Consider the following 57671-nt stretch of genomic DNA (forward strand, 5'->3'; position numbering starts at 1 on the left):
CAAGATTTCGATAGGGCTGATAAAAACACCAACGATTTTCTTTTGGGTTGAACCTTTTTTAGCTAGTGGTCAGATGATTTATCTAAATCCTAATGATGCTGATAACCTTTTGAAGGTAATAGACGAATACCCTTTTGATGTCCTATCTAAAGAACAAGTTAATAATGATAAAACTTACTTGATTGAAGGAAGTTGCCAAACGGGATATTTTCCCTATTCCTCGACTTATCTTATACAATTTTTGTCAGCGGTTTATCCTTTTTTAAAGGATTATGTTAATACTGAGGTAAGCCCTTCAATGATTTATACTTGGGTTGGTGATAAGAAATTATTAGAAGAAAAAGGATTAATTCTTAGTGAGTTTGGTAAGAGCCATAATACATTTGAGATTGTGATAAATAAACTATGATGGAAATTTTAATAGGGTCTATTAAACTAAAAATAGCTGAGAGTGTTTTTGATAATATATACCCATTTATTCAAGATGATAATATTAAGCCTGAGGCAGGGGGTATTTTGTTAGGGTATTATATTACTAGCGAGGAGTTTTGTATAATTGAAATTTCTTTACCTTGTGTTGAAGATAAAGCGACGAGATATAGTTTTATACGCTCTAGGAAGAATGCTCAGAAAATAATTGATAAAAATTTTAAGAGGAGTGATGGTAAAATAATTTATTTGGGAGAATGGCATACACACCCAGAGGATTATCCTTCTCCCTCAGGTGTAGATAGAAACTCTATTAAGGAACGTTTAAAGAAAGATAAATTAAATTCTGATGTTATTTTTACTTTAATTTTGGGGAGAAAAGGATTATATATTGCGGCTGTAAATAAAAATGGAATATTTGGGGAAAGGAATATTAATTATGATAAAATAGAATAAGAGATGAATTTTAGGTATTATAAAACGCAAAACTTAGTTATTACTATTTTACTCTTATCAGTTCCTTTGGGAATAATATCTAAACTTATTGAACTAAAATTAAAACAATATCCTTTGCTTGATGAAGCATATCAATTTATAGGGATTTTTTCAACGCCTGCTTTAATAATGGGGTTTTTAGTTTTAATTAATGAATATTTATGGAAATGGGAAATTAACGGTAAGAAACCTTTTAGTTTTATAGTAGACATTCCAAATTTAAATGGAAGGTATGAAGGCGTCTTGGTCTCTAGTTATAATAATAAAAAGATGCTTTGTACTATGGAAATAAAGCAGAATGCGTCCGGAATTAAAATTTATAGTTATTTTTCGGAATATGAAACAGGTAAATATTCTTCTACTTCTACAAGTGTATCTGAAGATTTAAATATAGAAGGAAATAATACTGTAATTCTAAGTTATAATTTTGATAATGTTAGTGAGCCGTTATTAGAAGTTGGAAATCACTATGGAACTGCCCGTTTAATATATTACTTTTACGATAAAAAAATTACTGGTAGATATTTTAACCAGAAGAATAATAGTGGTTCAATTGAAGTAATATTTAAGGATAAAAATATTTTAGGAAGATAAAACTAATGTTAGATAAACTTGCAAGGTTACTCATAGAATTAGATAAACGTAAGGAAAAAGACTTTAATGGACTTGGGCTTATTGTTTATAGGGATTTAAATAAACTACCTATAAGTGATTTTCATGAGGATAGTAGTTTATACCTGCCTAGAAAAGGTTTTGAAGAAGTCGTTGAGAACTTAATACTTCTATCTAGTAGTAAAAGTCCTTATCACGATGGATTTCATCTTTTGTCAAAGGAACTGACGTTAACGGGGGTTTCTAAATACTTTGCAACTCCAATCGTTAATGGATTAAATATTAAGAATAATTATGGAAGTAGATATCGTACCGCTTTGTACGGTTCTTTTGTTGATGGTGTGGTTTGTACTGCCGTACTTAGTAAAAATTATGGACCATTTATTTTTGATAAAGGTGTAGAAGTAAATCCTTACGATTTACTTAAGAAAATTGATTAAATTCCCCTATTACAACCCCCGTCATTTTTTGGTCTTGATAAAATGGTGATTTTATTGAGCTTTTTAAATATTATTCGAGTCCCGTCCAGACCGCCAGTAAAGGAGAAGTAGCCTCGCAATAGCGAGGCTTTTTTCGCCTCAAAGCATTTAAGATTAGTTGTGTTGTTTGCCCTAGCGGGCTGGTTTAGTAGTTAAACCGAATGAAAGGCTTTCCATTAAATTGGAGGGCTTTTTTGATTTTAATACATTTGGTTTTAAAAATAGGTTATATGGAAATTAAAACACACCAAACAGATAATCTTACCATAGCAGAAATAATTTCTCAGAACATTATCATCACTACAGTTGAAGATGGAACAGACCTGGTAGGGAATCTGTGCTATCAGGGGGTTGATAAGGCTATACTTTACGAGAGGAATATCACACCGGTATTTTTTGATTTAAAGACCCGTATGGCAGGGGAGATACTTCAAAAATTTTCCAATTATAAAATCAGGCTGGCTATTGTGGGTGACTTTGATAAGTATGAAAGTAATAGCTTAAATGATTTTATTTTTGAAAGTAATAAGGGAAGCACGGTTAATTTTGTTGCTACTATAGAAGAAGTATTAGGTTTATGATATAAAAATACCCATTTATAGGTATTGTTTTGTTAAAACCTAATTGTTAATTTTATAATGTAAAAGCTTATTACAAAGCTTTTTAGTTTTTTAATAAATAGTATTTACATATAAACACATTTTATTAATAACTAAATCTATACATTATGAAAACAAAAAGACCGTTTTTTGCGGCTGCAACACTAATGGCAGCAGCTTTTTTATGCTTTGCATTTACAACAAATGAGAAAGTCAACATGGTTGATGAAGGTCCGTCGGGTACGGCTTACGCTGTGACGTGGCAAAACAGTTCAGGCTATTGGTTTGCGGTAGGCCCTGTACAGGCCCTTTGGGCAGGAGAGCAAACCGAAGAGAAAGCTCTTGATTATGTAGTTGGCTCAAAGGCTAAGAGGGCAAAAAAAATGAAGTATAAAGATACCTGTGGTAAGTTTAAGGTGTATAACCTTGGGGTTGACTACGAATCGTATGATACCGATGCTTTAAAATATGTAAGAAAAAAAGGATACGATTGTAACTGGCCTTAGTTCATGTAATCCTTTAATTAAAAAGCCTTTCAGAAACTGAAAGGCTTTTTTTAATGAATGAGAAAAGGTAGTTGTCTTTCCTGATCATTAACATTACAATAGCTAAAAAAATCAGCTATCCTAAAACAAGTGGCAATACTTAAGTTTTTAAAGTTCTAATAGAATTTTAGAAAATTCGTCTTTGCTTTTTCCTAGTTTTGTTTCTACTCTTCTAAACATAATATCTTTTTTCCCTTCCTCAAAATGCAAATCGGCATCAGTAAGGCTTGGAAACTTTAGTTTAAGTTTTGCCTTTTCTTCTTTCCATTTGGTTTTTACTGCTTGAGAATTTTCGTTTTTATTTTCCATTATGGTAAAAATTAATGAAGCTTAATTGCTTCATAACAAAGGTGGCTTTTTTTTAATCCTGAATGTTACAGTACTTTTAGTTTGTTTTATATCATTCTCATGTTTTTGCAATTCGTATATTTTTACCAGTTCTGTTAGTTGAGATTTTAAAAAGCTTAAATAGCTTTTATAGTCGGCAATACTATTGTCTTTCTTCTCATAAGAAAGGAAAAGAGGTGTTTCAGTCAGTTTATCATAAAGCTCAGGGAAAGTGTTTTTTATGATTGATGTATAGTTGTTAATCTCATTTGTTATTTCGTTTATTGTTTTCATAATGAGGTAGCTTTTAAGGTTATAAAAAAAGCATCATGAATTTCATGATGCTTAAGTAGTGTTAGGTTAGCTTTAGCTTTTACATTATTTAATTAATGATCTCAATTTATATTTGTTTATATTATAGTGATTGCTTTTATAATAAGTAAAGTTAGATTACAAATTGTTTATTTGCTTATATCATTATGTATTTAGCTTACATAATTCACAGGTATTGTAATTCCTTTCTTTTTTTCTCTTTTATGGTTTTGAAAAAAGTAGGCGTTAACCCTGTAATTTTTTTGAATTGTGCCGAGAGGTGAGCAACACTGCTGTAGTTTAACAGATATGAAATTTGTGTAAGGCTAAGCTCATCATATATTAGCAGTTCCTTTACTCTCTCTATCTTATGGTTTATAATGTAATGCTCAATAGTGGTACCGGTTGCTTCTGAAAATATATTAGCCAGATAAGTATAATCATAATTAAGCTTGCTGCTTATGTACTCTGACTTTTTTGTTTTAATAAAATCACTGTCTTTATAAACGAGTTCAATAATTATATTTTTAATTTTCTCTATTAAAATGGCTTTTTTGTCGTCCATAAGTTCCAAGCCAACTTATAAGAGATACTTTTAAAGCTTTGCTTTGTTCTTTGCTAATAGGTTCTTTTATTTCAATTTCCCCAAGCTCTATAGTACCATACTTAATTTCCAACCTGTCGAGTTCGGCTTTTACAATTATCTTACAGCGCAGGCTTACCATATATTTAATGAAAATTTTTAGTGACATAATGGTTTTGTTAAAAACAATTGGTAATCCCGGCGTGTGATTTGTGAGGCTCTTAGTTTAGTTGCCCAGCAAAGAGATATTTATTTTTTTAAGCATAGCTTTAAAGTCAGATGTGACAACGGTTTTAAAAGCATTGCTTTTAATGTTTTTTATATAAGCGTCGCAATTGTAGTTCCATAAGTACATCTCATTTTCAAGAGTGTTTTTGTCGCTTAATGACATCGGAAGCTTTAATATTTCCTTATATATTTTATTTCGCATTTCGGTTAAGGCGGCAGGCTCTGTCATCTTGAAAAAATCTGCAATCATTTTTTCTATTTGTTCTTTTTTTTCAGATTTTTTCATAGAGCTTATTATTAGATATAACAAGGTACAACAATAAAGGGCTGCTATTACAAAGAGGTAGTTTTATTTTTGTTTCTATATTCTTGTTTTCCAAGCTTTTTAAGTATTTCGTAATGAGATTTTAAAGCGTCGAAAAAAGTTGGGTTTTCTATGTAAGGCAAATTAAACTCATGTGCTGTTTCCTTTACAATAGCTCCTATCTTTTTATAATGGACATGGCAAACCCTTGGGAATAAATGATGCTCTATCTGTTGGTTCAATCCGCCCAAAAAGAATGCGGCAATACTGTTTCCCGAAGCAAAGTTAGCGGTTGTTCTTAGCTGATGCTCTGCCCAATTGTCTTCAATATTTCCTTCTTCATTAGGTTTTGGAAAGTCGGTTCCCTCCACAACATGCGCTAACTGAAAAACAAGCCCCATTGTTAATCCTTTTGTAATGTGCAGTGCCATAAACCCAATTAAAAACTGCCACCAGGTAAGATTTAGCAGTAAAAGAGGGAGTACAATAAACAGAAAATAGTATAGTCCTTTGAAAAAGAATAAGTTGAAATACTCTATTTTGGGATGTTTAATTCTTATTTCACCAATTTTTGACTGAAAGAATTTTTTATAGTCTTTTCTAAATACCCACGACAGGGATGCCAGGCTGTATAACGGAAAAGCATATAAATGTTGGTAGCGCTGTATTTTATTTACGGGTTCTTCCTGCGAGATACGTATTAGTCCCGGGGCGACAACAAGGTCTTCATCATGACCGGGTATATTTGTAAACGTATGATGAACCGTATTATGCATAATGCTCCATAGGTAAGGGTTAGCACCTACTAAGTTGAACAAAAAACTGAAGCCTTTATTTACTTTTTTATTAGAAGATAAGGAGTCATGTATGGCATCGTGGCAAATATTAAAGCCTATAAATGCACTAAACATGCCAAGTAATACAGTTAATAAAAGTAATATCCAGCTGTTAAAAGAACTGGTTATTATTAAATTATAGAGGAGTAAAAAGATTCCAAGAAAAAAAATGACTTTGAACCACATATTGCTATTCGCATTTGGAGAGATATCATGCTCTTTAAAATAGTTGTCTACTTTTAATCTAACGGTAGGGAAAAATGCAGATTTTGTTTGGGCTTTAAATTTTAATCGGGTCATACTATGAATAGCTGCAACTTTTATTCACTATTCAAATCGTAAAATTATGCAAGTGCGAAAGGGCGACTATATTATCAGGATACTGTAATTTTTTCGGAAGCCCGGCCTGTTGAAGTTATATGTTCCAATATAACGATAAAAAGCGGTTTTTATTATATTAGCACAATTAAAATTTACTGCAAAAACACCTTATCATGTTTAAAAAAATCGTTTACGGCTTTCTGCTAATTCTTCTTGCGCTTTCTGTTTATCTTTATATATCGGTTAAGCAGCCCTATGGTATTATTGCCTTAGGATTTGTTTTAGCAGGTTTACTTTCACTGGCTTTACTTAAAATAAAATGGTTAAAAGTTGGTTTAGTTGTAGTTTTTTCTTCAGTGGGTTTATATGCTGTTACAGAAGGCTGTTATTTTATGCTTGAAACTAATTTTAAAAGGAAAAAGTTTAATATTGAAACGGCTGTACACTTTGAAAAAAATAGTTTTAAAGACGCCCTTGCCAAATCTAAAAAAGAAAATAAATACATATTTGTTGATTTTTATACCGGGTGGTGTACGCCATGCCTGCATATGGTTCAGCATGTTTTTACAGATGACCAGGTTGGTGATGCAATGAATGAAACCTTTGTTAATCTAAAATATGATGCAGAGAAAGGAGAAGGTGTTGAGCTTGCCAAGCGTTACAATGTTCGTGGTTACCCAACATGTTTAGTGCTTGACAGTGAAGGGAATGTTGTTGAAAAAGTAGGCGGAAACTTGGTGCCTCGCAAGGATGATTTAATAGCTATTCCAAAAAATATAAACGTCATTGATTGTTATATTACTGCGTAGTACTGTTTCTTTCCTGAAAATTTCCTTATTTTTGGCTGATACGCCAAAACGTTTATCCCTACAATGAAGAAAGCAGTTGTTGCATTATCACTTTTACTATTGGGTTCCTGCCAGTATTTTGATAAAAAGGTGCCCAGTGAGGAAGAATTGCTGCAAAAACGCCGTGCCGAAATCAATATGGATGAGGTTAGTTCCTATCCGTCTATTGGTGAGTGTGACAGTGTGATGGACAAGGAGCAGAAAAAAGAATGTTTTTTCTCTTCCATGACCCGTTTGGTACAGGAAAGACTGGATGCCGATACCCTTTTGCTTCTTTATCCTGAAATTGATACCATACAGCTTAAAGTAACCATATTTCCCGATGCTACCCTGGCTTTTGAAACCGAGTTTCCTAAAGATAGTGTGGGCTATGACCGAACTAAAATTGACAGCCTTTTGCGTAGCAGGCTTAGCGATTTCCCTGCTGTAGAGCCGGCCTCAAAAGAAGGGATTCCTGTAAAGAGTCAGTTTATTTTACCGGTTATTATTAACGTGGAGTAGTATTGGTTTTGAACCTGAATACAAAATAACTTCCTATACTTACAGGAATCACTATGTTAAGCAGCCATTGTAATGTGGCGGCAAATACCACAACCCACTCATTAATTCCCATTTTACCGAAAAACAATACGGCAACACTACCGCGAACGGCAAAATCAAAAAGCTGGAATGTGGGTAGTGACGATCCTAAAAAATATACGGCTGTAATAGCAGCAATCATTTCCGGGTAGGGTCCGTGTATACCAAACAAAAGGAATAAAAAATAATGCTGATGTATAAGGCAAAAATATCTAGCGAAGGCAAGCAATAAGTTTTTGCGGTGTATTTGTTTTGGAAGGGCATTTACCTTGTTTACTATTTTTTGAACCGAATATCCTTTTATGGTAAAGTTACGAGCTGTAAACAGTAATACGATTACAATAAAAACTATTGCTAATAAAATTAGCAAATAGCCTGCGGGTAAAATGCTGTAATAGGCATTAAACACGGCGAGCCCTATTAGCCCGGCAAATACAGCTATTATCAGTTGGATGCCGTTGCAAACAAGGTTAAGGAAAACAATATTTTTTGCCTGTGTTTTTTCGAAGTACAATGCTTTGGCGGCATATTCACCTATTCCGTTTGGGGTAAACAGGGCTGCGGTCATAGCAGCCAGTACCTGTGCGACTGACTCCCTTAACTTTATCTCCCTGACAGTGGAAACCAAGTTTTGCCATTTTATAATTTCCAAAAAACGGTTTAGGAATGTTAGCGCTATAATAACAGCAGCTATAACGAAAGAAGTGCTTCCGTTAAAAAGGTTTTTCAACTTTATCCAGTCGGGGCTGTTGTCTCCTGCAAGCCTGCTGTATATAAAATAAAATGCGCCGCTAACTATTAAAAGTTTAACAACCACAGTTAGGAAATGCTTAGCTTTGCGGGACAGTGTAATCATAACTGCAAAATAAACAAATTAAATTGGCAAACGAGCGTATCATATTAGGTATTGACCCCGGTACTACCATAATGGGATTTGGTCTTATTAAGGTGGTGAATAAGAAAATGGAATTTATTCAGCTAAACGAACTTCAGTTGAGTAAATATGATGACCATTATGTAAAGCTTCGCCATATATTTGAAAGAACTATCGAGCTGATTGATACTCATCATCCAGATGAGATTGCTATCGAGGCTCCCTTTTTTGGTAAAAATGTACAGTCTATGCTCAAACTGGGCAGGGCACAGGGTGTAGCTATGGCTGCCGGACTTTCCAGACAGATACCCATAACCGAGTATGAGCCTAAAAAAATTAAAATGGCGATAACGGGTAACGGTAATGCCAGTAAGGAACAGGTGGCAAAAATGCTGCAACAGTTACTGGGACTTAAGGAAATACCTAAAAACCTTGACAGTACCGACGGACTTGCAGCTGCGGTATGTCATTTTTTTAACTCAGGTAAAACCGTTGTTGGTAAAAGTTATTCGGGATGGGATGCTTTTGTTAAGCAAAATACCAACAGGATAAAATAGCAGCGATGGCAGGTATTTATATTCATATTCCTTTTTGCAGGCAGGCATGTCACTACTGTGATTTCCACTTTTCCACTTCCATGAAGAAAAAGCAGGAAATGGTAACGGCACTTGCTAAGGAAATTAGCATAAGGAAAAATGAATTTACAGGTCAAAACGTCGAAACTATTTATTTTGGGGGCGGTACACCATCGGTATTAACCAATCAGGAAATAGAGTTTCTTATCAATACGGTTCTTAAAAACTATACGGTATCAAATAATCCTGAAATTACCCTTGAGGCCAATCCGGACGACCTCTCAATTAGCCGCATAACCGAATTAGCAAATTCCCGAATAAACAGATTAAGCATTGGGATACAGTCGTTTTTTGAAGACGACCTTAAAATGATGAACCGTGCGCATAATGCACAACAGGCTAATGAATGCCTTACTGAAGCGGTTAAGTATTTTGAGAACATTTCTATCGATCTTATTTATGGTGTTCCGGGAATGACAAATGAGCGTTGGCTGCAAAATGTAGATAAGGCACTGTCTTTCGGTGTGCCACACATATCAAGTTATGCTCTTACGGTTGAGCCCAAAACAGCACTGCATAATTTTGTACAAAAGGGTATCATAGCCCAGCCAAGTGATGAGGTTGCCCATGAGCATTTTATGTCGCTTACCGAAAAACTTCAGGAAAATGGCTTTGTACATTATGAACTTTCTAATTTTGGAAAGGAAGGCTATTTTTCCCGAAATAATACGGCCTACTGGCTTGGTAAAAAATATTTAGGCATAGGGCCTTCTGCCCACAGTTATGATGGGGTTTCCCGAAGCTGGAATATAGCAAACAATGCTTTGTACCTAAAAGCAATTGAAAATAATGAATTACCTGCCGAAAAAGAAAAGCTAACCGTGACCGACAGGTATAACGAATATGTAATGACAGGCTTGCGTACCATTTGGGGCGTATCTATAACAAGGGTAGAGCAAGAATTTGGCTTATTGTACAAAAAACATCTTCTAAATGAGGCTGCTAATTTTATTAGCAAAGATTTGCTTTCGCTTCAGGATAATATTTTAAAAACGACTCCAAAAGGAAAGTTTCTTGCCGATGGTTTAGCCAGTGACCTGTTTTTTATAAATTTGGAATAGCATAAACAAACAAAACATGAAAGCTACCATACAGCATAACAATACTATTTTTACTATTGATTTTTCAAACCCTATAGATATTTCCATCCCTTTAACTAATACCGATGCTAACCCTATTGCATGGTATATAGATAAACCGGTTATCGAACCCGTAAAAATGGGTGACTGGGTAGGTAAGGTGAGCGAGGGTTCGTCTACAAACTTTAATAATATATTCTTTAACCCGCACGGTCACGGTACGCATACCGAATGCCTGGGGCATATAACTAAAGAATTTTACAGTATAAACCAGGCGTTAAAACAATTCTTCTTTTTAGCCGAAGTAGTTTCGATTACTCCAGAGGTACAGGGAGAAGATCTTGTTATTACCCGCAGTCAAGTTGAAAAAGCACTGGCAGGAAAATCGCCGGAAGCAATTGTTATCCGTACCCTGCCTAATGAAGCGATTAAAAAATCAAAAAACTACAGCAATACCAATCCGCCTTATCTGGAAGAGGCAGCCGCGGCTTATATACGTGAGTGTGGTATAAAGCATCTTTTAATCGATTTGCCTAGTGTAGATAAAGAGAAGGACGAAGGGAAGCTGGTTGCCCATAAGGCTTTTTGGAATGTTAAGGACGTAAACAGCCTGAATACCGATGCCAGGCATGATGCTACCATTACCGAAATGATTTATGTAAACGATACGGTGGCCGATGGGAGTTATTTACTAAATTTACAAATAGCATCTTTTGAGAACGATGCCAGTCCAAGTAAACCTGTATTGTACAAACTGTAATGAAAACACTTATAAAACTGGAGGAAGCCGCCCTGTTTTTGTTGGGGATTTATTTTTTTAGCCAACTGGATTATGCATGGTGGTGGTTTTTGATGTTACTCCTGGTGCCTGATTTTTCAATGATAGGTTATGTGTTTGGCAACAAGGCCGGAGCATGGACTTATAATTTTTTCCATCACAGGGGAGTGGCAATACTACTGTATTTAGCCGGAGCTTATTACTCCAGTCAGTTATTAAAGCTAATTGGTGTAATATGGTTTGCACACTCCAGTATGGACAGGATGTTTGGATACGGACTCAAATATGAAAACGGATTTAAATTCACCCATTTGGGGGAGATAGGGAAAAACTAAGTAACTACAAATTATGAATATCCAGTCTTACTACGATTATTGCCTTTCCAAGAAAGGCGTTACCGAACACTTTCCGTTTGATGAGGAAACACTTGTGTTTAAAGTGGGCGGAAAAATGTTTGCGCTTTCTTCACTAAAAGGATGGGAAGCCAATACGCCTTCAATAAATTTAAAATGTGATCCCGATAGAGCGCAGGAATTTCGTGCCGAATATGACGGTATAAAACCCGGTTACCACATGAGCAAGGTACACTGGAATACGGTTACGGTACATAGTGATGTTCCGCAAAAACTTTTACTGGAGCTTATAGATCATTCATACGAATTGGTATTCAAAAGCCTTACTAAAAAACTACAGGCAGAAATAAGTGGTAGTTAAGGCAATAAGTAAGTGCTATAAGATGTTATACTTTGTTTGACCTTACTTAAATTATGGAAACCACTACTAATATTGAACAGCTTATCCCTCATCGTTACCCCTTTTTATTTGTAGACGAGATTGTTTCGGCAAAAGATAATCAGATTATAGGTACGGTAGTTTTTGATTCTGAAAATTTACTTTTAAAATGGACTTTCCCCGGTGCTGGTGTAGTGCCTAATACTATACTTTTGGAGTCTATGGCGCAATGTGGAGGTGCTGGTGTGCGGTTACTGGGGGTTAATAAAGGTATTTTTGCCCTGGCCCATATAGAGCAATCGGCATTTTTTGCAGAAGTGAAATACAACCATGAGGTAAGGCATGAAATCACCAATATAAGGATGAGTGAAAAGATTATAAAACAAACAGGTAAGGCTTATGTGGGAGATACCCTTGTAATGGAAGCTACCTGGATGTCTATCAGGATAGATTAATAAGTATAGAATATAAAGAGCTAAAAGTAGTATCTGTTACGTATGTCATTTTGACGACAGGAAAAATCTAAAATCAAAGTGATTGAGATTCTTCACTTCACTGCGTTACGTTCAGAATGATACTTTTAGCCCTTTTTTGTTACATAACGTTTTTTTGTTTTTCACTAAAACTGTCGGCCTGCATTTGGAGCAATTCTATAGCCTTTTTCTTCTTGTAGTCATACAGTTCCTTGTCTTGCCTTATTTCGGCATATACATCATCATAAATACCGGCATCGGTAGTACGCATCAGTTCGCGCTGATGATTGTTTTGAGCTAAATTGGTTTTTAAAGCCATTTCGTTGTCTTCCAGCTTAAAATCATATTCACCCTTAGGTGATAGTAATTTCGCGATTATAGGGGCTGTTTCTATGGCTAAAAACAGTAACATTATAAACAGTGACGGAAGTAAAGGCAGTTTATTAAGTGCGTTGATGCGTGCCATGAGTCCGTCAAACTTATCAATTATGGGTTGGGTTTCAGTAATCTTTTTATCCAAATTGCTTCTAAGGGTAACAGCCTCAGCTTCTTTTGCGGCTATTTTGGCCTCATTCCTTTTTCGCAGTGTGTCCAGTTGTGCCAGGGCAGTGTCGTGCTTATCCCTTTTTTCTTTATAAACAGGTCCTTTGCCCAGTTTCATGGTGCCGCTGGTACCTTCGGCCTCAGTAATGTAGGTGGAATAAAGTTCGTTTACTTCCTTCTCCTTTTGTATAATTTCCGACTTAAGACTATCAATAGATGCTTTGTTCCTGTCGATATCAGACTGGTAGTAATCGGCGACCTGTTTTTTATTGACCATAGCCAGTTCGTTCTTCTCTTTAAGAAGTATGGTATCTATTTCCTTTTGGAATATTTTTATTTCAAGAGGTTTTGAGATCACAACAGCTATGATAAGTGCTAAAATAATACGCGGTGTTGCCTGTAGTAATTCCTGACCGAAGCGTTCTCTTTTCCTGATTGTAGAAACTATAAACCTGTCTAGATTAAAAATAAGCAGTCCCCATACCAAGCCAAAGAATACCGAGGTGTAAATATTATCGAATACTGTATACAGGGCATAGCTTGCGGCAATAAATGCCATAACGGCAGTAAAGAAAACGGTGGCTCCTATGCCGGTATATTTATTCTGTTCGCCGTCAGAGCAGGAATAGATTAGTTTTTTATCTGCCCCAGAGCAGATAATGAAAAAACGTTTTAACATGATGATTTGATTTTTGATTGATGATGTAACAAAGGTAACGCGTTTTTACTGTAAATGTTATAATGTGTTGATATGTTTTAGGTTATAAATAAAAAATCCGCCTTTATAGGGCGGATTTTGGTAATATAGTAAGATGGTGTGGTTATTTGGTTTTACGGTATGTAAACACTTTATTGGTTGTAATAGGTTTTCCGTCTTTTTGTTGAGGAATCCATTTTGGAGAAGCTTCAAAAACCTTTTTTATCTGGTCATTAAGTTTTTCATCATTATCGCCATATAGTTTTACATGAGTAACCGAACCGTCGGTATTAATTGTATAGCCTATAAATGCTTCGTTATCTTTTATAATACTATCCAAATCAATATTTTTGGTGATATAGGCGTCAAATGCCTCGTTCCCTCCGGGGAATGCTGCATCCCTGTTGTGTGCTGTTTTTGCATTGTCTTCTTCAAAATTGTAGGTGGCAGCGCTTATCATTGTTTCCTGCCTAATATCTATAACCTCTTTGTCACTTTTGCCTATTTCACTCCCTGATTTTATAGTCTTAAAACTATCGGGAACAGGTTTTTTACTTATGGTTATTTGGCAGGTTTCTTCAGGATAATGATCATTTAAGTGTTTAATATGTTTGTTGTAATAGGGATATGTGTAGTAGTATAACATAAATGTCATTGACATTTCTTCACCTGCTTTTGTTTCACCAAACATTTTGAATCCGGTTGATGCAAATTCTTCCCGTTTATGTTTCAGGAATTCTTCCCTGCTTATTTTAACGTTATCAATGTAAAAATAACTGTCTTTCTGTTCTAATGAGAATTTGTAATCTTCTTCGCTAACGCCATCTGGGTTATCTTTTTTCTTTGGAACTGTAGCGAGGTATAGTTGTTTCTGTTTTAAAGTAAGTTTCTCATAAGGCGAATTTATAAATACATTTCTAACACTATCCTGAATTATTATTCTTACTCCTTTAAAATATTCATCCCTTCTGCTGTCAGGACTAACAGAATCGGTTGCTGTAAGTGTTTCGTTTTCTTGTGTACCGGCATAAGCTACATTTTCTGTGCTTAAAAAATATACTATTCCTGCAACGGTTAATACCGAAGCCAGTTTAAGTGCCAGTGTTTTAATTTTAGGTGTGGTTTTGGTCATCATAACAAATCGTTTTTTAGTTATGGGAAAGTTAAGGTTACTTGCCAGTGCTGCTATCGGAGTCCTGTTTTGACTCCTGTTTAGCAATAGCTGCTGGTAAGAGATAATATCGTCGTTATTATAAATTACATTCTCATCGGCCAGGAACTCGTGGTTAAGCTGTATGGCTTTTTTATAAAAGTAAAGTAACGGGTTAAACCATAATATTGTTTTTAGCAATTCGATAAACAGTATGTCTAGTGTGTGTCGCTGCTTTACATGAGTGAGTTCATGACTGTAAAGTTCGGGCTCTATAGCCTGTTTTTCATACTCCTCTTTGTTGATGTAAACGGTATTTAAAAAAGTATGAGGAAGTATGTTATTGTCAATAAGTACAAGAGTTGCGCCTTTGTATGGAACGTTTTGGTTCCTTTTTTTAAGCCTGTAAAACCGGGTAATGTTTATAGTAAACCTTATAATCAGTAATAATGTTATTAAGCTGTATAGTCCCCAGATAATATAGGGTGTATAGTTTACCTCTGGTTGTGCTATAACAGTGGGCGTAGCGCTATTTATTATGGGTTGTTGCTCAGTAACAGAATGGATAATTGTTACCGAATCCTGAATTGGAGCAACAGGTATGTTAACATACACCGGTATAGTTATAAATGGCAGACACAATGAGAACGAAAGACCAAACAATAAGTAAAACCTATTGAAATGATGTATCTTTTCTTTTTCAAGAAAAAGTTTGTACAACAGGAAAAGTACTGTCATACTTATTACCGATTTTATAAGAAATTCACTCATGGTTTAGCCTTTTTATTTTAGTCGCCTATGTTTAATGTAATAGGTAGGGTATAGCTGCTTCTTACCGTTTTACCATCCATTTCTCCCGGTATCCATTTTTCAGGTACTGATTTAAGTACTCTTACCGCTTCATTTCCGGCACCATAGCCAGGATCACGTAATACTTTAATACTACTCATTGATCCGTCTTTTTCAATTACAAAAGAGATGTAAATTTTCAGCACTTTATTTTCTTTTACATCTGGGATTGTAAAGTTCTTATTTATATAATTATAGAACTCAGGCATGCCTCCCGGATATTCAGGTTGTTTTGTAAGCCCGGCTAGATTAATTACTTCATCAGGTTCTGAATCTGGTGTGCTTACTGCTGGCTTTGCATTAACTTCTTCAGGTGCTTTTGGTGTTTCCTGTACAGAGTTTGTTTCAGGTTCTGGTTTTGTTTCATTATCTGCGCAGGATATTAAAAATAGTCCTGCCATTACCGGAACAACAAGCAGTTGTTTACTTATTGCTAAAAATCGGGGTGTGGTTTTAGTCATCATAACAAATCGTTTTTTAGTTATAGAAAAATTAATGTTGCTGGCCAGTGCAACGGTATGGCTTCCGGATGCCATTTTTAGTAACAGGCTTTGGTAGCCTGAAGTGTTTTTATTGGTGTTTATTACAGCATCATCGGCTAAAAACTCGTGATTAAGCTGTATACTTTTTTTGTAGAAATATAAAACAGGATTAAACCAAAACAAGGTTTTAAACAGCTCTACAAGTAGGATGTCCAGAGTATGCTTTTGATTCACATGTGCTAACTCGTGTGTATAGAGATCTTTTTCAATAGCATTTTTATTATGGTCATCCTTACTTATAAAGATGTACTCAAGGAAGGTGTGTGGTAAGGTGTTGTATGGTAATAATACTAATGTTGCTGTTTTATATTTTATTTTTTTATTACTCTTTATTTTGAAAACAAAGGATAATATGTTTTTTATGAATCTTATGACAAGTAATAAAGTAATGGATGTGTAAATTAAGATAAGCCAAAACTGTATGTCAAAACCTGCACTTTCTCGGGTTATGATAATCTCATCTAATGCTATTTGTGGTAATTCATTAATGTTTTTACTGTAATTAGCAATTGAAGGAATACTTATAAATGGCACGCAAATAGAAAATACAAGGCTTGTTAACAGATATATTCGGTTAAACAGATGCATTTTTTCTTTTTCTAAAAACAGCTTGTAAACCATAAGGAGTACAGCCATACTTATTGCCGATTTTATAAGAAATTCAGTCATAACTTAATTTTTAGGAGTGTCTGTTGTTAATTTTAGTAGGGTAAGAGCCATGTAAAATTGGTTGCTGATAGTGCATTTTTTAATGCCATTGTTTATTGCAATTATAATAGTGTTATTTCTTCTTTGCTATTTCTTTGTCTATAATAGCTTTTAGTTCTTCCAGTTCTTTAGTACTCATGTTTGTTTCCTTTGTGAAAAAAGATGCAAACTGAGAAGCCGAGTTGTTAAAGAAGTTTTTGATTATACCGTTAACCTGCTTTGAGAAATAGTCGGTTTTTTTAACCATAGGGTAGTATTCTCTCGATTTGCCATACTCTTTATATCCAACAAAGCCTTTATCGGTCATTCGTTTTAAAAGCGTGGCAAGGGTAGTGGGTGCAGGTTTTGGATCGGGGAACTCATCCATCAAATCTTTCATGAAAGCTTTTTCCTGTTTCCATAAAAGTTCCATTACCTGTTCTTCTGTTTTTGTAAGCTGCATGTTCTACAATTTTAGAATTGTTTCTACAAATGTAGAATAAAAAATGATACGTGCAACTTTTTTCAATAAAAAATCCACCCGGTTAGAGGTGGATTAGTGAGTTTAGTTAGTAATTAAGATAAAAAGGTATGGTTATTTATATAGAGAACTAAATAATTAAAAAGGTTGGGAAGGGAATAAAAAAAATCCGTTACTAGTAACGGATTTTTCTTCTAAATAAATTAAAAAAGGTATAAGAAATGGAAGGTGTGTAGGTTGTTTATTGGTTATTTAATGGAGATGCTAAATGGTAAAGAATAATTTGTTTTTACTGCTTTGCCGTCTATTTCTCCCGGTGTCCATTTTTCATCAATGGAATTAAATATTTTTAAGACTTCAGTGCTTATACCATACCCTGGGTCTTCTGTTGTTTTTACGTCAGATAATGTTCCGTCCTCATTAATAACAAAAGCAATCATTACCTTGTATTTTCCGGGAGGGATTTTTTCATGAATAATAAAATTACGGTTTATTAGGTTGTAAAATGCCTGGATACCTCCGGGGAACTCAGGACGTTTGCTAAGCTCACTTTCATTAAAGATGGTTTCTTCCTGAGGTTTCTCCTGTATTTGAACTGGTTTTGTTTCTTCTACAGGAGTTGTCTCAGTTTTTTCCGTCGCTGTTTTCACAGGTGCGGTTGTCAATATTGGTTGGTTGGTTGGTTGTTCTTTTTTACTTTTAGTTTTCTCTGCTTTAGGTTGCTGTGCTATATTAGTTTGTTTTTCCTGTTTAACAACAACCGGATCTGTTTTCTTCTCCTCTGTTTTAGGGGCTGATGCCTGCTTAGGTTTTGGTTCTTCAATAAACTTAGGTTCAATAACAGGTTCAGGTACTATATAGTCTTCTTTGGTGTTTTGAATGTTGTCTGTTTGCTTTACAACAGGAGCAGGAGTATTTGTTTCAGTAACTTTTATGTCTTCAGTTTTATTAAGACTGATGATGGTGTATGCTATTCCTGCCGATAAAACTCCGCCTATTAATAAAGACTTCAGTACAAAACCTTTTTTTAAAGCTGCTTTTGTTGCTGTATTGGCATGCGGGGTATTGCTAAGCTGTTCTTCAATTTTAGCCCACAACTGATCCCCCGGCTGCTCATCAAACATGTCAGTCCGGTCTTTAAAATACTTAAACAATTCGTTATCTTTCATTGTTTATTGTTTTAGGATTTGTGAACTAAAAAAGGTTTTCTTTAATTTCTCTTTGGCATAACTAAGCTGTGACTTAGAGGTGCCTTCGCTAATTCCCATTTTTTCGGCTATTTCAGCATGTTTGTAACCTTCAATTGCATATAGGTTAAACACTATTCGTGCTCCTTCCGGAAGGCAGTTAAGCATTTTTTCGATGTCGTTATCCAAAAGGTTACTGTCATTGTCGGTTACTGCAATAGCTATATCATCAGTGCTTATTTCATTTTTAAAATTCGTCTTCTTCCTCAATTCCATTAGGCAGCAGTTAACGGCTATACGTAAAATCCAGCCCTCAAAACTACCCTGGTTTTTATATTGTTCAATTTTCTGAAAGACAGTGAGAAAGGTGTTCATTACCATTTCCTCGGCGCGTTCGTGGTCTTTCATATAACGCTTGCATATACCCATTACTTTAGTGGCATAGGTATAGTAGACACGGTTTTGGGCAAGCCTGTCTTGTTTTTTGCAGCCTTGTATAAGTTGCTGTTCGGTCATTTATGGTTGTAGCTATTGCCGGTTATTTCGGATGGTTATTCTCTTTTTTGCGGATTTAGAAAGCTTTTTTTCTTGTGTATTCCTGTCCTAAATTTACAAAATTAATTAACTTGTTAGGTACTACCTAAACAATGGTGCTTCTGTACAGTGATTGTTTTTCCGATATAATAACGTGCAATGCCACAAAAAAAGTATACTTCATTCGGTGTGGCCTTGATTCTTTCTTTTAAAGATGCTAATAAAATAAAAAGGGTTGTAACAGAATAAAAAAAATCCACCATTAGGTGGATTTTTTTTATTTATAGTATGAGTTATTACTTGCTCATTTCTGTAAAATGCTTGTAAAACAATGGTATAGTTTCAATTCCTTTTAGGTAATTAAATATACCAAAATGTTCGTTAGGTGAGTGAATAGCATCACTGTCAAGACCAAAGCCCATCATTATGGTTTTACTTTTTAGCTCTTTTTCAAAAAGCGCAACAATAGGGATACTACCGCCTGAACGAACAGGGATTGGTTTAACTGCAAAACTTTCCTCATAAGCCGCTGCCGCTGCCTGATAACCTATACTGTCTATAGGTGTAACATAAGCCTGACCGCCGTGATGAGGTGTTACTTTTACTTTTACACCTTTTGGAGCAATGCTTTCAAAGTGTTTTGTGAAAAGGTCTGTGATTTCTTTCCAGTCTTGGTCCGGTACTAAACGCATAGAGATTTTTGCATACGCTTTGCTTGCAATAACCGTTTTAGCACCTTCACCTGTATAGCCGCCCCAAATACCGTTTACATCAAGTGTAGGGCGAATGGAGTTTCTTTCGTTTGTTGTGTAAGTAGCCTCACCATATACATCATCAATATCAAGAGCTCTTTTGTAAGCTTCAAGAGAGAAAGGTGCTTTAGCCATTTCATCTCTTTCTTCGCGGGAAAGTTCTTCAACTTTATCATAAAAGCCCGGGATAGTGATGTGATTGTTTTCGTCGTGAAGCTGGGCAATCATTTTTGCCAGTATATTGATAGGGTTTGCTACAGCACCACCGTATAAGCCTGAATGCAGGTCGCGGTTAGGTCCTGTAACTTCTACTTCTACATAACTAAGTCCTCTTAGTCCTGTTGTGATAGATGGTTGTGTGTTAGATATCATTCCGGTGTCCGAAATTAATATCACATCATTTTTAAGTTTTTCCTGGTTGCGTTCTACAAACCAGCTAAGGCTTGGTGATCCTACTTCTTCTTCACCTTCTATCATGAACTTAACGTTACATGGCAGGTTTCCGTTTTGGGTCATGTACTCTAATGCTTTTACGTGCATGTACATTTGTCCCTTATCATCACATGCTCCACGTGCAAATATTGCGCCTTCAGGGTGTAGCTCTGTTTCTTTGATAACCGGCTCAAAAGGAGGAGAAGTCCAAAGCTCTACAGGATCTGGTGGCTGAACATCATAATGTCCGTATACTAATACTGTAGGAAGGTTTGGGTCTATAATTTTTTCACCATATACAATAGGGTATCCCGGAGTCTCGCAAAGCTCTACTTTTTCGCAACCTGCTTTTTCCAGACTTTCCTTAACTGCTTCAGCAGTGTTTATCACGTCCTGAGAATAGGCGCTATCGGCACTAACCGAAGGTATTTTTAATAGCTCAACAAGTTCGTTGATAAATCGGTCTTTATGCTGTCCGACATAGCTTTTTATGTTATCCATCTTATAATTAATGATATAGAATTGACGCCCAAAAATACAAAAAAATAAAATGAAAAAAATTTTCGTTTTTTCTTTGTTTGTTTGAAAGTAGTTGTATATTTGCACCCTCTTAATGAAACAAACTATTGGTTTTATTATCGGCCTGCGGGTGTGGTGAAATTGGTAGACACGCCAGACTTAGGATCTGGTGCCTCACGGTGTGTAGGTTCGAGTCCTATCACCCGCACAAAAAGCTTCTGATTTTCAGGAGCTTTTTTTATTTCCATCCTTTTTATCCGATTATTTTATTTGTTTTAAGCATACTTATTTTGTGTGAGTTCCATTTTGGAGTTAAATAAAGTGAAAATTTATTTAAATAAGAGGTCAAAAATTACTTTGAAGTTTAAAAACTATGCTTATATTTGCAGCCGTAATAATGAAACACACTATTAGTTTTATTATCAGCCTGCGGGTGTGGTGAAATTGGTAGACACGCCAGACTTAGGATCTGGTGCCTCACGGTGTGTAGGTTCGAGTCCTATCACCCGCACAAAGCCTCTGAGAAATCAGAGGCTTTTTTTGTTGAATTATTTCTTCACGATTTTAATATAGTTTATAAATTTAACATGCTATTGTTAAGTTATTTACGATTAATAGGTTAGTATTTTTGTTATATAAAATCCTTGTAAAATGGTATGGAAATCCAATCATTGTAAGTTTCGGTTAGAATATGATTCCCCATGGGAAATTATTGATTATTTTTCGGATAATCGCGATAAAATCATGGTTGGGATAGTTGATAAGACTGATAACGCTTCTTTAATTGTGAAAATAGTACCTGATGTTTCTAAAAGCCAGGTTTCTGATGAACAATATTATGAAGCTCTGAAAAAGCAGATGGTAGAATCAAATCCCGGGAATCAGCTTTTATTTGAAGGAGAGTTAGGTTTTAAAGATCAAAAATTTAAAAGGTTTATCTTTTTAATGAATATTAAATACGGAAACTTTGTTTCTAATGATTATATACACAGGGACGGTGATAAGCTTACAAGTGTTCAGTTTTCATATCCCAATAACCTTATTGGGGATTATATACCTCCTGTTCCGGATAAAATTCAAAAAATACTCAACGATATCCAGATATGGTAATTTCCTGATATTGGGGGTTGGTATTGGTTAAAAGTGATTTTTTGGGTTTTAATTATTTTGCTATCAGTGGTTTGCTTTATTTTTTAATTAAAAAAAGTCCGTAACTTAGTTAGTGTATTTACCTTATTTTCAGTCACTAACTTAACCTTTTGCCTATGTCAATCATTAAAAAACCAACCAGGGCAGTAATATTAGGAGGGCTTTTTTTGGTAATCCCTTTAGTGCTTATCCTTATAATTATTAATCATGCCATACAGATTTTAATTCCGTTAGGTCAAAAAATTTCCGATGTATTAAATATCCATTCCGTTTTTGGTGCTGCCACTTTAACTGTTATATGTGTGTTGCTCATTATCTTTTTATGTTATGTAGCCGGAATGCTAATCCAAATAGGACTTGTGAGGCAATGGGGTAAAAAAATGGAACAGCAGCTTTTTTTGATAGTGCCTAGTTTGCAGGTGCTTAAATACAAACTTATAGATGAAAACCGCGCCGGGTTAGAAGGGGCGTGGAAAGCCATATTACTAAAGGATGGCGATTTTTATTTGCTTGCTTTTATTACCGATGAAGGTGATGATAAGTTTATGAGTGTATTTATACCCGATGCTCCAAACATGGGGGGAGGTGAGATACGCTTCGTAGAAAAATCAAGTTGTGAATACCAACCTATCTCCATGCATGTGGCTATGAGTACTCTTAATAGTTTTGGTGCTACAGGCAGACCGTGGGAACATATAAAAAAGCCATAAGATTATTTCTTATGGCTTTTATAAACCAACTCTATATACTAAAATTATGTTTATGTTACTGTGCAAAGAATAGCGAAGCGATATCGCTTGCCTGCTGTCCGGTAAGAATTTCGTCAAACGATTCCGGGCCTGCTGCTGCTGGGATATCAGGTCCGTTTGTAGCCATTACCGATGCGGTATTGAAACCGGCCTGCATTGCATTTTCCTCTCCGTCATAAACAGCCTGTGCTGCTTCCGGTAATCCGCCGCGGTCATTACCTACAATCCATCCTTTTTGACCTCTCAGTCTTCTTATCTGTGAAGCATGGCGTGCCTCAACCGAGTGAATTTGTAATCCTGCGGTAAGTAAATCACCATTAGACATCAGGTTGCCTGCCTGTCCTTTGTAGGCACGAACTCCTGTATCTTCAAAAGCCTGTGCTAATGCCATAAAAGTAGGGTAGTCTCCAAAAGTGTCAAAAGCACCACCTACGGTAAAGTCAAAGTCTGGCTTTTCCGGAGCCATATCTCCCAATGCACTCGAAAGGAACTGTACGTGTGCTGCTTCGTGTTGTGATATTTGTGCTATAATCGCCTGATCGGCAGCCGGAATAAGTCCGTTAGTGTCAAGTGCCATCTGGTAAAATTCGTCTTCAAGATATTCAAGTATCAGTGCCAGTTGTAGGGCAGTGGTAGGAGTATCCTGAGTAGTCATAAATGCAGTGGCTGCTGCATTAGCTTTTGTAGGAGCTAATACAAGCGAAGCAATACCCAAAGGCAGGGAAGCTAAAGCTGCATTTTTTCCTAATGTTTTAAACTGGTTAAAACTATCTCTTCTTGAGCTTTTACTGTTTAAAAGATTATCATCAGTAAACGACTCTATAAATTTTAAAATATTCATAATGCTGAAGTTTAAATGTTAGTTGATTAAGGTAAGAACTGTGCTGTGAAAGGTGTTTGTACAACACCCAGCGAACCTACCGCTGCTAAAATTTCTGAAGGCATCTGGGCTAGGTCTAATCCGTTTACATCAATCACGTCGTCTCCGGCAAAGTCTGCCGATCCCGGGTTTAGTAAGCTTCTGATAGCCGATGCGTGCCTTGCCTCTACCGATACGATTTTACCTGCTATTACAAGGTAATCAGGTGTTGTAATGTATCGTCCGGCACCATTGTAAGCTGCCACGCCTGTATCTTCAAGGGTTTTTGCAGTATTAAGTACCTGCAGCCTGTTGCTGAAGTTCAGGTCGCCATAATCAAAATTTAAATCAGGTAATACGCGGTCCGGGTCATTTAGTGCACCTGTTAGTGCTGCCTTGAAAAACTCGCGGTGTACCACTTCATGTCTGTACAGGTCAGTAAGAACCGATTGTTCTTCACTACTGAAAACCGAACCAAAATTGTTTCCGTTAACTACTCGTGTATAAAAATCAGCCTCAAGCTGTTCTAAAGCATAAGCATAGGTAAGAATACCGGCATCTCCTCCGCCAAGATCAAAAACGCCGTTTCGTACACCGGGAAGCTGGTTGTCTTCCGGAGGTGGAGTCATACCACCATCATCGTCGTTGCTGCATCCTGCTATAACAAGTCCGGTTCCCGCAATGGCAAGCCCGCTGATTTTAAGGAAGCTTCGCCTGTTGGTCAGGTTTGATTTTACTTCCTCAACTTTTACTTTTTTCATAATTAAAAATTTTGAGGTTAATAATTGTTTTTTTTACCGATGTGGGTTTAGTTCACGGTTGATATTTTTATTTACGCCTTATTGTTCATATTGGTTTTTGGTATATTCTCATTTTTGTATTTTTTTAACACTTTTCAGTTTTAATACGTTGTATTTATTGTGCTGTTTTTGAATACTCTTTAATGTTTAAAGCTTTTGTTTCAAAGGGTTAGCCGTATGTGTGTTATGTGTATTTAAAAGTTGGTTTTAATTTTTGTTTTTGAATAAAAAGCTGCAGAAATAATAGGTTTTTAGTGTTTTAAGTCCTTTTTATTGACGCAGTACTCATTATAAATTCATTTTTTTTCGTTTCTTTACAGTAAGAATTTATCCGCAGTATATGAAACCAAAAGCTACATTAAAACAGATCGCAAAAGAGCTAAATGTCTCTGTTTCCACAGTGTCTAAAGCTTTAAGTAATAGTCCTGAAATTAGTGAGCCTACAAAAATTAAAGTACAGGAGTTTGCCAAGCTTAAAAATTATAAGCCTAACCACATGGCGGTGAACCTTAAAAACAAAAGGTCTAAAACCATTGGGGTTATTATCCCAAACATCCTGAACCCTTTTTTTGCCAAGGTTTTTAGCGGTATAGAGAAAACCGCTAACGAGAAGGGGTATAATGTAATTACCTGTATCTCTAACGAATCGCTGGAAAAGGAAATCCATGCTATGGACATGCTTAGTAATGGTACTATAGATGGGTTTATCCTTTCGATATCAGAAGAGACGCAGAAGGAAGGTGAGTTTAAACACTTTAAGGAAGCTATGTCAGATGATTTGCCTATAGTTATGTTTGACAGAATATCTGACGAAGTAAACTGTGATAAGGTAATAGTAGATGACTTTGATTCGGCTGTATACTCTATGGATCATTTCATAAAATCGAACTGCAGGAATATAGCATTACTTTCTACTATTGATAATCTTAGTGTTGGTAAACTAAGAGCAGAAGGGTATTTAAAAGCCCTTGCCGTAAACGGAATTGAGGTGAACGAGAAAATAATACTGAGAACAGAAAGTACCGAAGAGTTTGATACTAAATTTCAGTATCTTTTTGATAATAACAAACTGGATGGAGTTTTTGCGCTTGATGAGCACGCATCTGTAATGGCAATGAAAGCGGCTATCAAGAAAGGTATTAAAATTCCGGAAGAGCTTTCCATTATCGGTTTTGCCGATGGGGTTTGGTCCAAACGACTAACGCCAAGTCTTAGTACAGTAAGCCAGCACGGACCAGAAATTGGGTCGGCAGCAGCAGAAATGCTTATTAACAGGCTTGAAGCCAAAGAAGGGGAGGAGCCGGATTATGAAACCCGTATAATTAAAACCGAATTAAGACAAAGGGAATCTACCCGTAAGTTATAAAAACAAAAAAGCCTCCGTTTCGGAGGCTTTTTTTATTGTTCTTTTCTGGTATAATTAAACTGCATTTGTCCCTGTTTGAGTACAAAGGTGTTGTTATCCTTAAATGTTATTTCAATATTCGCCTGGTTAAATATAAACTGGGTTTCGCTGGTAGGGGTTAGCGGGAAAGCACTTTGCCCTGTAGCCTGAGCTGTTAATCCATTTTCGGTGTATTCAATAGTTATCTCCAGCGGAATGTCAGATGAATCATAAATTCCTTCATAACCCTTTAAAACTTCGGGAGCTACTTCTGCAACGTTAAGGTTAGGTAGTGGGTAAGGTATTTTGTAATAACAGCTTAAAATGCCTATTAAAATCTCGTTTAGGTCGTAGTTGCTGCCGTTTTGTATTACTGATATTGACATCTGTTCTTTTGGGTAGTAACCTAAAACAGAAGTGAACGATTCTATACCGCCGTTATGTCCATAAAAATTACGGCTGTTAAATGGGAAAATAAACATTCCCCTGCCATACCCCATATCTACGGTTTTCATTATTTCAAGCGACTCCTTTTTAATTATTTTTCCGTCAAAAAGTGCCTTTATGAATTTGGTAAGATCGTTTGGTGTAGAAACCAGTGCTCCCGCAGCATAGGCTACAGAACTGTCCCACTCGTCCGATTGTACCCATTTACCGCCTTCAAAAGTATACGAGTAGGCCTCGTTTCTTTTCGGGTTGGTTTTAGAGTAGTAATAGGTGTCGGTTAGTTTTAAAGGTCTTGTAATTCTGTCGTTAACGTTTGCCTTATATGTTTTTTTGGTTACATCCTCAATAATATAGCCCAGTAGTACATAGTTAGAGTTGCTGTATTGGGCTTTTTCACCCGGTTTGAATACAGGGTCAAATCCGGCAATCCTTTTTAGCATGTCCATTTTGGTTTGTGCATTTTTGGTGTACTCCATAAAATCATCTGCATTGGTATAGTTATAAATACCGCTTTTATGACTAAGCAGGTGGTCTATGGTTATGCTGTCGGCATTTTTTACCTCCGGATAAAACTGTGATAGCTTAGTGTCTAGTGTAAGCTTTTTGTCTTCAATTAGCTGAAGTACAATGGCAGCGGTAAACATTTTTGTTATCGACCCTATTTTGTATTTGGTGTGGGTATTGGCCTTAATGTCGTTTTCCACATCAGTATAGCCGTAAGCGTTTTCAAAAACTACATCGTTGCCCTCCCTTATGGAAACCGATCCCATAAAGCGGTCGTTAGTATAAAAGTGATTTAAAAGTTGGTCTATTTTTTCAAACTTGGGTTCGGTTTGGGCAATACCCTGCGCCGAAGCCACTAAGAAAAATAGGAATAAAGCGGTTTTTCTCATAGCTGGTTTTAATTGTTGGTTTAACAATTAGACGGATGAAATGCCTGGATGTTACATTATTAATGTGCCTCAAGCCAGTTTTGACCTTCGCCAATTTCCACATCAAGTGGCACTGCCATTTTAAAGGCATTTTCCATTTCATGCTTAATCATTGGTTTTATTTTCTCCAGCTCACTGTTGTGAACATCAAACACAAGCTCATCGTGTACCTGTAGTAACATTTTGCTCTTCCAGTTCTCGTCTGTTAGTTTTTTATGGATGTTTATCATCGCAATCTTAATAATATCGGCAGCGCTACCCTGTATTGGTGCGTTAACGGCGTTACGTTCGGCGGCACCGCGCACTACTGCATTTTGCGAATTGATATCCTTAAGGTAACGGCGGCGTCCTGATATGGTTTGAACATAACCGTTTTCACGTGCCCACTCTATTTGGTCGTTAATATATTTTTTAAGGGTAGGGTAGGTTTTGTAATAGGTGTCGATAAGCTCTTTTGATTCCGAACGGCTTAGCGACGTTTGATTACTTAACCCGAATGCCGAAACACCATATATAATACCGAAGTTTACCGTTTTGGCATGGCTACGCTGTTCACGCGTTACCTCATTAAGCGGTACATTAAATACTTTTGCTGCTGTAGAAGCGTGAATGTCCTCTCCGTTTTGGAATGATTTTACCATTTCCGGGTCACCGCTAAGGGCTGCGATAATACGAAGTTCTATTTGCGAGTAATCGGCAGAAACAAGCGTGTAGTTTTCATCTCTTGCTATAAACGCTTTACGTATCTGCCTTCCCCTTTCGGTACGTATAGGAATGTTTTGCAGGTTAGGGTTGTTGGAACTCAAACGTCCGGTAGCTGCAACAGTCTGCATATAGTCGGTATGTACACGTCCTGTAGTTTCCTGTACCTGTAACGGCAGTGCATCCACATAAGTGTTTTGCAGTTTAACCAACTGTCGCCAGTCTAAAATATCCTGTACAATAGGGTTATCTTTTGCCAGGTAAGAAAGCACTTCCTCACCGGTAGCATACTGTCCGGTTTTGGTTTTTTTCTGTTTGGCTCCGCCTATTTTCAGTTTATCAAATAAAATGTCGCCCAACTGTTTTGGAGAAGCAAGGTTAAATGTTTCTCCGGCAGTTTCATAAATACGTTGCTCTAAAATTTTGGCATCGTTAGAAAGCTCTGTAGAAAGCTGTTTCAGGTAATCGCAATCAAGCCTAATCCCTTCGTGTTCCATATCGGCCAGTACAGGCATTAACGGAATTTCTATTTCGTCAAACAGCTTGCGTGTTCCGGTAGCTTCCAGTTGTGGTGCAAAAAGCTCTTTTAGCTGTAAGGTAATATCAGCATCTTCAGATGCGTATTCCTTAATAAGTTCCAGTTCCACATCGCGCATTGACTTTTGATTCTTACCTTTTTTACCAATAAGTTCCTCAATAGGCTTTGGCGAATATTGCAAATAGGTTTCTGCCAGTATATCCATACCATGCCTCATGTCGGGGTTAATAAGGTAGTGGGCAATCATGGTGTCAAATATTTTTCCTTTTACGGTAATGCCGTAGTTGGAAAGCACCTGTAGGTCATATTTAAGATTCTGACCAATTTTCTCTATGTTCTCATCCTCAAAAAACGGGATGAATTTATTAATCAGTTCCTGTGCTTCTTCCCTGTTTTCCGGGAATGGTATGTAAAATGCTTTTCCGGTTTCCCATGAGAACGACATACCCACAAGTTCGGCGGTAAGTGTGTTTACCCCTGTGGTTTCGGTATCAAAACAAACACTAGGCTGTTTAAGTATGTCTTTAATTAGCAGTCCGGTTGCCAGATTCCCCTGAACCAACTGATAAAAATGGTTTGTGGTCTCCAGTTTTTTGTAAAAACTCTCGGTTGCGGTATCGGCTGCAGTAGTTTCTTCTCCACCGCCAAAAAGTGAAAACTGTTGATCGCTGCTTTTGGCTACTTTTTTGGTAGGGGCAGTGGTGGTGTTTGAAATTTCACTGTACTCCTCACCATCGGCAAACAGTTTATGGAATTGGTCGGCCATTCTTCTAAACTCAAGGTCATTAAAAATGGCTTCTACTTTTTCGGTATCCGGTTTGGAAAGCTCGTAGTCCTTCTCATCAAAAGTCACATCACAGTCGGTAATAATCGTAGCCAGTACCTTAGATAGCCTTCCCTGATCGGCATTCTGTTCAATCTTCTCCTTCATTTTGCCTTTTAGCTCGTGTGTGTTGGCTAAAAGGTTTTCCATAGAGCCGTACTCTTTAAGTAATTTTTTGGCTGTTTTTTCACCTACACCCGGTAGTCCCGGTATATTGTCTACAGCATCGCCCATCATACCCAGAAAATCGATTACCTGTTCCGGCCTTTCTATCTCAAAACGCTCCAGTACTTCGGGTACTCCCCATATCTCTATACCGTTACCCATACGGGCAGGGCGGTACATAAAAATATTTTCACTAACCAGCTGGGCAAAATCCTTATCGGGTGTTACCATAAAGGTTTGGTAACCCTGTTTTTCTGCCTGTTTTGCAATGGTTCCTATAAGGTCATCTGCTTCACAGCCTTCAAGCTCCACAATAGGAATGTGCATGGCCTTAAGGATTTCATGTATATATGGAACCGCCAGTTTTATAGCCTCAGGAGTTTCATCTCTATTGGCCTTATATTCGGTAAACATTTCGGTGCGTACGGCACTTCCTCCCTTATCAAAAGCAACGGCCAAATGATCTGGTTTTTCGCGCTTTATCACATCCAGCAGGGAGTTCATGAATCCCATAATAGCTGATGTGTCCATCCCTTTGGAGTTTATCCTCGGGTTTTTTATGAAGGCATAATAACCACGGAAAATTAATGCATATGCGTCGAGTAGGAAAAGTCGTTTTTGCTGTGACATGATAAAATCTATTTGCCGTAAAAATAAACAAACTGGTGCAGAATAAGAATAATATATGTGGCTTTTGTGTTACATAACTGCTAGTGTGTCGTTTATTGTTTTATGGCGCATTTTTTGACGCAAGCCATGCGAAACTTTGTTAAATTTGAATATCGGGTGTTTTTTTGAAATACCTTTATTCCCACTTATTTAAAAATAATTAGATGTTACGTTGGATTATACTTTTTGTTTTTGTGGTTTTGGTAGAGCTGTATGCTTTTCAGGCTGTAAAAACATTAACCCGAATAAAATGGGTGCTTATTGCTTATCAGGTAATTTCCCTTTTAATTGTAGTTTACATATTTTACTCGTTTGCCACTCAGTTTGACCGAAGCGTGGGGCAAAACAAACATACCCTGTTTACTATAGGACTCTTGCTGATAACCTATATTCCCAAAATGCTGCTTATGGCATTTATGTTTGGAGAAGATATTATTCGTGTTATTGGCGGATTCCTAAAAGAATTCTCCGGTACCACAAATGAATCGTTTCTTACCAGCAGGCGTAAGTTTGTTAGTCAGGTAGCACTTGGTGTGGCTGCAATACCGTTTCTTTCCCTGTTATATGGTATGACAAAAGGGAAGTACAATTTTAAGGTGCATAAAAAAACGATTTATTATCCCGACCTTCCGGATAGTTTTGACGGGTTTACCATTACCCAGATTTCTGATGTGCATAGTGGTAGTTTTGATAACCACGATGAAATTGAGCATGCTATTGGTATGATTAATGAGCAAAAGTCAGACATTATATTATTTACGGGTGATATTGTAAATACCCATGCCGATGAGATGAATCCGTGGATTGAGACTTTTAAATCAATAGATACACCTAAGTTTGGTAAGTTTTCGGTTTTGGGAAATCACGATTATGGAGAGTATGTTACCTGGCCTTCGCAAAAAGATAAGAATGAAAACTTTGAAGCTATAAAAGACCTGCACAGGCAAATTGATTTCAAACTGTTGCTTAACGAGAATGTAAAGATTCAAAAAGGGGATGATGAAATAGCTCTTATAGGTGTTGAAAACTGGGGAATTGGGTTTAAGCAGGCAGGCGATTTGGCAAAGGCATCGGAAGGGGTGAAGCAAACCGACTTTAAGATACTTATGAGTCATGATCCGTCACATTGGGAACATGAGGTGAAAACACATAGGGATAATTATCATTTAACCCTTAGCGGACATACTCACGGATCGCAGTTTGGTATTGAGATACCGGGGTTTGTAAAGTGGAGCCCTATACAGTACCGCTACAAACAATGGGGCGGACTGTATGAAAACGTGGGGCGCTATATATATGTAAACAGAGGCTTTGGCTTCCATGCTTATCCGGGTAGGGTAGGTATTTGGCCAGAAATAACAGTATTAGAACTAAAAAAAGGCCCAAAAGTAGCGTGATTGCTTAAAAATGCTATATTTGTATATAGATTATTTGGAACTAAAGGTTTTTAAGTAAGTTTAAATCTTTTTTTATGTCAAAATTTGGAGAACTTATAAACTCCCCGGTACCTGTACTAATCGATTTTTACACAGAGTGGAATGAGCCCTCTGTATCAATGCATCCTGTAATTAGGGATGTTGCCGCTGCGCTGGGAGACAGGGCAAAGGTGATAAAAATTGATGTAGATAAAAATCAGGAATTAGCCGATGCTTTAAGAATAAAAGGACTTCCTACGTTAATGATTTACAAGGGAGGACAAATGGTATGGAGACAATCAGGTGAGCTGGATGCTAACACTATTATTGGACTGGTGCAGGAATTTACCAGTACTAGTGCATAGCCTCAAACCTGAACTTTTTCTTCTTTAAGTATTCTATTGCTCTTGGTAGGGCATATTCCAGATTAGGGAATGCTTTTACACTGTCGTGAAAAATAATCACGCTGCCTTCTTTTGTGTTTTCCGTAACGTTTTCAAGACACTTTTCGGGAGTTATGGTTTTGTCAAAATCAGCACTCAATACATCCCACATTATTATTTTGTATCCCTTATCCTTTATTACTTTGGCTTGAGACGGTTTTATTTTGCCGTAAGGTGGCCTAAATAGTTTTGTAGTGTATTCCTCGTGTGTAAAGCCTTTAATTACCTCTTCGCAGGCAAAAGTATTTTCCAGATAGGTTTCCTTTTTGGTTTTCCATCCGTTTAAATGGTTGTAGGTATGGTTGGCAATGGTATGACCATCGTCTGCCACTTTTTTAAAAATCTCAGGATGCTTTTTGATGTTGTTGCCAATACAGAAAAAAGTGGCTTTGATGTCGTATTTTTTCAGTACACCAAGTACCCATTCGGTAATCTCGGGGGTTGGGCCATCATCAAAAGTGAGGTACACTATGTTATTGTTGTTAGGAATATCCCAAACAAAACCATTAAACAACTTTTTAATTAGTTTTCCTGTTTTAACCCAGTATGCTTTCATGCTAAAAAAAATAAGCAGCTTTAAGTAAAGCTGCTTATAAAGTTACTAATATAATTTAGTTATTCTTCGTTTTCTCGTTTAAACCTTTTAAACATTTCGTTGTACTTATTAAAGGTAGGTTTCTCCTTGTTGTAAAGCTCAGTATCACCTTCGTCTTTCATAATCAGTAGCAGACTTCTGTAGCGTTCAATGTCAGTGATGATATCAACAATAATATTGTTTTGCTCTCTTGCATCCAAGCTGTTATAGAAAGTGAGCTTCTCCTGATACTTTTTGATAAGCTGAGTAAGCAGGTCACGTGCTTTTTCTTTTTCGCCAAGCTGATAGTATCCTGTTGCAAAAGGTTCCAGTAGGGTGTAGTAACCAAAGTAATCTACCGGCATTTTTGTCATAGCCAGGTTAACAATGTCTTTGGCCTTATCCTTTTTGCCTTCCTCTATCAGTTTTTCCATTAGGCGTGCCAGATTGGTGCGGTATGTAATACTGTTTTTACGTGTTTCAGGATCATGATAAATATCGGGACTTTCACTGTTGCCCCAATCCCATTTCATAACAATATCATACATCTTATCAGTATCAATATGTCCCATGTCAAGGAGGCTACCTTCTTTAGGAACCGGAGTTTTTACAGGGATAAGTTTAAATACCATACCGTCTAACTGAAGGTAGTCTTTCATCCAGATATAATCGTCATCACCAAAGCTTCCTCCGGTAAAGTAAATAGGACGCTCCCAGTTATTGTTATTAACAATATCAAGCATTAACAGGCGGTTTTTATATATAGCATCTCCTTTAATGTCAATATCGATGTAAGGAACAATAGAATCGTAAAGGTCAGGTTCTACTATCTTGTGTTTTATAACCGATTCACGGTCTACTTTAAGCCTGATTTTATTAGTAGGGAAGTAGTTAATACTATGCCCGTTTTTAAGCTCAACCATTGTTCTTGGGTCATCAGAAGCGATAAATGATATGAAGTCATTTATGTCCCAACGATTTTCGGTTTGCTTATCAAAGAACATATAATCTCTGGTTCCCTGTACATACTGATCGTGTGTAAAGGAAATAGGTAACGGCTCAGACGTGTAAGCTTTCGCTTTCATCTGGTCTATATACCAGTCGGTCATGAATAGGCTGGTATTTACAATCCTGATGTCTGTTCGTATACCTTCAATCTCCTGAGCATACCAAAGCGGGAAGGTGTCGTTATCCCCAATGGTGAACAGAATGGCATTTTCGTCGCACGACTCAAGATAAGCCTTTGCCATTGCAAGTGCAGTATAGCGGCCAGAACGGTCATGGTCATCCCAGTTTTGAGAAGCCAGTAATACTGGTCCTGCCAATAATGTTGCAGCTAGCACAACCGGAGCTGCGATTTTTGGTGCCAGATACTTTTGTATGGCTTCATAAATGGCATATACGCCAATACCTATCCACATAGCAAATACATAGAATGATCCAACAAGTGCATAATCCCTTTCCCTCGGTTCAAACGGTCTTTCGTTTAGGTACACCTTAAGGGCAAGGCCTGTAAACAGGAATAGTATGAGTAGTACGTAGAAGCTCTTAGGGTCTCTTGATGCATGGTAGCATAGTCCTATAAAACCTAATAGTAATGGTAAGAAGTAGTAAAAGTTTCTAGCCTTGTTGTTGAGCTGGTCTTCTGTTAAGTGACTTTGCGGGCCAACATGGTTTTCGTCAATAAATTTAATACCGCTCATCCAGTTACCGTCATAATTGTCATAACGTCCCTGTATATCATTTTGCCTGCCGGCAAAATTCCACATAAAGTACCTGAAATACATGTAGCCAAATTGGTACTGGAACATGAATTTCATGTTGTCACTAAATGAAGGTTTTTCTATTATAAGGTAACTGCTATAGTTTCTAAGGAATTTGTCGTAATCGTCAAGGTCAAGTTCTCCTTTTTGATAAGAAGTCTTAAACTGGTTGATTATATTTTGAAGTTCATCACGTACCTGCGCCATCGCTTTCCCTATTTCCTCGTCACTCATCTGGTCTAAAGGAAGGCCGTATTGTACAAGGTCTCTTGAGAAATCATAGTTAGGGTCTATTCTAAAGTCAAGAGGTTTGGTGAAGTTCATATAGTTTACCGGATGACCGTTGTCTGTACTCCACATTCTAGGCATGAAACCTTTGTGGTTGTCATCGGTGTTTTGTTTGGCATTTTTGTAATTGTTTACAATAATATATTTTCCGGTTTTGTAATCCCTTTGGTAGTTTGGTTTTTCATCCTCATACGGTTTGTCAGCATCAAGTCCGGCATAAATATCAGAATACATAGGGCCATAAAACAGTTTTTGTTCTCCATACTGCTCACGATTATAGTAAGCAAGTACCTCGGCAGCATCCGATGGTCTGTTTTCGTTAATAACCACATTAGCATTAGCACGTATAGGGAGCATCATCCAAGTTGAGAAACCTATAAATATAAATAGTACACAAAGTATAAGTGTGTTGGCCAATGCATGTCCTTTTTTACGGGTATAGCTAAGCCCGAAATAAAAGAAGGCTATTAGTAATATAGCTACAAATATGGTTCCCGAGTTAAACGGAAGCCCCATTTTGTTTACCATAAATATTTCAGTCTTACCAAATAATGCAAGTGTGTATGGTAGTAGTAGTTTGAATATGAAAAGTAGTATGGCAACAATAACAATATTTGCTATTATAAAGTTTTTAACGGTAACTTTTTCGTAGTTTTTAAAGAAGTATATAAATCCGATGGCAGGAATTGTAAGCAGTGCCATAAAGTGAACACCAAAAGTTAACCCCACTACCAGCGATATGATAAGCAGCCACTTGTTACCTCGTGGAGTATTCATATCCTGTTCCCAGCGTAGTCCCAACCATAGTAATAATGCTATAAATAACGATGCCATAGCATATACCTCGGCTTCAACCGCATTGAACCAAAAGCTGTCAGTAAAGGTAAAGGCAAGTGCACCAACGGCAGAACTTCCTATCACCATAAAGGCATTGTTGTTGTTGAATTCGGAAAATTTCTCAACCAAAGCTCTTAGTATCATGGTTAACGACCAAAACATAAAAAGTATGGTGAATGCACTGGAGGCAACCGATACCATGTTAACCATAAGGGCTTCCTTATCAGGGCCTGATGCAAACATAGCAAAGAAAGCACCTACCATTTGGAATAAAGGGGCTCCCGGCGGGTGACCTACCTCAAGCTTTGCAGCAGTGGTTATGTACTCGCCACAATCCCAAAAACTCATGGTTGGCTCTACGGTTAGTGAATAAACAATAAATGCAATGGCAAAAACAAACCATCCGGTGATGGTATTCCATTTTTTAAAGTTGAATGTTATCATGCGGTTTTGAAAATTCCGGATTTATATATGCAAAGAAACTATTTTTTATTTAAAGGTAATTAAGCAAACTTATTTTTAATGATTAATATAAAGTAAAAAGGCGGGAATTATTGTAATTCCCGCCCTGTAAAATATTTCTGTCAGCTATTGTCTTCCATAAACCGTTCCATCATTTTGTAATATCGGTCAAATTCGGGGAGTTGTTTGTTGTAAAATTCATCGTCACCCTGCTTTTTGATCATTTGAAGTAACCTGTAATAGCCTCCTATGTCCCCTGGTGAGTTAACCGAATTAAAAAAGGCTATACTTTCCTGATATTTTTTTATCAATAGAGATGTAAGTTCACGTGCTTTTTCGGTTTCACCTACCTTGTAATACCCTTCTGCAAAAGGTTCAGACATGAAGTAGTACCCATAATCTTTTGCTGGGAGTTTTGTAACTGCAAGGTCGAGTATGGTTTTAGCTTTCTCTGTATTCCCTTCCTGAATTAGAGTGTCGCTTAATCGTGCAAGATTTTTACGGTAAGTAATGCTGTTACGTCGAGTTTCGGGGTCAAGGTATATTTTTTTATTGCTGCTGCCCCAATCCCACCGCATAACGGTGTCATACATTTTTTGGGAATCAATATGGCCAATGTCGATAGGACTATCCTGTGGCACTTCTGTTTTTACCGGAATCAGTTTGTAGGTCATACCGTCTAACTGAAGGTAATCTTTAAGCCAAAGATAATCTTCGGCTTTTGGGCTGCCGCCTGTAAAATAGATAGGGCGTTCCCAATTGTTATTGCGAATAATGTCCAGCATTACAAGCTGATGTTTAAAAATAGCTTCTTTGGGTAAGTCTATTTCTATGTATGGCACAATAGAATTATATAACTCCGGCGATACAACCTTGTTTTTAATAACGGCTTCTTTGTCTACCGATATACGTATTTTGTTGCTTGGGTAATAATTAGCCCAATGTCCGTTTGTGAGCTCTACCTTTGCTCGTTCATCATCCGTTAAAACAAAATCCATAAAATCGTCTATATCTAAACGCTCTTCTGTTCGTGGTACATATAATATAAAGTCGCGTGTACCGTCTACATATTGACTGTGCTCCATAGAAATTGGCGCGCCTTCGGCTTCATAAGTTTTTTGTTTCAATTGGTCAATATACCAATCGGCAGGTAAGTAAGTAGAACAAGCAACTTTAATATCAGTCCTGAAGTTTTCTATTTCCTGGGCATACCATAGCGGGAAAGTATCGTTGTCTCCTATGGTAAATAGTATAGCATTCGGGTCACATGAGTCAAGGTAGGTTTTTGCCATAACAAGTGCGGTATCCCTGCCCGATCTGTCATGGTCGTCCCAGTTTTCAAAAGCCATAAGTGTAGGAGCAGCCAGTAATGTTGCTGCTAAAATAACAGGGACGGCTACTTTTTGGTTTATTCGTTTTTGTATGCTGTTGTATAGTGCGTATACTCCCATGGCTATCCAAATGGCAAAAACATAAAAAGCGCCAACCATTACATAATCTCTTTCACGTACTTCAAATGGTTTTTCATTAAGGAAAACCTTTATGGCAAAACTCATAAATACAAATAGAACTAATAAAGTGTAAAAACTTTTAGGGTCTTTTCGGGCATGGAAAATGAAGCCTAGAAGTCCTAGTATAAAAGGTATAAAAAAGTATATGTTGCGCCCTTTATTGTTTAGCATATCTGTAGTAAGGTGACTTTGTGATCCCAGTCTCGCTTCATCAATAGCTTTAAAGCCGCTTATCCAGTTTCCGTTAAGGTAATCACCTTCTCCCTGTACATCGTTTTGTTTTCCGGCAAAATTCCACATCAGGTAACGCCAAAACATATAACCGAACTGATATTCTGCCATAAATTGTATGTTCTGTATTAATGACGGTTTTTCTACAATAAGATAACTTTTATAGGTTTTAAGAAACCTGTCATAGCCTTCATAATCTATATCCCCTTTGTTGTAGGCTGATTTAAATTCATTTATCACATCGGTAAGTTGTGATTTTATTTGGCTCATAGCAGCATAGGCTTCATCCTGGCTAACATTGTTTATATCTATGCCGTACTTGTCAAGATCCTGAGAGAAATCGTATTGCGGATTTATCCTAAACTTGGGTGGGGCTGTGTAAGCCATATAATTGGCGGCGTGCTTATCACTAATCATACGTGGTAATATGCCGTTGTGGTCTTTGTGGGTATTGTGTACTGCGTTTTTATAGTTATTTACTACTACATATTTGCCGGTTTTATAATCGCGCTCATAATTTGGTTTTCCGTCTGAAAACGGATTGTCGGGATCAAGTCCTGCATAAGCTTCGGTATAAAGCGGACCGTAAAATACTTTTTGTTCGCCATAGTTTTCACGGTTGTAATACGCCAGCAGTTCGGCAGCGTCGGTAGGGGGTACTTCGTTAATTACAACCCCGGCGTTAGAGCGTACCGGTAAAACCAGCCAGGTTGAAAAGCCGGCAAACATAAATAGGGTGCAAAGTATCACTGTGTTGTATAAAGGCAATCCTTTTTGTTTTGTGTATCGCAATCCGTAATAAAAAAGTCCTATCACTAATAGTGCCATTATTATAGTGCCCGAATTAAAAGGTAGTCCTAAAGTGTTTACGGCAAATATCTCGGTTTTACCAAACAGCGCCATGGTGTAGGGCATTAAAAACTTAAATACAAAAAGTAACACGCCTACTATAGCGATGTTAGCTATTATAAAGTTTTTAGTGGTTACTGTTTTATAGTTTTTAAAGTAATAAATAAGACCAGTTGACGGTATGGTTAATAACGCTAAAAAATGTACTCCAAAAGATAATCCTATTAGGAGGGAAATAAGCAGGAGCCATCGGTTTCCGTTAGGTAAATGCATTTCTTCACCCCAGCGTAATCCGGCCCACATTAATAATGATATAAATAAGGATGCCATGGCGTATACTTCGGCTTCGGTAGCATTAAACCAAAAACTGTCTGAAAAAGTAAGGCACAGGCAGCCTATAAGTGAGCTCCCCAGTATCATTATGGCGTTGCTTTTTGTGAGTTCTCCAAACTTAACAACAATATTTTTTAATAATAAGGAAACCGACCAATACATAAATAGTATTGCAAATGATGCTGATAATACCGATACCATATTTACCATTAAGGCTATTTTTTCTTTAGAGGAGGCAAAAAGTGCAAATACTGATCCTATCAACTGGTAAAACGGTGCGCCGGGCGGATGACCTACCTGTAGCTTGGCAGCAGTGGATATATATTCACCCGAATCCCAAAAACTAACAGTGGGTTCTACGGTAAGGGAATAGGTAATTAGTGCAACAGCAAAAGAAGTCCATCCTAAAATAATGTTCCATCTTTTAAAGTAATGTTTGTGCATAATGGGTCTTTTAATTGGTTATCAGTTTGTTTGCATTATGGGTGATATATAGAGTAGTAACGCAGAAAAATTTTTTTTCATATTTTTTGAAATAAAAATTTGCAAAAATGAATTTATGTGCTACATTTGCACCCGCAATCACGCACCAATACAATGGTCTATGGTGTAATGGTAACACTACTGATTTTGGTTCAGTCATTCTAGGTTCGAGTCCTAGTAGACCAACAAAAGCCTCTCAGGAAACTGTGAGGCTTTTTTATTGCGTTATTTTTAGGTTAACAATATAAAAAAAGCTGCCCAAGGGCAGCTTTATATTTTTTCTTTCTGGGTTATATTTTGAAAGTTACAACCGGTCTTACGGCATGGTTAACCAGGTCTTCGCTAATACTTCCGTTAAAGAAGTGTGCAAGCCCTTTTCTGCCGTGAGTGCACATTCCAATAAGGTCTGCGTTTACACTGTTTGCAAAATGAAGGATACCTTTCTCCACATTAATGTCATTGTAAATGTGTGTAGAATAACCTCCGGTTAGGTTTGCGCTTGCAGCAAAATCATGAATAAGTTTCTCTGCAGCATGTGTAGACTTGAAGTCGTTTGGTGTGTTTACAAAAACAAGGTGTAGGTTTGCATTAAACAGGTTTGCAAAGCTTACTACGTCCTTGAATGGTTTTTTGATTTCATCTGAGAAGTCAGAGGCGAAAACAAAGTTTTGCGGAGTGAACTCGCCTTCCTCTTTCTTGATTACAAGAACAGGGATGTCTGAAGTACGAACCACTTTTTCAGTGTTGGAGCCAATAAACATTTCCCTAAAGCCACTAGCTCCGTGAGATCCCATAACTACTAAGTCGATATTGTGTTTCTTGCTGTGAGCAATAATACCTTCAAAGGCTTTGTCAAACTGTATTGCTTCAACAACATTTAATCCTTCAAGGTATGGTTCATTAAGTAGTTCCTGGAAACGTTCGCGGGTTTTTTCCATAAAGAACATAACCTCGGGTACTCCTGCGCTTCGTCCTACGGCGTTGCTTTCTCCTATACCGTCATCACTAATGTGGTTTGGCAGTTCCAGCATGTGTAGCAGGTATATTTCGCCATTGTTTTTGCGGGCAATCTGAGCTGCTACTTTAAGGGCATATTCAGCATGATCTGAGAAATCGGTAGGTACTAAAATTCTTTTCATATGTGTAAATTATTAACAAAAATTTGGTTGGAAAAATAATACAATAAAAGTAGTGAATAAATTTTACATTATGTAATGATTTTCAATATATAAAAAAATTAGTATATTTGCACAGTTATTTATTAAAAAACTAAATAATGAGGGGACAGGAGTCCCCTCTTTTTATACTTAATATGACATTTAGAGAGAAAGTTACAGAACTGGTGAATGCAGCGCTGGAAGAGCGTCCTTCCTTGTTTCTTATAGATCTTTCCATAAGTGACTCCAATAAAATTAATGTTACGCTGGATGGCGATAACGGGATAAACCTTCAGGACTGTATTGATATAAGCAGGGCTGTAGAGCATAACCTGGACAGGGAAGAGCAGGATTTTTCCCTTGAGGTGGCTTCGGCAGGAGCTACAAGCCCTTTAAAAAACATCAGGCAGTACAAAAAAAATATTGGAAGAACACTTAAGGTAAAGACGGAAAGTGGTGAGACAGAGGCTAACCTTACAGAAGCTAATGAAGAGTTTATAGTGCTGGAGTGGAAAGCAAGGGAGCCTAAAAAGGTAGGTAAAGGGAAAGAAACCGTACAAAAAAGAGCGGAAATCCCTTATGCAGAAATTAAAGAAGCAGTTGTTGTTATAAAATTTTAAAAAATAAAGAGAGTTGGCATGGAAAATCTTGCATTAATTGATTCGTTTTCAGAGTTTAAGGACGATAAGCTAATAGATCGCGTTACGCTGATGGCGATTCTGGAAGATGTATTTAGAAATGCATTAAAGAAGAAATATGGTTCTGATGATAATTTTGATATCATTATAAACCCTGACAAAGGGGATATGGAGATCTGGAGGAACCGTGTGGTTGTAGCCGATGGTGAGGTGGAAGACCCTAACCAGGAAATTTCTCTTTCTGAAGCCAGAAAAATCGAACCTGACTTTGAGGTGGGTGAAGATGTTTCTGAAGAGGTGAAGCTAATACAGTTAGGCCGTCGTGCCATACTTGCGTTACGCCAAAACCTTATTTCTAAAATTCACGAACACGATAATACAAACCTTTACAAGCAGTTTAAAGAGCTTATAGGTGATATTTATACTGCAGAAGTACATCATGTTCGACCAAAAGCTGTAATTTTGGTGGATGATGAAGGTAATGAAATTGTTTTGCCAAAAGAAAAACAAATTCCTTCAGACTTTTTCAGAAAAGGAGATAATGTTCGCGGTATCATTGAAAATGTTGAACTTAAGGGTAATAAGCCGCAAATTATCATGTCAAGAACTTCTGAGAAGTTTCTTGAGAAACTTTTCGAGCAGGAAATACCAGAGGTGTTCGACGGACTTATCACTATCAAAAAAGTAGTGAGAATACCGGGCGAGAAGGCAAAAGTTGCTGTTGATTCGTATGATGACAGAATAGACCCTGTAGGTGCCTGTGTGGGTATGAAAGGTTCAAGGATTCACGGGATTGTGCGTGAACTAGGAAATGAAAATATTGATGTAATAAACTATACGTCTAATACTCAGCTTTATATTACAAGAGCATTGAGTCCTGCAAAAGTTTCTTCTATCAAGATTGATGAAGAGGCTAAAAGGGCAGAGGTGTTCTTAAAGCTGGAAGAAGTGTCTAAGGCTATTGGCCGTGGAGGACATAACATTAAGCTTGCCGGGTTGCTTACAGGATATGAGCTTGATGTAATACGTGAAGGAAATCTAGAGGAGGATGAGGATGTTGAATTAACAGAATTCTCAGACGAAATCGAAGATTGGATTATCCAGGAATTCGCTAAAATAGGTTTAGATACAGCCAGAAGCGTACTTAATCAGGATGTGGCAGACCTAGTAAGAAGAACAGACCTGGAAGAAGAAACAATTCTTGAAGTTGTAAGAATACTTAAAGAGGAGTTTGAAGATTAATAAAACTAATTGTATAAATACAAAATACAACCGGGAAAGATAATATTAAAAAGATTTTATGTCTGAAGAAAGAGTAATAAGATTAAATAAAGTTTTAAGAGAATTAAACATTTCGCTGGACAGGGCTGTTGAGTTTCTTAAGGATAAGGGGCATAATATTGATGCTACCCCTAATGCTAAAATATCCAACGAGGAATATAAAGCTCTTATCAACCAGTTTTCTGCCGATAAAGGTAAGAAAGAGGCTTCTCTTGAAGTGAGTGAAGAGAAAAGGAAGGAGAAGGAGGCTCTAAGGCTGGAGAGGGAGCGTGAGTTAGAAGAGAAACGTAAGCAGCAGGAAGAGGAAGAAAAGCAAAGGCAGGAAGTGATTCGTGCAAGGGCAAGTATATCCGGTCCGGTAGCAGTGGGTAAAATAGATCTTAATTCTGATAAAAAGGCTCAGCAGCAATCTTCAGACACTGTGGAAGAACCTGTGCAGGAAACTGCTCCTAAAGAGGATGCTCCAAAAGCTAAAGAGGAGCCTGTGAAACAACCGGAACCTGTGAAAGCAAAAGAAGAGGTTAAGAAACCTGAGGAAGCACCTGCGCCAAAGCAGGAAACTCCAAAAGCAAAACAGCAGCACCCTGCAAAACAGCAGGAGCACCCTGCTAAACATAAAAAACAGGATAAGCCGCAACATGCTCATACTCCTAAACAGGAAGCTCCAAAACAGCAGATGCCAAAGCAGGAAGTTTCTAAAGAAGGTGAAGGAACAACGCCAGGAGAGGATGTTATTAAAACACAATACCAAAAGCTTAGCGGTACTACCTTTACGGGTAAAACCATAGATCTTTCCCAATTCGAAAAAGCTAAGAAGAAAAAAGAAGAGCCTAAAAAAGATAATAAAGGCGGAAATAACAACCAGGGCGGAAATAACAATAATAAGAATAAGAGAAAAAGAATTTCTGCTAAACCTCAGGGTGGTAACAATAACCAGGGAGGTAACCAGCAAGGCGGAAATAACCAAGGCGGTAACAGACAAGGTGGGGGTAATAGATTTGGTAACAATAAGGGTAATAACAAACGCCAGGCTATTGTTAACAAAGTAGAGCCTACTGACGAAGAAGTTAAAAACCAAATTAGGGAAACGCTTGAAAAACTTCAGGGTAAAGGTAGCAAGTCTAAGGCTGCCAAATACAGAAGAGATAAGCGTGAAACACACCGTCAGCGTACTGATGACGAGCAAAAACAGCTTGAAGAAGGAAGCAAAGTGCTTAAGGTAACAGAGTTTGTTACTGTAGGAGAGATTGCAAGTATGATGGATGTGCCTATTACCAAGGTTATCTCTGTATGTATGTCATTAGGTATCATGGTAAGTATGAACCAGCGTCTTGATGCGGAAACACTTACTATTGTTGCTGATGAGTTTGGTTATGAAGTTAAAATTACAACAGCCGATATTGAAGAATCAATAGAGGTTGTGGAAGATAAAGAAGAAGATTTACAGTTCAGAGCGCCTATCGTTACAGTAATGGGTCACGTTGACCACGGTAAAACGTCGTTACTTGACTACGTCCGTAAGGAAAATGTAATCGCTGGTGAGTCGGGAGGTATTACGCAGCACATTGGTGCATATGGTGTAACTCTTGAAAGCGGACAAAAAATCGCATTCCTTGATACACCGGGTCACGAGGCGTTTACCGCGATGCGTGCACGTGGTGCTCAGGTAACAGATATCGCTATTATCGTAATTGCTGCGGACGACGATATCATGCCACAAACAAAAGAGGCAATTAACCACGCTCAGGCAGCTGGTGTACCAATTATATTTGCAATAAACAAAGTTGATAAGCCAACGGCTAACCCGGATAAAATTAAAGAACGCTTAGCAGGTATGAACCTGTTAGTGGAAGACTGGGGGGGTAAAATTCAGTCGCACGATATATCTGCAAAAACAGGTCTAGGTGTGAAAGAATTACTTGAAAAAGTATTACTTGAGGCAGAGATCCTTGATCTTAAAGCTAACCCTGATAAGCCTGCAGTTGGTACTGTAGTTGAGGCTTTCCTTGATAAAGGTAGGGGTTATGTGGCTACTGTACTTGTACAGGGTGGTACTTTAAAAGTTGGTGATTATGTACTTGCAGGTAAACACCACGGTAAGGTTAAAGCAATGCACGATGAACGTGGAAACAGCCTTCAGGAAGCAGGTCCGTCAACACCGGTATCGTTACTGGGGCTTGATGGTGCGCCAACAGCGGGTGACAAGTTCAACGTGTTTGAAGATGAGAAAGAAGCTAAGCAAATTGCTGCAAAACGTACTCAGTTACTACGTGAGCAGGCGGTACGTACTCAGCGTCACATTACTCTTGCTGAGATTGGACGTAGGATTGCTTTAGGTCAGTTCAAAGAGCTTAACATTATCCTTAAAGGTGACGTGGATGGTTCGGTTGAGGCATTATCTGACTCGTTCTCTAAACTGTCTACAGAGGAAATTCAAATCAATATCATACATAAAGGTGTAGGTGCTATTACAGAATCTGACGTATTGTTAGCTTCGGCTTCAGATGCGATTATTATCGGATTTAACGTAAGACCGATGGGTAGTGCTAAACAACTTGCAGAGAAAGAGGAAATCGATATCAGAAACTACTCTATCATCTATGATGCTATTGATGATGTTAAAGATGCAATGGAAGGTATGCTTTCTCCGGAGCTTAAAGAAGAAGTTACCGGTACAGCAGAAATCCGTGAAACATTCAAAATCTCTAAAGTGGGTACTATTGCCGGGTGTATGGTTACAGATGGTAAGATATTCAGGAGTTCTAGAATTCGTCTTATCAGGGATGGTGTGGTTATCTATACCGGTGAACTTGCTACCCTTAAACGATTTAAAGATGACGTTAAAGAGGTATCTAAAGGTTACGACTGTGGTATGCAGGTTAAAAACTATAACGATATCCAGATTGGTGATGTTATTGAAGCATTCCAGGAGGTTGAAGTTAAAAAGACACTTAAATAATAAGAGTTTATACATGACAAAAAGTCCGGCCATTGGCCGGGCTTTTTTTTGTTTAATACTACTGTTTGATATAGTGCAAAAAAAAGCCCTGACATCGTCAGGGCTTTTTGCTTATTTGTGAGTTGTTATTTGCTAGGTTTTATCAACAGGGCGTAAGGGTATTTGTCTTTTATCTTTATAAGCTGTCTTTCGGCTTCTATACGGGATTTAAAACTGCCTACCCATACTTTGTATGTTGGGCTTTCAAATATAATTGTGCCATCAAGGTCTTCATACTCTTTTTTGAATTCAGCTAGTGTTTTTCTGGCATTACTGTTCTCTCCGTAGTAAATCTGAATCTTGTATCGGTCGTTAATATCAATGTTTGAATTCAGTTTTCTTTTTTCATTTAGTAATTGCTCAAATTTTGGGTCTTGAGAGATAGTATTTTCCTGTTGTTGGGCAGTGCTTTCTAAAGAATAAAAAGTAAGAAAAACTGCAGCTATTTTTAGGGCATTTATTTTTAAAATTCTCATAATGAATAGGGTTTGGATGCAAAATTACGATTTATTACAAAATCTCTTTACAATATATTTATTTAGAATTGTTATAAATTATGCTTTAAGATTTATTTAAGGTTTGAGAATAATACATAAGTCGTATTTTTGTGGGAGTTTTTAAAAAAGTATATAGATTCATTCAAATATACCCTTAAAAACTATACCAATTTTAGTCGATAATCATTTTTTAATATGAAAAAAGTGGGTAACCATACTTCGTTTTCGAGAATTTTATTTTTCTGTTTAGCTTTATCGCTCTCATTCTCACTTGCTTCTTTTGCACAAGATGCTGCTCCGGCGGCTGATGCAGGTCAGGAAGCAACGGCTTCGGCAGGTGCCGGAGATCCGAAAAAAGGTAAAGAACTGTTTAATTCATTATGTGCTGCATGTCATAAGCTAGATGCTAAAATGACAGGTCCTGCCCTAAGGGGTGTTGCTGATAAGCATGACCGTGAGTGGCTTTACAAATGGATTCATAATAGTAGTGAGCTAATCAAATCAGGTGATGCTACGGCTGTAAAGCTGTTTGCTGAAAATAATAATCAGGTAATGACTCCGTTTCCTCAGCTTTCTACTGGGGATATAGATGATATTCTTGCGTATACATCTGAGCCTAAAGCTGAACCTCAGGTTTCTAAAGTTTCTCCTGTAGGAGGAGAGAGTGCTGGTGGAGGGGCTTCTAATAATCTGATTCTTGGTGCGCTTGTTCTGGTTCTTTTAGTTCTTATTGTTATGCTTGTTCTTGTGAACAGTACATTAAGAAAAGTTGCTGCTGCAAACGGTGTTGATGTTTCTAAAAAAGGGAATACGATATCTTTCTGGCAGGCATATGCAAGAAACCAGTTCCTTGTATTGGTTACTACGATACTTTTACTGTTATCAGGAGCTTATTTCCTTTACGGTTACTTAATGCAAATTGGTGTTGATCAGGGTTACGAACCAATTCAGCCAATACATTTCTCTCATAAAGTTCACGCGGGTGAAAACGGTATCGATTGTAAATACTGTCACTCTTCTGCAAGGGTAAGTAAAACTTCAGGTATACCGTCTCTTAATGTTTGTATGAACTGTCATAAAAACATCTCTGAGTTTACAGGTAGTAAAGATTCTACTTACGTTGAATATTCTAAAGAATTCTATACTGCAGAGATCCAAAAGCTATACGACGCTGTAGGTTGGGATAAAACTGCACAACAATATACAGGTAAAACTAAGCCGGTTAAATGGGTTAGAATTCATAATCTTCCTGACTTTGTTTACTTCAACCACTCTCAGCACGTTTCTGTAGCTGGTGTTGAATGTCAAAAATGTCACGGTCCTGTTGAGACGTTTGAGATTATGAAGCAAAATGCTCCGTTAACAATGGGTTGGTGTATTAACTGTCACCGTGAGACAAATGTGAAAGTAGAAGGTAACGACTACTACAAAAAAATCCACGACGAACTTGCTAAGAAATATGGTGTGCAGAAGCTTACAGCTGCCAACATGGGAGGTACAGAGTGTGGAAAATGTCACTATTAATCAATTTTTAAGAAGCTAATATCTATATACAACATGGCATCAAACAAAAAATACTGGCAAAGTGTTGAAGAACTGAACGAAAACAGTTCTATTGTTGAGACGCTAAGAAACAATGAGTTTGTTGAGGAGATTCCTACTGATGAATTTCTTGGTAATGAAGAGGCTATGTCTTCTTCTTCAACAAGCCGTCGTGACTTTTTGAAATATGTCGGGTTCAGTACTGCTGCAGCTTCTCTTGCAGCGTGTGAAGGACCAGTAATTAAGTCGATTCCTTATGTGGTTCAACCAGAGGAAATCATTCCGGGTGTTGCAGATTACTATGCAACTACAATAGCGGATGGTTTTGATTTTGCAAATATATTAATCAAAACCCGTGAGGGTAGGCCAATTAAGGTTGAGAATAACAGAATGCCTGGTTCGGGCATTAGTGCTAATGCCAGGGTTTATGCCTCTGTTCTTTCTCTTTATGACAGCATGCGTTTAAAGCAACCTATGGTTGCTGGTAAGCCGGCTTCATGGGAAGAGGTTGATACAAGGGTTAAGGCTGGTTTAGCAGAAGCTGCTGCAAGCGGTGGTCAGGTAGTTTTATTAACTAATACTATGGCTAGCCCTTCTACAGATAAGCTTATTGCTGAGTTTGGTGCTAAGTATGCGAACTTTAAGCATGTTGTTTATGATTCAGTTTCTTCATCTGAAGCTTTGGATGCTTACCAAGCTGTTTATGGTGAGAGAGCTTTAGCTAATTATGATCTTTCAAATGCTGATGTTATTGTTGCTGTTGGAGCAGATTTCCTAGGTGACTGGCAAGGTGGAGGGTATGATGCTGGTTATGCCGGTAAGCGTATCCCGAAACAGGGTAAAATGTCTAAGCATATCCAGATGGAGGCAAATCTTACTCTGTCAGGTTCTAATGCAGATAAGCGCATACCTTTAACTGTTACTCAACAAAAACACGCATTAGTTCATTTATATAATGAAGTTACAGGTTCTTCTGTAAGTGTTCCTGCTGTAGGTGAGAAATATGCTGCAGAGGTTAAGAAGGCTGCTAAACAGTTAAAAGCTGCCGGATCTAGAGGTGTTGTTATGACAGGTTTAGATGATGTTAATGCTCAGCTTCTTGTAATTGCAATTAACCAAGCGCTTCAAAGTGAGGCATTCAAGCCGGAAGAGGCTCGTTACACCCGTAAAGGTGATGCTAAACAGGTGCAGGCGCTTATCAATGATATTAATGCAGGAAATGTTAGCGCGCTTATTATGAGTGGTGTTAACCCTGTTTATACTTTACCAAACGGAGCTGAATTTAAAAAGGCTTTAGGTAAAGTGAAACTTTCTGTTGCATTCTCTATGAAAGAGGATGAAACTGCAGCTCATACTACTGTAGCTGCTGCTGCCCCTCACTATCTTGAGTCTTGGGGTGATGTAGTTATCACAAAAGGTACTTACAGTATTACTCAGCCAACTATCCGTCCTTTGTTTGATACAAAACAACTTCAGGATGCTTTATTAAGCTGGAGTGGTAACTCACAATCTTACTACGAATATTTAAAAGCTTCTTCTTCTGAGTTCTTTAGCGGAAAATCATGGAACCAATTAGTTCATGATGGTATTTCGGTATCAGAAAACGTTCCTGCTCTTACTGCAGGTACTGCTGACTTTGGTGGTGCTGCAAGTGCATTAGCAGATGCTAAAGCTGCAGGAGATTTTGAACTTGTACTTTATACTAAAACAGGTATGGGTGACGGTCAACAGGCTAATAACCCATGGTTACAGGAGTTCCCTGATCCAATCACAAGAGCATCTTGGGATAACTATGTAACGGTTTCTAAAGCTGATGCTGAAAAGCTTGAGCTTAAAAATTACCACGTAGCTAATGGTGGTCTTAACGGTAGCTATGCTACTCTTGAGGTAAACGGAGTAAAACTTGAAAATGTTCCTGTAATGATCCAACCGGGTCAGGCAGTAGGTACATTAGGTCTTTCTTTAGGTTACGGTCGTACAGCGGCAATGAAGCAGGAAATGCAGGTAGGTATCAATGCTTACCCTGTATACAAAAACTTCAACTCGTTCCAAACGGCTAAAATTTCTAAAGGAAACGGTGACCACGAGTTTGCTTGTTTACAGTTGCAAAAAACATTAATGGGTAGAGGAGATATCGTTAAAGAAACTACCCTTGAGATATTCAATACTAAAGATGCTTCGGAATGGAATGAAATTCCTCAGGTTTCTTTAGATCATAGTGAAGTAGCGTCTACTTCGGTAGACTTATGGGAGTCTTTCGACAGAACGGTAGGTCACCACTTTAACTTATCAATAGATCTTAATGCATGTACAGGTTGTGGAGCTTGTGTTATAGCTTGTCACTCTGAAAACAACGTTCCGGTTGTAGGTAAATCTGAAGTTAGAAGAAGCCGTGATATGCACTGGTTACGTATCGATAGATACTACTCTTCTGAAGATACCTTTGCAGAGGATGTTGAGCTTAAAGAAAACACTTCAGGTTTAATGGACTCTATCAGTACATTCAATGCTATGGAGGATCCGGCAGAAAACCCACAGGTTGCATTCCAGCCGGTATTCTGTCAGCACTGTAACCACGCACCATGTGAAACTGTATGTCCTGTAGCGGCTACATCACACGGTCGTCAGGGTCAAAACCACATGGCTTACAACCGTTGTGTGGGTACTCGTTACTGTGCTAACAACTGTCCTTACAAAGTGCGTCGTTTCAACTGGTTCCTATATAACAAGAACAGTGAGTTTGATTACCATATGAATGACGATTTAGGACGTATGGTTCTTAATCCGGATGTTAACGTACGTTCTAGAGGTGTAATGGAGAAATGTTCTCTATGTTTACAAATGACTCAGGCAACAATCTTAAAAGCTAAGAGAGAAGGTCGTCCGGTTGCTAAGGATGAGTTCTCAACAGCTTGTACAGAAGCTTGTGGGTCGGGAGCACTTGTATTCGGGGATATCAATAACCCAGAGGACACAGTTACTAAACTTAAAGAAGATGACAGGATGTATCACCTACTGGAGCATGTAGGTACTCAGCCTAACGTATTCTTCCAGGTTAAAGTAAGAAACACCTAAAATCAAATAAGTATTAATAAGAAACAATATAAAGGATTATGTCGTCTCATTACGAAGCACCCATTAGAAAACCTTTAGTTATAGGTGATAAAAATTTTCACGATGTAACAGTAGATGTTGCAGCACCGGTGGAAGGCAGGGCAAATAAGCAATGGTGGATTGTATTCTCGATCGCTTTGGCAGCTTTCCTATGGGGTGTAGGTTGTGTGGCTTACACAGTTGGAACAGGTATCGGTACTTGGGGTTCAAATAAAACAGTTGGCTGGGCCTGGGATATTACTAACTTCGTTTGGTGGGTTGGTATCGGTCACGCCGGAACACTAATTTCAGCAGTATTATTATTATTCCGTCAAAAGTGGAGAATGGCAATTAACCGTTCTGCAGAGGCGATGACCATTTTCTCGGTAATTCAGGCAGCAATGTTCCCTGTATTCCACATGGGTCGCCCTTGGTTAGCTTACTGGGTAATGCCGGTGCCTAACCAGTTCGGTTCACTTTGGGTTAACTTTAACTCACCTCTACTTTGGGACGTATTTGCAATTTCTACTTATCTTTCTGTATCACTTGTTTTCTGGTGGACAGGTTTATTACCTGACTTTGCAATGCTTCGTGACAGAGCTGTAACTCCTTTCACAAAAAGAGTATACTCGATCGTTAGTTTCGGTTGGAGTGGTAGAGCAAAAGACTGGCAGCGTTTTGAAGAGGTTTCTCTTGTACTTGCCGGTTTAGCAACTCCTCTTGTACTTTCTGTACACACTATCGTATCGTTTGACTTTGCTACTTCGGTTATACCGGGATGGCACACTACAATTCTTCCTCCTTACTTCGTTGCCGGTGCAATCTTCTCCGGATTCGCCATGGTAAACACGCTTCTTATCATTATGAGGAAGGTATCAAACCTTGAAGCTTACATTACAATACAGCATATCGAGCTTATGAACATCATTATCATGATTACAGGTTCGATTGTTGGTACAGCTTATATTACTGAGTTATTTATTGCATGGTATTCGGGAGTTGAATACGAGCAATATGCATTCCTTAACAGAGCAACAGGTCCTTACTGGTGGTCATACTTATTAATGATGACTTGTAACGTTGTTTCTCCACAGGTTATGTGGTCTAAAAAGATCAGAACTAGTATCATGGCATCGTTTATTATCTCTATCGTGGTAAACATCGGTATGTGGTTTGAGCGTTTCGTAATTATCGTTACCTCACTTCACAGGGATTACCTGCCATCATCATGGACTATGTTCCAGCCTACATTTGTAGATGCAGGTTTCTTCATTGGTACAATTGGTTTCTTCTTTGTATTATTCTTACTTTATTCAAGAAGCTTCCCTGTAATTGCACAGGCAGAGGTAAAATCTATCATGAAGTCTTCAAGTGAGAAGTACAAGAAATTAAGAGATCAGGAAGGACACAACAATCATTCACATTCAGATAATCATTAAGAATCATGAGTAATAAAGTTATACATGTACTATACAATGATGATGATATCCTGATGGATGCCGTAAAGCAAACACGTGCTGCTCATCATCACATTGAAGAAGTTTATACACCTTTCCCGGTTCACGGGTTAGATAAGGCCATGGGTCTTGCTCCTACAAGATTAGCTATTTGCTCTTTCTTATATGGTTTAGTAGGTTTATCTGTTGCTACATCTATGTTATACTACATTATGATTGTAGACTGGCCACAGGATATTGGTGGTAAACCAAGTTTCAGTTTCATTCAAAACATGCCTGCATTTGTGCCGGTAATGTTTGAGATGACAGTATTCTTTGCAGCTCACTTAATGGTAATTACTTTCTATATGAGAAGTAAATTATGGCCATTTAAAGAAGCAGAGAACCCGGATGTAAGAACTACAGATGACCATTTTTTAATGGAAGTTTCTGTTCACGGTGATGTAGACCAGATGGTTTCATTCTTTGAGAACACAGGAGCTGTGGAAGTAAAAGTAATTGAAAAGCATTAAGAGAGATATGAAAGCATTATATAAAATAGCATTATTGGCATGTGTGTCGGCAGTAGCTACTTCCTGCTTCGATAAATCACGTCCAAACTACCAGTATTTTCCAAATATGTATGAGGCGGTTCCTTATGAAACTTATTCTGAGGTTCCAACTTTCGCTAACGGTAAAGAAGGTCAGCTTCCTGCTGAAGGATCTATACCAAGAGGTTTTACTCCATATGAATATGAAAATACTACTGAAGGTTACGAATTAGCTAAAGCTAACTCAGTATCTCCTCTTGACAGTGCTGATATTGATTTACCAAGAGCTGAACAGCTTTTCACAATTTACTGTGCAGTTTGTCACGGTGATAAAGGTGATGGTAAAGGTAATCTGGTTAAAAGAGAAAAATTCCTTGGTGTGCCTAACTACAAAGACAGGCAAATTACTGAAGGAAGTGTGTTTCATGTAGTTACTTACGGTCTTAATAGTATGGGTTCTCATGCTAACCAGTTAAGTCAGGAAGAGCGTTGGCAGGTAGCTCACTATGTAATGAAACTTAGGAGTGAATTATAATTGTAGAACACTGAAAGCATAAAATATGTATACATTTTCAAGTAAATTAAAAACTTTTTCTTTCATCCTTATGATCGTAGGTGTTCTGGGGATCGGTTATAGTTTTTTTACTGCGCCAAAAGATATCAATGATGTTGAGGCAATATTAGCCAGTCAACACGGTCATCACGGTGATGCTCACGCCGAAGGCGCAGAGCACCATGATGCTAAAGATGCTCATGTTAATACAGCTCACTCTGAAGATGCTCATGCAGCAGCGGGTCACGATGCACATGATGCTCACGGAGCAGAAGCTCATGAAGCACACGATGAGCACACTCATCACTTAGAGCACGTTTTACATCAATTACAAAACAAGCCTTGGGCTGGTGTTTATGTAGCGGCTTTATTCTTTATGTTAATTTCACTAGGGGCATTAGCTTTCTATGCTATCCAAAACGCTGCATCTGCAGGATGGTCTCCTGTACTGTTTAGGGTTATGGAAGGTATATCGGCTTACCTTATCCCGGGTGCTGTTATAGTATTCTTATTACTTGTATTAGGTGTTATGGGATCACACCATCTGTTCATATGGATGGACAAGGATGTGGTTGCTCACGATCACTTAATTCAGGGTAAATCGGGCTACCTTAACGGTACTTTCTTCCTTATCAGAGCTGCACTTTTCATGGGTGGATGGATTTTCTACCGTCAGTATGCAAGAAAAGTTTCTTTAGCTCAGGATGAGGCATCAGATAACCTGAACTTTAAGAAAAGTTTTAAAGCTGCGGCTTCATTCCTTGTATTCTTTATCGTGTCAGAATCTATCATGTCTTGGGACTGGATCATGTCTGTAGACCCACACTGGTTTAGTACACTATTCGGATGGTATGTGTTTGCAAGTTTTGTTGTAAGTGCAGTTACTGTTATTGCAATGGTTACTCTTTACCTAAAATCTCAGGGTTATTTAGAGTATGTAAATACAAGCCATATACACGATTTAGCTAAATTCATGTTTGGTTTCAGTGTATTCTGGACTTACCTATGGTTCTCTCAGTTCATGCTTATATGGTATGCTGATATACCGGAAGAGATTACTTACTTTGTAACAAGAATTGAACACTATAATCTTCCTTTCTTCGGTATGGTTGTTATGAACTTTGTTCTGCCTGTACTTATCCTTGTTAATACAGACTTTAAACGTCTTACATGGATTGTAGTTCTTGCAGGTACAATCATCCTTTGCGGTCACTATATTGATTTCTTTAATATGATTATGCCTGCAACAGTTGGTGATCAGTGGTTCATTGGAGCTGGTGAGATAGGTTCTATACTATTCTTTATGGGATTGTTTATCTTTGTTGTGTTCAGTGCCATTTCAAAAGCGCCGTTATTAGCTAAGCGTAACCCGCTGATTGAAGAAAGTAAGCATTTTCATTATTAATATTTAAAGAATAAACAGATGACAAGTTTATTGATAGTTATAGTTTTAGTTTTATTAGGCATTGCAATATGGCAATTAACTAAAATATTTGATTTAACTCAAATCGGCACAGCTGTTAACGGCAATTCAGAAGTTGCTAATGATAGAGATAATAATGTAAATGGTTACCTGATGTTTGCCTTTCTTGGCTTCATCTATGTGTTCACTATATACTCTCTTGTAAAATGGGGTCACCTTGCTTTAGGTACTCCTGCATCAGAGCATGGTCCGCAGTATGATAACCTTATGACTATATCGTTAGTATTGATTTTTATTGTACAAACGATTACTCAGTTTCTTTTACACTACTTCGCATTTAAATACAGAGGTAAACAAGGACAGGTTGCTTTTTACTATGCAGATAACGACAAACTGGAGTTTGTTTGGACAATTATCCCGGTAATTGTACTTGCTGGTCTTATCCTTTACGGACTTTATGCATGGACAAACATCATGTTTGTTGATGAGAATAAAGAAGATACTCTTGTTGTTGAACTTTATGCTAAACAATTTAGCTGGGAAGCGAGATATGCCGGTGAAGACGGTGTACTTGGTAAAGCTAACGTAAGATACATTGAAGGTGTTAATACTCTAGGTGTGGATATGTCTGATCCAAATGCTCAGGATGATATCCAGTCTACAGAACTTCACCTGCCAAAAGGTAAGCAGATTATATTTAAGTTCCGTTCTCAGGACGTACTTCACTCTGCTTACATGCCTCATTTCAGGGCTCAAATGAACGTAGTGCCTGGTATGGTAACACAGTTTGCCTTTACTCCTACAATTACAACTGAAGAGATGCGCTTAGATCCTAAAATCATGGATAAAGTGGCTAACATTAATAAAATCAGATCTGAAAAAAGCGCTGATATAATTGCTGATGGTGGTGAAGCGCTTTCTCCTTATACATTTGACTACTTACTTCTTTGTAACAAAATTTGTGGTGCATCTCACTACAACATGCAAATGAAAATTGTTGTTGAGGATGAGGCCGACTTTAATAAATGGTTAGGTGAGAAAAAAACACTTGGTGCAGCTGTAAAAGAATCTCAGGCTAGTGAAGCTCCGGCTGAGGCGGCTCCTGCTCCTGCTACTGAAGAGCAAGAGGCAGCAACTGTAAATGATTCTACAGTAGTAGTAGACCATAAATAATAAAATAATTCTTTTTAAATATTCAAATTAAAGAAATATGTCAGCAGTAGGACACGAAATACACGGTCACGATGATCATGGACATCACAAAGAGACCTTCATCACGAAGTATATCTTTAGTATAGATCACAAAATGATCGCTAAGCAATACCTGCTTACCGGTGTAGTTATGGGTATTATTGGTATTGTGATGTCATTATTATTCCGTATGCAAATTGCATGGCCGGAAGAGTCTTTCACAATTTTTAAAGTTCTTTTAGGAGATAAATTTGCTCCGGGTGGAGTAATGCGTAATGATATTTATCTGGCGCTTGTAACCATTCACGGTACCATCATGGTATTCTTTGTATTGACTGCAGGTTTAAGTGGTACTTTCAGTAACCTTCTTATTCCGTTACAAATTGGTGCAAGGGATATGGCATCAGGTTTCATGAACATGATATCATACTGGTTATTCTTCCTTTCTTCTGTAATCATGGTTATCTCTCTATTTGTAGAGGCAGGACCGGCTTCAGCAGGTTGGACAATATACCCTCCTTTAAGTGCACTTCCTCAGGCAATTGGTGGTTCTGGTGCAGGTATGACACTTTGGTTAGTATCTATGGCAATATTCATTGCTTCGTCACTTATGGGATCACTTAACTATGTGGTAACTGTAATTAACCTTAGAACTAAAGGTATGTCTATGACAAGACTACCGCTTACAATATGGGCGTTCTTTATCACTGCTGTTATCGGTATAGTTTCATTCCCTGTATTACTTTCTGCTGCATTACTATTAATATTCGATAGAAGTTTCGGTACTTCATTCTTCCTTTCAGATATTTTTATCGCTGGTGACGTTCTTCACTATCAGGGAGGTTCTCCTGTATTATTTGAGCACCTTTTCTGGTTCTTAGGTCACCCGGAGGTATATATCGTATTACTACCTGCATTAGGTATTACATCTGAAATTATTGCAACTAACTCACGTAAACCAATCTTTGGCTACCGTGCGATGATTGCTTCTATTCTTGCAATTGCATTCCTTTCAACAATCGTTTGGGGTCACCACATGTTCGTATCAGGTATGAACCCGTTCTTAGGTTCTGTGTTTACCTTTACAACACTTCTTATTGCGATTCCATCGGCTGTTAAGGCATTCAACTATATTACTACACTATGGAGAGGTAATCTGCAAATGAATCCTGCGATGCTATTCTCTATCGGTCTTGTATCTACTTTCATCACCGGTGGTCTTACGGGTATCATTCTTGGTGATAGTACACTTGATATTAACGTTCACGATACTTACTTCGTTGTGGCTCACTTCCACTTAGTAATGGGTATCTCTGCTCTATATGGTATGTTTGCCGGTATTTACCACTGGTTCCCTAAAATGTTCGGTAGAATGATGAACAAGAACCTTGGTTATATCCACTTCTGGGTAACTGCAGTATGTGCTTACGGGGTATTCTTCCCAATGCACTTTATAGGTATGGCGGGTCTTCCAAGACGTTACTATACTAACTCTGCTTTCCCATTATTTGATGACCTTGCAGATGTTAACGTTATTATCACAATGTTTGCTATTATTGGTGCTGCATTCCAATTAGTGTTCCTTTGGAACTTCTTCTACAGCATCTTTAAAGGTAAGAGAGCTCCTCAAAACCCATGGAGATCTAACACTCTTGAGTGGACTACTCCAGTAGAGCATATTCACGGTAACTGGCCAGGTGAAATTCCTGAAGTTTACAGATGGCCATACGACTACAGTAAACCAGGTCACGATGAAGATTTCGTACCTCAAACTGTACCGATGAAACCAAACGAAGAACAATTACACCATTAATAAATGGTTCATATCATAATAAAAGCCTCTCCTAACAGGGAGGCTTTTTGTTTAAATGCTTATTTTTATATAAAATAAGAAATAATGATATGATGGCAGACGATTATACTTTTAGCGTTAATAAAAACATGAATCAGTTTGAACTGGTTGTGGATGAAGATAATATTGCTTTTTTGGAATACTATACCGATGGCAAAAAAATATTTTTAAACCATACTGAAGTTCCTGTTGATTTGAGAGGAAGGGGCATTGCGGCAAAACTTGTTGAGAAAAGCCTGGCGTATTGCCGGGAAAACAATTTAATAGTTGTGCCGGCCTGTTCTTACGTGGCGCATTTTATTGATGATAACCCACAGTGGAGTGATGTGCTGTCGGAAGGTTATCAAATGTGAGCCTAATTAAATTATATTTGCCATATGAATGAGAATTTAGATCCTACTAATAAAAACTTCAATCCCGAAGAGCTTGACCTGGAGAAAAAGCTGAGACCCCTGTCGTTTGATGATTTTACAGGGCAGGATCAGGTGTTGGAAAACCTAAAGGTATTTGTAGAAGCGGCAAACTTTCGTGACGAGGCTTTAGATCATACCCTGTTTCATGGTCCTCCCGGGCTTGGTAAAACCACTTTGGCAAACATACTGGCAAATGAGC

At 37.6% G+C, this 57671-nt stretch carries 53 protein-coding genes, 3 tRNA genes and 1 pseudogene (2 of these 57 cut by a window edge); 35 read left to right on the forward strand and 22 right to left on the reverse strand.

Going from position 1 to position 57671, the window contains the following annotated elements:
- The 6 genes from ABS768_RS06325 to ABS768_RS06350 form a co-directional block, all read left to right on the forward strand.
- Window positions 1-409 carry the end of an E2/UBC family protein gene (locus ABS768_RS06325; protein WP_408074128.1) on the forward strand. 1322 nt of this gene lie to the left of the window's left edge, so 409 of the gene's 1731 nt are visible here — the last part of the coding sequence; the start codon falls outside the window, past its left edge; the stop codon is at window positions 407-409.
- A complete protein-coding gene (locus tag ABS768_RS06330) occupies window positions 406-885 on the forward strand; it encodes a Mov34/MPN/PAD-1 family protein (protein ID WP_408074129.1) in 480 nt (159 codons plus the stop codon). Before ABS768_RS06325 ends, ABS768_RS06330 begins: the two co-directional genes overlap by 4 nt.
- 3 nt (window positions 886-888) lie before the next feature.
- Complete coding sequence (locus ABS768_RS06335) at window positions 889-1518, forward strand: Cap15 family cyclic dinucleotide receptor domain-containing protein (protein ID WP_408074130.1); 630 nt, start codon at window positions 889-891, stop codon at window positions 1516-1518.
- A 5-nt stretch (window positions 1519-1523) separates the two neighbouring features.
- Window positions 1524-1976 (forward strand): hypothetical protein, encoded by a 453-nt coding sequence (locus ABS768_RS06340; RefSeq protein ID WP_408074131.1) that lies wholly within the window; start codon window positions 1524-1526, stop codon window positions 1974-1976.
- 269 nt (window positions 1977-2245) lie between these two features.
- Window positions 2246-2596, forward strand: a complete 351-nt coding sequence (locus ABS768_RS06345) for a DUF4180 domain-containing protein (protein WP_408074132.1) — start codon at window positions 2246-2248, stop codon at window positions 2594-2596.
- Between the two features lie 146 nt (window positions 2597-2742).
- Window positions 2743-3120 (forward strand): hypothetical protein, encoded by a 378-nt coding sequence (locus tag ABS768_RS06350; RefSeq protein WP_408074133.1) that lies wholly within the window; start codon window positions 2743-2745, stop codon window positions 3118-3120.
- A 147-nt stretch (window positions 3121-3267) separates the two neighbouring features.
- Here the strand turns inward: ABS768_RS06350 and ABS768_RS06355 are convergent, their stop codons facing one another.
- From ABS768_RS06355 to ABS768_RS06375, 5 genes and pseudogenes are all read right to left on the reverse strand, one after another.
- Complete coding sequence (locus tag ABS768_RS06355) at window positions 3268-3468, reverse strand: hypothetical protein (RefSeq protein WP_035134408.1); 201 nt, start codon at window positions 3466-3468, stop codon at window positions 3268-3270.
- A gap of 30 nt (window positions 3469-3498) precedes the next feature.
- Window positions 3499-3780 (reverse strand): hypothetical protein, encoded by a 282-nt coding sequence (locus tag ABS768_RS06360; protein WP_330442669.1) that lies wholly within the window; start codon window positions 3778-3780, stop codon window positions 3499-3501.
- 205 nt (window positions 3781-3985) lie between these two features.
- Window positions 3986-4523: pseudogene (locus ABS768_RS06365) on the reverse strand (helix-turn-helix domain-containing protein).
- A gap of 84 nt (window positions 4524-4607) precedes the next feature.
- A complete protein-coding gene (locus ABS768_RS06370) occupies window positions 4608-4895 on the reverse strand; it encodes a hypothetical protein (RefSeq protein ID WP_408074134.1) in 288 nt (95 codons plus the stop codon).
- Between the two features lie 47 nt (window positions 4896-4942).
- Window positions 4943-6049 carry a fatty acid desaturase family protein gene (locus tag ABS768_RS06375; RefSeq protein ID WP_408074135.1) on the reverse strand — a complete coding sequence of 369 codons (1107 nt, stop codon included), beginning with the start codon at window positions 6047-6049 and terminating at the stop codon, window positions 4943-4945.
- Window positions 6050-6243: 194 nt separating this feature from the next.
- On the opposite strand from ABS768_RS06375, the gene ABS768_RS06380 reads away from it, so the two are divergent.
- Both ABS768_RS06380 and ABS768_RS06385 read left to right on the forward strand, forming a co-directional pair.
- The gene (locus ABS768_RS06380) at window positions 6244-6879 is read left to right on the forward strand and encodes a thioredoxin family protein (RefSeq protein WP_408074136.1); all 636 of its coding nucleotides are present in this window, start codon (window positions 6244-6246) and stop codon (window positions 6877-6879) included.
- Window positions 6880-6942: 63 nt separating this feature from the next.
- Window positions 6943-7419 carry a hypothetical protein gene (locus ABS768_RS06385; protein WP_035134396.1) on the forward strand — a complete coding sequence of 159 codons (477 nt, stop codon included), beginning with the start codon at window positions 6943-6945 and terminating at the stop codon, window positions 7417-7419.
- Here the strand turns inward: ABS768_RS06385 and ABS768_RS06390 are convergent.
- Window positions 7406-8353 carry a hypothetical protein gene (locus tag ABS768_RS06390; protein WP_408074137.1) on the reverse strand — a complete coding sequence of 316 codons (948 nt, stop codon included), beginning with the start codon at window positions 8351-8353 and terminating at the stop codon, window positions 7406-7408. The genes ABS768_RS06385 and ABS768_RS06390 overlap by 14 nt on opposite strands.
- Window positions 8354-8376: 23 nt before the next feature.
- Between ABS768_RS06390 and ruvC the strand changes: the two genes are divergently transcribed.
- From ruvC to ABS768_RS06420, 6 genes are read left to right on the forward strand one after another with little or no spacing between them, the layout of a single operon-like run.
- Window positions 8377-8928: a crossover junction endodeoxyribonuclease RuvC gene (ruvC, locus tag ABS768_RS06395; protein WP_330442663.1), complete on the forward strand. Its 552-nt coding sequence runs from the start codon at window positions 8377-8379 to the stop codon at window positions 8926-8928.
- A 5-nt stretch (window positions 8929-8933) separates the two neighbouring features.
- The gene (hemW, locus tag ABS768_RS06400; protein ID WP_408074138.1) at window positions 8934-10067 is read left to right on the forward strand and encodes a radical SAM family heme chaperone HemW; all 1134 of its coding nucleotides are present in this window, start codon (window positions 8934-8936) and stop codon (window positions 10065-10067) included.
- Window positions 10068-10083: 16 nt separating this feature from the next.
- Window positions 10084-10845, forward strand: a complete 762-nt coding sequence (locus tag ABS768_RS06405) for a cyclase family protein (protein ID WP_408074139.1) — start codon at window positions 10084-10086, stop codon at window positions 10843-10845.
- Window positions 10845-11198, forward strand: coding sequence for a DUF4260 domain-containing protein (locus tag ABS768_RS06410; protein WP_408074140.1), 354 nt, complete (start codon window positions 10845-10847; stop codon window positions 11196-11198). The genes ABS768_RS06405 and ABS768_RS06410 overlap by 1 nt, the downstream gene beginning before the upstream one ends.
- A 13-nt stretch (window positions 11199-11211) precedes the next feature.
- On the forward strand, window positions 11212-11577 hold the full coding sequence (locus ABS768_RS06415) for an MmcQ/YjbR family DNA-binding protein (protein WP_408074141.1): 366 nt from the start codon (window positions 11212-11214) through the stop codon (window positions 11575-11577).
- Window positions 11578-11630: 53 nt separating this feature from the next.
- Window positions 11631-12050 (forward strand): 3-hydroxyacyl-ACP dehydratase FabZ family protein, encoded by a 420-nt coding sequence (locus ABS768_RS06420; RefSeq protein ID WP_408074142.1) that lies wholly within the window; start codon window positions 11631-11633, stop codon window positions 12048-12050.
- Between the two features lie 139 nt (window positions 12051-12189).
- Here ABS768_RS06420 and ABS768_RS06425 read toward each other — a convergent pair whose 3' ends face one another.
- From ABS768_RS06425 to ABS768_RS06455, 7 genes are all read right to left on the reverse strand, one after another.
- Window positions 12190-13290, reverse strand: a complete 1101-nt coding sequence (locus tag ABS768_RS06425) for a DUF4407 domain-containing protein (RefSeq protein WP_408074143.1) — start codon at window positions 13288-13290, stop codon at window positions 12190-12192.
- A 142-nt stretch (window positions 13291-13432) separates the two neighbouring features.
- Window positions 13433-15229, reverse strand: a complete 1797-nt coding sequence (locus ABS768_RS06430) for a M56 family metallopeptidase (RefSeq protein WP_408074144.1) — start codon at window positions 15227-15229, stop codon at window positions 13433-13435.
- A 17-nt stretch (window positions 15230-15246) separates the two neighbouring features.
- Window positions 15247-16518, reverse strand: a complete 1272-nt coding sequence (locus ABS768_RS06435; RefSeq protein WP_408074145.1) for a M56 family metallopeptidase — start codon at window positions 16516-16518, stop codon at window positions 15247-15249.
- 112 nt (window positions 16519-16630) lie between these two features.
- Window positions 16631-16999, reverse strand: coding sequence for a BlaI/MecI/CopY family transcriptional regulator (locus ABS768_RS06440; RefSeq protein WP_408074146.1), 369 nt, complete (start codon window positions 16997-16999; stop codon window positions 16631-16633).
- Between the two features lie 266 nt (window positions 17000-17265).
- Window positions 17266-18186, reverse strand: a complete 921-nt coding sequence (locus ABS768_RS06445) for an energy transducer TonB (protein ID WP_408074147.1) — start codon at window positions 18184-18186, stop codon at window positions 17266-17268.
- Between the two features lie 3 nt (window positions 18187-18189).
- Window positions 18190-18720 (reverse strand): RNA polymerase sigma factor, encoded by a 531-nt coding sequence (locus tag ABS768_RS06450; protein ID WP_408074148.1) that lies wholly within the window; start codon window positions 18718-18720, stop codon window positions 18190-18192.
- A gap of 314 nt (window positions 18721-19034) precedes the next feature.
- Window positions 19035-20423: a dipeptidase gene (locus tag ABS768_RS06455; protein ID WP_408074149.1), complete on the reverse strand. Its 1389-nt coding sequence runs from the start codon at window positions 20421-20423 to the stop codon at window positions 19035-19037.
- A gap of 144 nt (window positions 20424-20567) precedes the next feature.
- Here ABS768_RS06455 and ABS768_RS06460 point away from each other — a divergent pair.
- From ABS768_RS06460 to ABS768_RS06475, 4 genes are all read left to right on the forward strand, one after another.
- A tRNA-Leu gene (locus ABS768_RS06460) sits at window positions 20568-20649 on the forward strand.
- Window positions 20650-20870: 221 nt separating this feature from the next.
- Window positions 20871-20952 (forward strand) — tRNA-Leu (locus tag ABS768_RS06465).
- A 140-nt stretch (window positions 20953-21092) separates the two neighbouring features.
- Window positions 21093-21551, forward strand: a complete 459-nt coding sequence (locus tag ABS768_RS06470) for a hypothetical protein (protein ID WP_408074150.1) — start codon at window positions 21093-21095, stop codon at window positions 21549-21551.
- Window positions 21552-21706: 155 nt separating this feature from the next.
- Complete coding sequence (locus ABS768_RS06475) at window positions 21707-22300, forward strand: DUF502 domain-containing protein (RefSeq protein WP_408074151.1); 594 nt, start codon at window positions 21707-21709, stop codon at window positions 22298-22300.
- A gap of 55 nt (window positions 22301-22355) precedes the next feature.
- Here ABS768_RS06475 and ABS768_RS06480 read toward each other — a convergent pair whose 3' ends face one another.
- On the reverse strand, window positions 22356-23180 hold the full coding sequence (locus tag ABS768_RS06480) for a ferritin-like domain-containing protein (RefSeq protein WP_408074152.1): 825 nt from the start codon (window positions 23178-23180) through the stop codon (window positions 22356-22358).
- Window positions 23181-23206: 26 nt separating this feature from the next.
- The gene (locus ABS768_RS06485; protein WP_408074153.1) at window positions 23207-23959 is read right to left on the reverse strand and encodes a ferritin-like domain-containing protein; all 753 of its coding nucleotides are present in this window, start codon (window positions 23957-23959) and stop codon (window positions 23207-23209) included.
- 379 nt (window positions 23960-24338) lie between these two features.
- Here ABS768_RS06485 and ABS768_RS06490 point away from each other — a divergent pair, with 379 nt between their 5' ends.
- A complete protein-coding gene (locus tag ABS768_RS06490; protein WP_408074154.1) occupies window positions 24339-25364 on the forward strand; it encodes a LacI family DNA-binding transcriptional regulator in 1026 nt (341 codons plus the stop codon).
- 32 nt (window positions 25365-25396) lie between these two features.
- On the opposite strand, the gene ABS768_RS06495 is transcribed toward ABS768_RS06490, so the two are convergent.
- Both ABS768_RS06495 and polA read right to left on the reverse strand, forming a co-directional pair.
- A complete protein-coding gene (locus tag ABS768_RS06495; RefSeq protein WP_408074155.1) occupies window positions 25397-26722 on the reverse strand; it encodes a serine hydrolase domain-containing protein in 1326 nt (441 codons plus the stop codon).
- Between the two features lie 59 nt (window positions 26723-26781).
- Complete coding sequence (polA, locus tag ABS768_RS06500) at window positions 26782-29619, reverse strand: DNA polymerase I (protein WP_408074156.1); 2838 nt, start codon at window positions 29617-29619, stop codon at window positions 26782-26784.
- A 203-nt stretch (window positions 29620-29822) separates the two neighbouring features.
- Between polA and ABS768_RS06505 the strand changes: the two genes are divergently transcribed.
- On the forward strand, window positions 29823-31055 hold the full coding sequence (locus tag ABS768_RS06505; RefSeq protein ID WP_408074157.1) for a metallophosphoesterase: 1233 nt from the start codon (window positions 29823-29825) through the stop codon (window positions 31053-31055).
- A 74-nt stretch (window positions 31056-31129) separates the two neighbouring features.
- On the forward strand, window positions 31130-31438 hold the full coding sequence (locus ABS768_RS06510; protein ID WP_035134121.1) for a thioredoxin family protein: 309 nt from the start codon (window positions 31130-31132) through the stop codon (window positions 31436-31438).
- On the opposite strand, the gene ABS768_RS06515 is transcribed toward ABS768_RS06510, so the two are convergent.
- The 3 genes from ABS768_RS06515 to ABS768_RS06525 all read right to left on the reverse strand — a co-directional run bounded on the left by ABS768_RS06515 (window position 31428) and on the right by ABS768_RS06525 (window position 38808).
- Entirely contained in the window at window positions 31428-32072 is a 645-nt protein-coding gene (locus ABS768_RS06515) for a polysaccharide deacetylase family protein (RefSeq protein WP_408074158.1), read from the reverse strand. The two genes, ABS768_RS06510 and ABS768_RS06515, sit on opposite strands and share 11 nt — an antisense overlap.
- Before the next feature lie 59 nt (window positions 32073-32131).
- Window positions 32132-35422 (reverse strand): glycosyltransferase family 117 protein, encoded by a 3291-nt coding sequence (locus tag ABS768_RS06520; protein WP_408074159.1) that lies wholly within the window; start codon window positions 35420-35422, stop codon window positions 32132-32134.
- A gap of 140 nt (window positions 35423-35562) precedes the next feature.
- Entirely contained in the window at window positions 35563-38808 is a 3246-nt protein-coding gene (locus tag ABS768_RS06525) for a protein O-mannosyl-transferase family (RefSeq protein ID WP_408074160.1), read from the reverse strand.
- A 154-nt stretch (window positions 38809-38962) separates the two neighbouring features.
- On the opposite strand from ABS768_RS06525, the gene ABS768_RS06530 reads away from it, so the two are divergent.
- Window positions 38963-39033, forward strand: a tRNA-Gln gene (locus ABS768_RS06530).
- A gap of 104 nt (window positions 39034-39137) precedes the next feature.
- On the opposite strand, the gene ABS768_RS06535 is transcribed toward ABS768_RS06530, so the two are convergent.
- Entirely contained in the window at window positions 39138-39986 is an 849-nt protein-coding gene (locus ABS768_RS06535) for a universal stress protein (RefSeq protein WP_408074161.1), read from the reverse strand.
- 173 nt (window positions 39987-40159) lie between these two features.
- Here ABS768_RS06535 and rimP point away from each other — a divergent pair, with 173 nt between their 5' ends.
- The 3 genes from rimP to infB are packed head-to-tail and all read left to right on the forward strand — an operon-like array spanning window position 40160 to window position 44882.
- Window positions 40160-40624, forward strand: a complete 465-nt coding sequence (gene rimP / locus ABS768_RS06540) for a ribosome assembly cofactor RimP (protein ID WP_408074301.1) — start codon at window positions 40160-40162, stop codon at window positions 40622-40624.
- 18 nt (window positions 40625-40642) lie between these two features.
- A complete protein-coding gene (gene nusA, locus ABS768_RS06545) occupies window positions 40643-41884 on the forward strand; it encodes a transcription termination factor NusA (protein ID WP_035134109.1) in 1242 nt (413 codons plus the stop codon).
- Window positions 41885-41942: 58 nt separating this feature from the next.
- A complete protein-coding gene (gene infB / locus ABS768_RS06550) occupies window positions 41943-44882 on the forward strand; it encodes a translation initiation factor IF-2 (RefSeq protein ID WP_408074162.1) in 2940 nt (979 codons plus the stop codon).
- A 125-nt stretch (window positions 44883-45007) separates the two neighbouring features.
- Here the strand turns inward: infB and ABS768_RS06555 are convergent, their stop codons facing one another.
- Entirely contained in the window at window positions 45008-45397 is a 390-nt protein-coding gene (locus tag ABS768_RS06555; protein WP_408074163.1) for an SPOR domain-containing protein, read from the reverse strand.
- A 216-nt stretch (window positions 45398-45613) separates the two neighbouring features.
- Here ABS768_RS06555 and ABS768_RS06560 point away from each other — a divergent pair, with 216 nt between their 5' ends.
- The 10 genes from ABS768_RS06560 to ruvB all read left to right on the forward strand — a co-directional run.
- Window positions 45614-46942 (forward strand): cytochrome c3 family protein, encoded by a 1329-nt coding sequence (locus ABS768_RS06560; protein ID WP_408074164.1) that lies wholly within the window; start codon window positions 45614-45616, stop codon window positions 46940-46942.
- Between the two features lie 33 nt (window positions 46943-46975).
- On the forward strand, window positions 46976-50035 hold the full coding sequence (locus ABS768_RS06565; RefSeq protein WP_408074165.1) for a TAT-variant-translocated molybdopterin oxidoreductase: 3060 nt from the start codon (window positions 46976-46978) through the stop codon (window positions 50033-50035).
- 38 nt (window positions 50036-50073) lie between these two features.
- A complete protein-coding gene (gene nrfD / locus ABS768_RS06570; protein ID WP_035134092.1) occupies window positions 50074-51492 on the forward strand; it encodes an NrfD/PsrC family molybdoenzyme membrane anchor subunit in 1419 nt (472 codons plus the stop codon).
- Between the two features lie 5 nt (window positions 51493-51497).
- Window positions 51498-52022, forward strand: coding sequence for a DUF3341 domain-containing protein (locus ABS768_RS06575; protein ID WP_035134090.1), 525 nt, complete (start codon window positions 51498-51500; stop codon window positions 52020-52022).
- A gap of 7 nt (window positions 52023-52029) precedes the next feature.
- The gene (locus tag ABS768_RS06580; RefSeq protein WP_408074166.1) at window positions 52030-52575 is read left to right on the forward strand and encodes a c-type cytochrome; all 546 of its coding nucleotides are present in this window, start codon (window positions 52030-52032) and stop codon (window positions 52573-52575) included.
- 25 nt (window positions 52576-52600) lie between these two features.
- A complete protein-coding gene (locus tag ABS768_RS06585) occupies window positions 52601-53998 on the forward strand; it encodes a quinol:cytochrome C oxidoreductase (protein ID WP_408074167.1) in 1398 nt (465 codons plus the stop codon).
- An 18-nt stretch (window positions 53999-54016) separates the two neighbouring features.
- Window positions 54017-55189: a cytochrome c oxidase subunit II gene (locus ABS768_RS06590; RefSeq protein ID WP_408074168.1), complete on the forward strand. Its 1173-nt coding sequence runs from the start codon at window positions 54017-54019 to the stop codon at window positions 55187-55189.
- 37 nt (window positions 55190-55226) lie between these two features.
- Window positions 55227-57020 carry a cytochrome c oxidase subunit I gene (locus ABS768_RS06595; protein WP_408074169.1) on the forward strand — a complete coding sequence of 598 codons (1794 nt, stop codon included), beginning with the start codon at window positions 55227-55229 and terminating at the stop codon, window positions 57018-57020.
- Window positions 57021-57109: 89 nt separating this feature from the next.
- On the forward strand, window positions 57110-57412 hold the full coding sequence (locus ABS768_RS06600) for a GNAT family N-acetyltransferase (RefSeq protein WP_408074170.1): 303 nt from the start codon (window positions 57110-57112) through the stop codon (window positions 57410-57412).
- A gap of 24 nt (window positions 57413-57436) precedes the next feature.
- Window positions 57437-57671, forward strand: the 5' portion of a protein-coding gene (ruvB, locus tag ABS768_RS06605; RefSeq protein ID WP_408074171.1) for a Holliday junction branch migration DNA helicase RuvB. The gene runs 785 nt beyond the window's last position; 235 of the gene's 1020 nt are visible here — the first part of the coding sequence; its start codon is at window positions 57437-57439; the stop codon falls past the right edge of the window.

Origin of the sequence: Flavobacterium rhizophilum, assembly GCF_046000485.1 — a bacterium.
Classification (GTDB): Bacteria; Bacteroidota; Bacteroidia; order Flavobacteriales; family Flavobacteriaceae; genus Flavobacterium; species Flavobacterium rhizophilum.

Coding starts and splice junctions, on each gene's coding strand:
- ABS768_RS06330 (WP_408074129.1), top strand. CDS start 406: ATGATGGAAATTTTAATAGGGTCTATTAAACTAAAAATAGCTGAGAGT.
- ABS768_RS06335 (WP_408074130.1), top strand. CDS start 889: ATGAATTTTAGGTATTATAAAACGCAAAACTTAGTTATTACTATTTTA.
- ABS768_RS06340 (WP_408074131.1), top strand. CDS start 1,524: ATGTTAGATAAACTTGCAAGGTTACTCATAGAATTAGATAAACGTAAG.
- ABS768_RS06345 (WP_408074132.1), top strand. CDS start 2,246: ATGGAAATTAAAACACACCAAACAGATAATCTTACCATAGCAGAAATA.
- ABS768_RS06350 (WP_408074133.1), top strand. CDS start 2,743: ATGAAAACAAAAAGACCGTTTTTTGCGGCTGCAACACTAATGGCAGCA.
- ABS768_RS06355 (WP_035134408.1), bottom strand. CDS start 3,468: ATGGAAAATAAAAACGAAAATTCTCAAGCAGTAAAAACCAAATGGAAA.
- ABS768_RS06360 (WP_330442669.1), bottom strand. CDS start 3,780: ATGAAAACAATAAACGAAATAACAAATGAGATTAACAACTATACATCA.
- ABS768_RS06370 (WP_408074134.1), bottom strand. CDS start 4,895: ATGAAAAAATCTGAAAAAAAAGAACAAATAGAAAAAATGATTGCAGAT.
- ABS768_RS06375 (WP_408074135.1), bottom strand. CDS start 6,049: ATGACCCGATTAAAATTTAAAGCCCAAACAAAATCTGCATTTTTCCCT.
- ABS768_RS06380 (WP_408074136.1), top strand. CDS start 6,244: ATGTTTAAAAAAATCGTTTACGGCTTTCTGCTAATTCTTCTTGCGCTT.
- ABS768_RS06385 (WP_035134396.1), top strand. CDS start 6,943: ATGAAGAAAGCAGTTGTTGCATTATCACTTTTACTATTGGGTTCCTGC.
- ABS768_RS06390 (WP_408074137.1), bottom strand. CDS start 8,353: ATGATTACACTGTCCCGCAAAGCTAAGCATTTCCTAACTGTGGTTGTT.
- hemW (WP_408074138.1), top strand. CDS start 8,934: ATGGCAGGTATTTATATTCATATTCCTTTTTGCAGGCAGGCATGTCAC.
- ABS768_RS06405 (WP_408074139.1), top strand. CDS start 10,084: ATGAAAGCTACCATACAGCATAACAATACTATTTTTACTATTGATTTT.
- ABS768_RS06410 (WP_408074140.1), top strand. CDS start 10,845: ATGAAAACACTTATAAAACTGGAGGAAGCCGCCCTGTTTTTGTTGGGG.
- ABS768_RS06415 (WP_408074141.1), top strand. CDS start 11,212: ATGAATATCCAGTCTTACTACGATTATTGCCTTTCCAAGAAAGGCGTT.
- ABS768_RS06420 (WP_408074142.1), top strand. CDS start 11,631: ATGGAAACCACTACTAATATTGAACAGCTTATCCCTCATCGTTACCCC.
- ABS768_RS06425 (WP_408074143.1), bottom strand. CDS start 13,290: ATGTTAAAACGTTTTTTCATTATCTGCTCTGGGGCAGATAAAAAACTA.
- ABS768_RS06430 (WP_408074144.1), bottom strand. CDS start 15,229: ATGAGTGAATTTCTTATAAAATCGGTAATAAGTATGACAGTACTTTTC.
- ABS768_RS06435 (WP_408074145.1), bottom strand. CDS start 16,518: ATGACTGAATTTCTTATAAAATCGGCAATAAGTATGGCTGTACTCCTT.
- ABS768_RS06440 (WP_408074146.1), bottom strand. CDS start 16,999: ATGCAGCTTACAAAAACAGAAGAACAGGTAATGGAACTTTTATGGAAA.
- ABS768_RS06445 (WP_408074147.1), bottom strand. CDS start 18,186: ATGAAAGATAACGAATTGTTTAAGTATTTTAAAGACCGGACTGACATG.
- ABS768_RS06450 (WP_408074148.1), bottom strand. CDS start 18,720: ATGACCGAACAGCAACTTATACAAGGCTGCAAAAAACAAGACAGGCTT.
- ABS768_RS06455 (WP_408074149.1), bottom strand. CDS start 20,423: ATGGATAACATAAAAAGCTATGTCGGACAGCATAAAGACCGATTTATC.
- ABS768_RS06470 (WP_408074150.1), top strand. CDS start 21,093: ATGGTATGGAAATCCAATCATTGTAAGTTTCGGTTAGAATATGATTCC.
- ABS768_RS06475 (WP_408074151.1), top strand. CDS start 21,707: ATGTCAATCATTAAAAAACCAACCAGGGCAGTAATATTAGGAGGGCTT.
- ABS768_RS06480 (WP_408074152.1), bottom strand. CDS start 23,180: ATGAATATTTTAAAATTTATAGAGTCGTTTACTGATGATAATCTTTTA.
- ABS768_RS06485 (WP_408074153.1), bottom strand. CDS start 23,959: ATGAAAAAAGTAAAAGTTGAGGAAGTAAAATCAAACCTGACCAACAGG.
- ABS768_RS06490 (WP_408074154.1), top strand. CDS start 24,339: ATGAAACCAAAAGCTACATTAAAACAGATCGCAAAAGAGCTAAATGTC.
- ABS768_RS06495 (WP_408074155.1), bottom strand. CDS start 26,722: ATGAGAAAAACCGCTTTATTCCTATTTTTCTTAGTGGCTTCGGCGCAG.
- polA (WP_408074156.1), bottom strand. CDS start 29,619: ATGTCACAGCAAAAACGACTTTTCCTACTCGACGCATATGCATTAATT.
- ABS768_RS06505 (WP_408074157.1), top strand. CDS start 29,823: ATGTTACGTTGGATTATACTTTTTGTTTTTGTGGTTTTGGTAGAGCTG.
- ABS768_RS06510 (WP_035134121.1), top strand. CDS start 31,130: ATGTCAAAATTTGGAGAACTTATAAACTCCCCGGTACCTGTACTAATC.
- ABS768_RS06515 (WP_408074158.1), bottom strand. CDS start 32,072: ATGAAAGCATACTGGGTTAAAACAGGAAAACTAATTAAAAAGTTGTTT.
- ABS768_RS06520 (WP_408074159.1), bottom strand. CDS start 35,422: ATGATAACATTCAACTTTAAAAAATGGAATACCATCACCGGATGGTTT.
- ABS768_RS06525 (WP_408074160.1), bottom strand. CDS start 38,808: ATGCACAAACATTACTTTAAAAGATGGAACATTATTTTAGGATGGACT.
- ABS768_RS06535 (WP_408074161.1), bottom strand. CDS start 39,986: ATGAAAAGAATTTTAGTACCTACCGATTTCTCAGATCATGCTGAATAT.
- rimP (WP_408074301.1), top strand. CDS start 40,160: ATGACATTTAGAGAGAAAGTTACAGAACTGGTGAATGCAGCGCTGGAA.
- nusA (WP_035134109.1), top strand. CDS start 40,643: ATGGAAAATCTTGCATTAATTGATTCGTTTTCAGAGTTTAAGGACGAT.
- infB (WP_408074162.1), top strand. CDS start 41,943: ATGTCTGAAGAAAGAGTAATAAGATTAAATAAAGTTTTAAGAGAATTA.
- ABS768_RS06555 (WP_408074163.1), bottom strand. CDS start 45,397: ATGAGAATTTTAAAAATAAATGCCCTAAAAATAGCTGCAGTTTTTCTT.
- ABS768_RS06560 (WP_408074164.1), top strand. CDS start 45,614: ATGAAAAAAGTGGGTAACCATACTTCGTTTTCGAGAATTTTATTTTTC.
- ABS768_RS06565 (WP_408074165.1), top strand. CDS start 46,976: ATGGCATCAAACAAAAAATACTGGCAAAGTGTTGAAGAACTGAACGAA.
- nrfD (WP_035134092.1), top strand. CDS start 50,074: ATGTCGTCTCATTACGAAGCACCCATTAGAAAACCTTTAGTTATAGGT.
- ABS768_RS06575 (WP_035134090.1), top strand. CDS start 51,498: ATGAGTAATAAAGTTATACATGTACTATACAATGATGATGATATCCTG.
- ABS768_RS06580 (WP_408074166.1), top strand. CDS start 52,030: ATGAAAGCATTATATAAAATAGCATTATTGGCATGTGTGTCGGCAGTA.
- ABS768_RS06585 (WP_408074167.1), top strand. CDS start 52,601: ATGTATACATTTTCAAGTAAATTAAAAACTTTTTCTTTCATCCTTATG.
- ABS768_RS06590 (WP_408074168.1), top strand. CDS start 54,017: ATGACAAGTTTATTGATAGTTATAGTTTTAGTTTTATTAGGCATTGCA.
- ABS768_RS06595 (WP_408074169.1), top strand. CDS start 55,227: ATGTCAGCAGTAGGACACGAAATACACGGTCACGATGATCATGGACAT.
- ABS768_RS06600 (WP_408074170.1), top strand. CDS start 57,110: ATGATGGCAGACGATTATACTTTTAGCGTTAATAAAAACATGAATCAG.